Below are 55,849 nucleotides of genomic sequence, written 5' to 3' on the forward strand. Positions count from 1 at the left end.
CAGGCGCACACGAAACAACCCCCACGGCGGGAAACCCGACAACGTGGGAAGCCCCGCAACCGCGGCAACGCGCCGCAGGCGCACACGAAACAACCCTCACGGCGGGAAAGCCAAAAACGTGGGAAGCAGCCCCCGCCGCATGGCGTCAGCGGGCGGGGTGGGGCGGCGCGGGCGCCGTGGTGGTGGTGGCCTGGGCGGCCAGGAGGGCCAGCAGGCCGCGTACGGCCGCGTCGAACGGCGCGGTGTCCTCGGCCGCGCGGGCGAGCACGTAGCCGCCCTGGACGACGGCCGCGATGCTCGCCGCGGTGGCCTCCGGGTCGAGGGCGGCGGCCAGTTCGCCGCTCGCCCGGCCCTCGGCGAGGACGTCGGCGAGGCGGCGCCGCAGCCAGCCGAACATGTCGTCCAGCGGCTGCCGGAGCACGGGGTCGCGGACCACGTCGCGGTCCTGCGTCATCCGGCCGATGGGGCAGCCGCGCAGCACCTCGCGTTCGCGTAGCAGGTAGGCCGCGACGCGGTCGCAGGCCGTGCCGGGGCCGGAGAAGATCTCCTCGGCCGCCGCGCGCATCTCCTCCGCGGTGCGGCGGATCGCCGTCAGGGCGAGGTCGGACTTGCCCGTGAAGTGGTGGTACATGCTGCCCTGGCCCACCCCGGCGTGCTGGAGGATCGCCTTGGGGCTGGTGCCGACGTAGCCGCGCTCCCACAGGAGTTCCCGGGCGCTGGCGACGAGGCGTTCCTGGGTGGTGGCCGGGGGAGGGCCGGGTGGTGCGGTGTCCCGTTCGCTGGTCATGGGGTGACTTTACGTACTGGTAGGTACAGGGACAAGGCGAGGGGAGGTGGGGGCGTACCGCGGGGGGCGCAGGCCGGGCGGATTCAGCCGACCCGCGCGCTCCGGTGGCGGGGCGGGGGGCCGGCGTCCGCGCCGGCCAGCGGGGCGGGGTGCCAGTGCGTCCGGTGGGCGCGGGCCTCCTCGGGGGCGGTGGTCAGTGCGGGGAGGGTGAACCACACCACCTTGCCCGGGTCGTGCGGGCGCACCCCCCAGCTCTCGCTGAGCGCCGCGATCAGCGCCAGCCCGCGGCCGCAGGTCTCCCAGCTTCCGGCGGCCCGCAGATGCGGCAGCCGGGGGTCGAGGTCGCGCACCGAGACCGTCAACTGGTCGAGCAGGACGCACAGTTCAACGGTGCACTGCTTGCTGGGCAGGGCGTGCCGGTGGACGTTGGCGAGGAGTTCGGTGACCCCGAGGGCGGCTGGATCGATCAGGGCGTCGAGGTGCCAGTACCGCAGCTGCGCCGAGACGATTCTCCGCACATGCCCGATACGGGCCGGATCGGCCTGGAGTTTCACCGTGCAGTGTCTGCTGGGCTGCCTGATCACGACCGCGACTCCCTGATGAGGCCGGGCGCCCCCCGTACCGGGGCGGGGCGAAGATCGGAATCAGCGATGCCGGCTGCACCACAACGTCACCGCTGGTGAACCCTCAGTGATACGTGTCCAGGGTCATCCAGGCGGTGCACCGCCGCAACCGCACCGCTCCGGGCCGCCGCCGGCGTTCACGCGCGTGGCCGACGCGCCGCCTCCACGGCCTTCAGGAAGCGGTCCCGGGCGCCGCCCAGGGTCAGGGAATAGCGGTTGCCGTTGAGGACCGCCAGGGCCCGGTCACGCGCCGCGAACAGCGGCTTGTGCGCCTCCACCGCGCCGAGCGGGGCACTGTCGATCTCCGTGCCGTAGCTCGTCAGCAGGGACAGCCGGCCGCCGCTGATGCGGATCTGGCCGGCTCTGGTCAGGGACCGCAGCGAGCGGTCGATCCGCACGCCGGTCGCGCTGTACTCCTGGTCCGCCATCCTCATCACTCCCCTGATGATGTTCACGGGTGGGTAGGGACCACCGCCCCCGTCAACAAAGTTTGCCGCCAGTGCGCCGGTCACACCAGGGCCTTCGGGGGCGCAGAGGCGCACAACACCCTTCCCCCAGGGCCCTCTTGGGGCCCCTCAAAGGGATGTTTATGCAGGTGAGAAGCGTGCGCCGGGTGGTTATAGTCGGAATCGGCCCGGCCTTCCGGAAGGGCCGTAGACCCCCTTGAGGAGCGCGCCGGTGAGCACCGCACCCCAGCCGCAGAGCCCGCCCGCAGGCGGCGCCGCGGACCGCATGCCGACCCCGCCGGTCCTGCCGACCGTCGATGTGGACCGCTCGGATCCGGAGTACCGGTCCTGGCTGAAAGAAGCCGTCCGCAAGGTCCAGGCGGACGCCAACCGCACCGCCGACACCCACCTGCTGCGCTTCCCGCTGCCCGAGGACTGGGGCATCGACCTCTATCTCAAGGACGAGTCGACGCACCCCACCGGCAGCCTCAAGCACCGGCTGGCCCGCTCCCTGTTCCTCTACGGGCTGTGCAACGGCTGGATCCGGCCGGGCAAGCCGGTGATCGAGTCCTCCAGCGGCTCCACGGCCGTCTCGGAGGCGTACTTCGCCTCGCTGATCGGCGTCCCGTTCATCGCGGTGATGCCGGCCACCACCAGCCAGGAGAAGACCCGGCTGATCGAATTCCACGGGGGCACCTGCCACCTGGTCGAGGACCCGCGGACGGTCTACGAGGTCTCCGCCCGGCTGGCCACCGAGACCGGCGGCCACTACATGGACCAGTTCACCTATGCCGAGCGGGCCACCGACTGGCGCGGCAACAACAACATCGCCGAGTCGATCTACCAGCAGCTGCGGCTGGAGCGCTACCCCGAGCCCGCCTGGATCGTCGCCACCGCCGGCACCGGCGGCACCTCCGCGACCATCGCCCGCTACGTCCACTACATGCAGTACGACACCCGCATCTGCGTCCCGGACCCGGAGAACTCCTGCTTCTTCGACGGCTGGCTCGCCGGCGACCCCGGCACCGACTGCGCCACCGCCTCCCGGATCGAGGGCATCGGCCGGCCGCGGATGGAGCCGAGCTTCGTGCCCGGCGCGATCGACCGGATGATGAAGGTGCCGGACGCGGCCAGCGTCGCCGCGGTGCGCGCCCTGGAGAAGGTCATCGGGCGCAAGGCCGGCGGCTCGACCGGCACCGGGCTGTGGAGCGCGCTGCGGCTGGTCGCGGAGATGGTCGCCGGGGGCCGGACCGGGTCCGTGGTGACGCTGCTGTGCGACCCCGGCGACCGCTATCTGGACAAGTACTACTCGGACGGCTGGCTGGCCGCCCAGGGGCTGGACATCGCGCCCTACGCCCGGACCATCGAGCGCTTCCTCGCCACCGGCTCCTGGGACGGCTGACGCGCTCGCCTCCCGGGGTGGCCGGGGCGGCTGACGCGCTCGCTCCGCGGGGAGCCGGGGCGGTCAGGGTGGCTGAAACGCTCGCGTCCCCGGGGGCGGGGCGTCAGGATCCGGCCAGCCGCCGGTCCAGGGCCCTGACCGAATCCCGGAAGGCGCGGCCCAGGGCCGGGCGGGCCAGTGGCATCAGCCAGCGGAACGCCGCCGGACCGTCCGCCGCGAACGTCCACCGCACCCGGGTCCCGCCGCCCGCCGGCGTCAGCCGCCACTCCTCCAACAGGGCTCGCAGGACGGGGGCGTTGGTGGTGTCGACGCGGTAGGCGTAGCGGGCGCCGGGCTCGGCGGCCAGCACCGTCTCGGCGAAGCGGGTGCCGCCGGCGAGCCGCACCGCGCGGCACCGGCCGCCGTCCACCGGCGCGGCCTGTGAGACCCCGGTGAACCACTCGGCCCAGCCGGGGACGTCGTCCGCCAGCGCGGCGTAGACGGCCGCGGGCGGCGCCGCGGTCTCGGCGGTGAACACCAGCCGCAGCGGGGCCGATGCGGCGAAGTCGAGCTCGACGGAGCGGAGCCGTCGGGACATGGGCGAGCACCTCCTGGGGAGCCGGCCGGCCGCGGGACCGGCCGGGGGATCCGCGTCACCCTAGCTGACGTGTGGTCAGTCGTCTGCCCCGGGTGCCGGCTCACCCGCCACCAGCAGCTCCGTCGGCCGGTCCGCGAACTCCGCCCGCGCCTCCGCGGACAGCCCGGCGTCCGTCACCAGCACGTCCACCTCGTCCAGCGCGGCGAACGAACTCAGGCCCACCGTGCCCCACTTGGTGTGGTCGGCGACCACCACCACCCGCCGCGCGGACCGGACGAAGTGCCGGTTGGTCTCCGCCTCGGCGAGATTGGGGGTGGACAGTCCGGCCTGCACCGATATGCCGTGCACGCCCAGGAACAGCAGGTCGAAGTGGAGCGAGCGGATCGCGGCGTCCGCCACCGGGCCCACCAGGGTGTCGGAGGGGGTGCGGATGCCGCCCGTGAGGACCACCGTGGCGGCCTCCGCCGGCGGGCGGCTCGTGCTGCCGGCCGCCGCGCGCTGGGCGGTGTAGAACACATCGGCCACCCGCACCGAATTCGTCACCACCGTCAGCTCCGGTACCTCCAGCAGGCGCTGGGCCAGCGCGTACGCCGTCGTGCCGCCGGCCAGTGCGATCGCGCTGCCGGGCACCGCCAGCTCGGCCGCGGCCCTGGCGATCTCCGCCTTGGCGCCCGGCTCCAGCCCGGACTTCGCCTCGAAACCGGGCTCGTGGGCACTGGGGTCGCTCACCGGGAGGGCGCCGCCGTGCACCTTCTCGATCATGCCCTGGCGGGCCAGTGCGTCCAGATCGCGACGGACCGTCATGTCCGAGACGCTGAGTCTGCGGGTCAGTTCGTTGACCCGCACCCCGCCGCGGCGCCTGACCTCATCGAGGATCAGGGCCCGCCGCTGCTCCGCGAGAAGATTCTGGTTGTCGCCCACCGCGGCCCGTCCCTTCCGCCCGGCACCTACCGCCGCCCGCGCTCCTGATGCCCTCATCCTCGCACGAGGGTCCGACAGCGCCCCTGGTCCGGGTGCGCGGCCGCCCCGGGATCCCGCCGACCGCTCCGTCCGGGAACCGCAAGCGGGATGCGCGGGCTCCTCAGGGAAAGAGACAATCCGGGGGACCGCACACCGCTCGCACCACACACCGCACCCGCCCGCCCGCACACCGCACCCGGCATACGGACACCGCCTGTCGCACATGCCTTACGGAACACGCCCCACCGAACGCGGCATCTCGAACGCGGAATGCCGCTCGTACCGCTCCGACTCGTACCGCTCCGACTCGTACCGCTCCGACTCGCGGCGCACCGCGCCCCGGGGCGCCACACCGTTCCGCACACACTGACATCGGGGGAGAGCCAGTGGAGACCGCGGCCACACCACCCGCCCACCCGTCCGCCCATTCGTCCGCCGACCCGCCCGTCCGCCCGACCGAACCGGCGGCGACGCTCCGGGCACCGGCCGCCGGACCCGCCGCCGAGCCGGCCGCCGAGCCCGTCCCGGCCGCCGGGCCCGCACTCGTTACCGAGCCCGTGCCGGTCGCCCAGCCTGCACCGTCCGCCACGCCCGCCACCTCCGTCCCTCCGCCCGCACCGGCCACCGACCCCGTGACCGAGCCCGCGATCGACCCGGTGACCGACCTCGTCCCCGCACCCGCTATCGAGCCGGTCCCGGCCCCAGACCCCCTCCCGGGCCCCGAGCCCGTCACCGACCCCGCACCTCGCACCGCCCCCACCGCGCCCCCCGCCCCCGTCGTGCTGCCCACCCCGGCCGAGGTTCCGGCCGGCGCGCCGGAACCTCAGCTCGCGCTGGAACTGCTGGTGCACGGGGTCGGCGGCACCACGCCGGAGGAGATGCTCGGCGACCCGCGCGTCACGCGGATCACCGGCGACGACACCGCCGCCTGCTACCGCCGCACCGACGACGCCGACGCCGAGCAGCGGCCCGGCGAACACCGCACCGGACCGGTCCGCGAGGCGTACTGCTGGTCCAACCTCACCTCCGGCAACGGCGCCCGCGCCCTGTGGCTGATCCTGCTGCCCTTCATGGTCGCCAACCTCGCCCACTGGATGCGCCCGGCCGCCCCGCCCGGCCACCGTGCCCAGCGCCTCTACGACCTGCTGGTGCGACTGCTCGCGCTCACCCTCACCGTGCTGCTGGCCGCCGCGGCCTGCGAGGTCGCCCTCGACCTCACCGCCTGGCAGTGCGCCGGCACCCCGGCCTGCGCCGCCGGCAAGTCCTGGATGGGCTTCCTCAACCCCGCCGGCGGCGGCTGGTGGAGCGCCCCGGGCCGCCGCCTGGTCCTCGCCTCCGTGCTGCCCCTGGCGGTCATCGGCTTCCTGTGGTGGCTCTCGCACCGCACCTGGAGCGCCTACGAGTCCGCCTCCCCGCCGCCGCGCCGCCCCGGCTCCTCCCGCGACACCCCCGCCCACGAACGCACCGCGCTCGGCCTGGACGGCTTCTGGTACGGCCGCCGGCTGGTCGCCCGGCTGCGCGCCGCACACACCGCGGCCGGCGTGCTGACCGTCGCCGCCGCCCTCCTCGTCGCCTCTCTCCGCGCCGACCGGCGGACCGGCGCCACCGCCCTGACGGCCGCCGGCCAGGCCCTGACCGCCCTGGTCGTGCTGCTCGCCGCCGCCACCCTCACCGTCGTCTGGCGCACCGCCCGCAGCGAGGCCGCCCGGGACGAGGAGTCCGACCGCGCGACCGTACGGGCGCTGCCCTACGCCGCGCTGGCCGCGCTCGCCCTCACCGCCGGCTACGCCGCCTGGGCCCGCCCCGCGGCGGCCAGCCGGGGACCGCTGCCCGGCGTCGCGGCGTTCGGCGGGATCGCCGTCCTCCAGGGCGCCCTGGTACTGGCGCTGGCGGTCACCGCGTGGTTCCTCCAGCGCGCCGCCCGGGACGACGCCCGGACCGCGCTGCGCGGCCTGGGCGGACCGGCCGTCGCCCTGCTGGCCTGCGGGGTCGCCGGGGTGCTGTCCGGGGGAGTGGCCCAGCGGTTCGCGGACTGGATCGACGGGCCGGCCACGCCCGGCCAGGACCACGCCCCGATCCCCGGGCCACCGGTCCTGCTGTCCTGGCAGGCGTCGGTGCTGCCCGCCCTCCTGGTGGTCGTCGCGGCCGTCGCCGTGCTGGCCGGGATCCGGGTGCTGGCCGTCCGCCGGCAGGTCGCCAAGGACATCCCCGGCCTCTACGACCCGCGCGAACGCCCCGACGTGCTGCGCACCGGCCGTATCGCCGGCACCATCGCCCGCGCCGGGCTCACCGACGCCGCGCCCGTCCTGGTCGCCGCCATCGCCGCCGTCACGCTCGTCCTGGGCGCCGGTGCGGTGGCCGGCGCCTGGCTCACCGACCGGGCCCCGGGCCGCGCCACCGAGGGCGCCCCGCCGTTCGTGCACGCCGCCGCCGAGACCGCCGAATCCCTCGGCTCCTGGCTGATGGGCGCCGGGGTGATCCTGCTGCTCACCATGGGCCGGCGGGCCTACCGCGACCACTCCGCCCGCCGCACCATCGGCATCCTCTGGGACGTCGGCACCTTCTGGCCGCGCGCCGCGCACCCCTTCGCGCCGCCCTGCTACGCCGAGCGCGCCGTCCCGGACCTGACCTGGCGGATGGCCACCTGGACCGAGCGGTACGACGGCCGGCTGGTGCTCTCCGGGCACTCCCAGGGCAGTGTCCTGGCCGCCGCGGCCGTCTGGCAGCTGGACCTCGTCACCCGCAGCCGGGTGGCCCTGCTGACGTACGGCAGCCCGCTGGAGCGGCTCTACGGCCGCTGGTTCCCGGCCTTCTTCGGCCCGCCCGCGCTCACCGGTCTGCACCGCGAGATGGACGACTGGCGCAACCTCTGGCGCTTCACCGACCCCATCGGCGGGCCGATCCGGCTCACCTGCGACGACGGCCGGGCGATCGACGAGGGCCCGCTGCGCGACCCGCTCACCTTCGGCCGCACCCTGCTCAGCCCGCTGCCGGCCCAGATCCTGGGCCACGGCGACTACCAGGCCGATCCGGTCTTCGGCCGGGTGCGCGCCGAGCTGATCGCCCGGCTCGGCCCGGGGGCGCCGGGCCGGTGCGTCAACGGCCCGGCGGATCAGGGGAGTTCGGGCAGGTCCTCGGCGTAGAGCAGGGTCAGGTCGTCGGTGCTCGGCTCGGTGAGCCGGGCGACCCGGCCCGCGTGCCGCTCGACCATCGCCTCGAACGTCTGGCGCGCGGTCCGGCCGTTGCCGAACGACGCCCCCCTGGGCAGCGCCGTGAAGTACTTGAGCAGCGCCTCGCCGGCCCCCTCGGCGAGGCGGTACTCATGCTCCTCGCCCTGCTGCTCGACGATCCGCAGCAGCTCCTCCGGTGCGTAGTCACCGAACCTGATGGTGCGGGAGAAACGCGAGGAGATACCGGGGTTGACGGCCAGGAAGCGCTCCATCTCCGCGGTGTAGCCCGCGACGATCACCACCACCGCGTCCCGGTGGTCCTCCATCAGCTTCACCAGCGTGTCGATGGCCTCCTTGCCGAAGTCCCGCCCGGAGTCCTCGGGGGACAGCGCGTACGCCTCATCGATGAACAGCACCCCGCCGCGCGCCCGGTCGAACGCCTCCTGGGTGCGGATCGCCGTCGAGCCGATGTGCTCGCCCACCAGGTCCACCCGCGACACCTCGACCAGGTGGCCGTGCTCCAGCACCCCCAGGGCGTGCAGGATCTCGCCGTAGAGCCGGGCCACGGTGGTCTTGCCGGTGCCGGGGGAGCCGGTGAACACCAGGTGGCGGCGGACCGACGCGGCCTTCAGACCGGCCTCCTGCCGGCGCCGCCCCACCTCGATCATGTTGATCAGGCTGCGCACCTCGCGCTTGACGCTGTCCAGGCCGACCAGGGTGTCCAGTTCACCGAGCACCTCCTCGGCGGGGCGCCCGGGCGCCGGCGTCTCCGGCGTGGCGGTGGCGGCCGGCGCCTCGCGCGGCGCCGGGACGCTGCCCAGCAGCCCGGCCGTCTGCGTGGCCTGCTGCACCGCCGGGGCGGTCACCGCGGGCGCCTGCGTGGTGCGGCTCTCGTCGCTGGTGCAGTCCTCGACCACGGGCCCGGAGCCGGTGCCGTGCGCGTCGGCGAACTCGTACCCGCCGCGCGCGCACCGCTCCGTACGGCACCGGGTCAGCGTCGTGCGGCAGCCGTCGATGACGTGGAAGCCGAAACCGGAGCTGCCGGTGACCCGGCAGCCGTGGAAGGTGCCGCGGCCCTCGGCGGAGACGTAGAACCCGGCCTCGGCCGGCGAACTGACCGTGCAGCCCTCGATGGTGGGATCCGCGCCCTTGGTGACGATCACCCCGGTCTGCGCCCCGTCGATGGTGCAGTTGGCGAGCGTGCCGCCGCTGCCGTGGTCGCGGAACCACGCACCGGTGGACGCCTCCCGGATCCGGCAGTCGTCCAGCTGGACGGTGGCGCCGTCGCTCACCGACACCGCGGTGTTGCGGACCTGCGCGATATCGCAGTCCACGACGTCCGCGCGGGAGCCCCGGTCCAGGACGAACAGCGCGTCGGGCACGTCGTGCACCCGCGTCGAGTCCAGCACCGCGGTCGCGCCGTCGCTGACCCACACCGCCGGGTAGTCGCCCGTACTGTCGTGGATCTCGCACTGGTTGGCGTCCACCCGGGTGCCCGGGTCCCACACCGACAGGCCGTTCCGCCCGAAGTGCCGCACCGTGCTGCGGGTCAGCGTCAGCACCGACCGGGACCGCAGATCGACCGCGTTCTCCGGGATGTCGTGGATGTCGCAGTCGGCGAGGGTGAGCACCGCGTCGGTGTCCAGGGTCACGCCGTCCGCCGTGGTGCGGTGCACCGTGCAGTCGGTGAGGTGGCCGGTGGCCCGCGCCGCCACCTGGACGCCCGCGCCCTTGATCTCGTACAGCTCGCAGCCGACCGCCTCGACCGCGCTGCCGTCGCCGGTCAGCGACAGTCCGGCGCCCGAGGCGTGGTGGACCCGGCAGCGCTCCAGCCGCGGGTGGGCGCCGCCGCGCACCGCCACCCCGGCCTGGCCGGCCGCCATCACCTCGCACTCCTCGAAGACCCCGCCGGCCCCGTCCAGGACGCTGATGCCGACCCCGCCGGCGTTGTCGACCGTGCACCGCCGCACCGTCGGCCGGGCCCCGCCGCGCACCTCGATACCGGCCGCGGACCGCGTCACCACCCGGATGTCGGCCAGCTCGGGGGCGCCGTCCTCCACCAGCAGCGCCGGGGACGCCGAGTCGGTCGCCTCCAGGTGCAGATCGTGGACGGTGGCCGAGGCCCGTATCGTCAGCGCGACCCCGTCGGGCGGCGCGATCCGCACCGAGCCGCGGGCCCCGTCCGGTCCGCGCAGGGTGATCGCGCGCTGGAGGACGAGGTTCTCGCGGTACGTCCCGGCCGGCACGGTCAGGACGTCGCCGTCGCCGGCGGCCTCCAGGGCGGCGGCGAGCGAACTGTACTCCCCGGTGCGGCGCCGCCAACGCGACGTTCCGGAGTGCGTCACCTGGACCGAGCCCTGTGCCATGGCGGTGTCGTGTCCCCACTTCGTGCGGCAGATGTCGGCCCGGCAGCCAGGCGTGAAGCGGATGTCCGCTTCCGGTCTGCGGGGCCCCAGCCCCGGGGCTGGAGGGACCACCGTAGCGCGCCCGGCGGGCGGTGGCCGACACGGTCCGCAGCCTGGTCGGCCGCCGCTCAACTCCCGGCGTCGGCGCGGCCCCAGTCCTGCCCGGCGCGGGCCCACGCCGCGTCCCAGCGACGGAACCGACGGGCCGTCAGCTGCCGGACGGCCAGCCGCCGGCCGCCCTCGACGGCCCCCGCCACCGCCGCCGCGGTGCCCAGCCCGGCCAGCACCGCGTGGGCGCCGGCGGTGCTCTCGTCCATCGGCCGCGGCACCGGCCGCCCGCCCCCGTCGGTCCACAGCCGGAACCGCTCACCGGGCGCCACCGGCCGCGGCGCGGCCACTTCGGCGCTGCGCGGGCTGCCGTCCGGTGCGGTCCACCGGGCGGTCACCCGCAGCCGCGCGTCGCGCTGCGAGGCGGTCTCCGGGTCCGGGTCGACCGGGTTGCGGGACACCGGCCGGCCGGCGGTCGCCCACACCAGCCGGCGCTGCGCGTGCTGGAGCCGTACGGCCTCCAGCAGGGCGCCGTGCGCGGCCCGCCCCGTGCACCAGCCGACCGCGGCGGGGGCGAGGGCGAGGAGCAGGGCGGTGGCCAGCGCGAGCCATGCCTCCAGCAGGTCGGTCGGGCGCCGGAGCGGGTTGTGCCGCCAGCGCCAGATACCCGTGATCGTCCGCATCGTGCCCCCTCTCCGTCTCTCCTCGCATACCGTGCGGCGGCGCGGACATGCCCCCGCCCCGGGCGGGGAGAGCGACATCACGCCACCCCGCGCCCCCGGGCCGTCAGCGCAGCCGGACCGCCACCGTGACCACCGCGCCCCGCCGGTCCGCCCCGGCCCGTTCCGCCGCGTCCGGGTCCGCCGCGTCCGGGCCCGCGGCGACCGCGAACCGGTCCGCCACCAGGCGCGCCAGCCACAGGCCCCGCCCCTTGGGCGCGCCGTCCAGACCGGGCAGCAGCTCCGGGATGACGGTCTCGCTGAAACCGGGGCCGGCGTCGCTGATCCGGCACTCCAGTTCGTCGCCGACCCGCCGCAGCACCAGCCGGCCGGAACCGCCGGCGTGCTCCACGGCGTTCCCGGCGATCTCGTCGACCGCGAGGACGAACTCCCCGCGCCGCGGTTCGTTCAGCCCCTCCCGGGCCGCGCACTCCTCGACCAGCAGCCGCAGTTGCGGCAGCAGCCGCGCGGTGAACCGCCGTTGCAGCAGCCGCCGGCCGGGCTCCGGTGCCGGCTGCTCCGCCTGACCGTGACCGGCCGGTTCCGGATTCAGCACGGCCGTACCACCTCCCCCGGCGCCGGCCGCGGCACCGCATCGGCGCCCGGCCGCCGCAGCGTCCGGCGCCGCCCGCGGGCGCACCGCCGACGGCCGTCCGCGCAGAGCTCGATGGACGCGCGCCCGGCGCAGAGCACCCCGGCAGCCGTCTCCCGCCGGACCGTCGCCGCGCCCTCGGCGCCGCACGCGGCTTCCCGCCCCCTCCCGGCGACCGCCCGCGGCCCGGTGCCCGCCTCGGCCCCGACCCGGTCGGCCCCCGCCCCCGGCCGGCCGACCCGGCGGACAGCGGTGACCCGGCGGACAGCGGTGAACCGGCGGATTGCGGTGCACCGGCGGACGGTGCTGGTCCGGCGGGGGGCGACGGCGCGGCGGGCGGCGGTGAACCGGCGGTCCGGGCGGAGCAGTTCGCCCCCGGAGGCGAGCGCCGGCTCGCCGCGCTCGCGGGCCCGGGCCATGCCGCTGCCGGGGGCGTCGGGACGGACCGGCACCTCGTCCGCCGGCACCTCCGGGGAGGTCAGGGCCAGGCCGCGCGCTCCGCGGGGCGGTCCGGGCCGGACGAACGCCGTGGCGGCCGCCCGGCGCACGGAGGCGCCGCGGCTCACACCGGCAGGGCCCCCGGGCCGGAGGCGCTGGACCGGGAGGAGATGGCCGCTCGCGGCGTCCCTCGCAGGCATCGGCACAACAGCTCTCTGTCTCCCCCCGGGGCCCGTCCGTCGGCGACGCTGAGCGCTCACTCTAGGCAGCCGCGGGGCGGCCCGCAATGACAGCCGTGGCGGCGCCGGCGGCCGTCAGCCGAGTATCTCGAACGGGTCGCCGACGCGGAGGGTGCCGGCCCCGCGGGGGATCAGATTCTGGCCGAAGACCAACTGGTCGCCGAAGCGGCGGTGCCGGGCCAGGGTGCGCAGCGGTTCCTTGCCGCGCTCGGCGGTGCGCTGGTCGGTGGTGGTGACCACGCAGCGCCCGCTGGGCTTGGCCACCTGGAAGACCACCTCGCCGATCCGCACCCGCCGCCAGTCGTCCTCGGCCCAGGGCGCGGTGCCGCCGATCACCACATTGGGCCGGAAACGGTTCATCGGGAGGGGACCCTCGTCGGGGTGGTCGCCCTGCGCGATGAGGGAGTTGAGGGCGTCCAGGGACGCGGTGGTGGTCAGCAGCAGCGGGAAGCCGTCGGCGAAACTGACGGTGTCCCCGGGCTCGCTGAACCGCGGGTCGATCGCGCGGCGCCGCTCCGGGGCGTCCATGTGCACCATGCGGCACGCGGTGCCCAGATACCCCCGCCACCACTCGGCCGCTTCCCGGCCCGCCGGCACCGCCTGGACCACCGTGCCGAAGACCTGGACCGGGACCGTGTCCGCCGGGGCGGGCACCGGGACCGTCAGCGGCGGCACCCCGGGCGCGGTCAGCCGCAGGGCTCCGCCCGGCAGCTCCTCCGCCCGCGCCAACGCCAGCCGCGGCTCCTGGCGTTGGGTGATCTGCCGGCCCTCGGCATCCGCCACCAGCCAGCGCCGGTCCCCGGCGAGCCCCCACGGCTCGACGGCCGCCTCGCCGGGACCGGTCCCCGCAAGGGCCTTCACCGGATAGAGATGGAGCGACTGGACCTGTGGCTTCGGCATGGAGCCATCCTGCCAGCCGCCTGTGACAGCGGTACGGGCGCCGGTCAGTAGCCCCGCGGGTACTGGCGGCCGTAGCCCGGGTCGTCGAAGGGCGAGGCGGGCCGCGGCGCGACCGGCGCGGCCGGGCGCATCGCTTCGTAACCCGTCCCCGCGGGGCCCGGTGCCGGGCGCTGGTGCTGCTGCGGCGGTTGGTAGCCGCGGCCGGTGCCGGCCTGCTGGGGGATGTACGGCGCCGGGGTGTGCTGGAGCGGGGCTACGGGCTGCGCCGCCGCACCGGGGTACCCGTGGCCGGCGGGCGGCGGGGTGGATCCCGAGGGCAGCGCCGGCAGCGCCGGGGGCAGCGCGGGCAGGGACGAGGAGCCGGTGTCCCAGGGGGACGGGTTCACGCGGATCGGGGCGATCTGCGGAGTCCCCCGCTCTGCGACGAGGCTGTCGTAGATGGGGGTGTCCGGGAAGGAGGGCGATGCGTAGTAGCCGCCGCTGTAAGTGGAGCGGGGGGAGGTCATACGTCATAAGTTAAGCCCACGATGTGTCGAATGGGGAGCCTGGATGCGGGTTGTTTCACGGGTTCGTGGCGGCCCCCGGTCACCAAAGCGAGCGAACCTGAAAAAATCGGTCGCGAACGCCCGTAGGGATCGTGTAAAGACCTCGCTCCCCGGGGGTGAACGGAGGGCGTTCGGGGCGATCCGGGCCAAGTAGGTTGGGAGGGGCCATCCCTGACGGTCCGCGAGGCCGTCGGCGGGGCCGGTACGGCGGCAGGCAGTGCAGGGACGACAGGGACGACAGGAAGGTGCGGCGATGGCGATGCTCAAGGGCGGCAATGTCCCCGTTCCGGCACCGGCGGTGCGGGTGGAGCTGGGCTGGCGGGCGGCCCCCGGCGCGCCGGACGTGGACGCCTCGGCGCTGCTGCTGGTCTCCGGCCGGGTCCGCGGCGACGCCGACTTCGTCTTCTACAACCAGCCCGCGCACGCCTCCGGCGCGGTGCGCCACGAGGGGAAGCGGCCGGCCGGCGGCGCGATGACCGACACCCTCCGGGTGGATCTCGCCGCCGTCGAGCCCGCGGTGGACACCGTGGTGCTGGCCGCCTCCGCCGACGGCGGCAGCTTCGGCGCGGTGCCCGGCCTGTACGTCCGGGTGCTGGACGCCGCCGGCGGTGCCGAAATCGCCCGGTTCGACAGTCAGGACGCCACCACGGAGACCGCCTTCGTGCTCGGCGAGCTGTACCGCCGCCAGGGCGGCTGGAAGTTCCGCGCGGTGGGCCAGGGGTACGCCACCGGGCTCGCCGGGCTGGCCACCGACTTCGGCATCAGCGTCGCCGCGGACGAGCCCCCGGCGGTCCCGCCCGCCGCGCCCCCGGCGGCCCCGCCCGCCGCGCCCCCGGTGATCCCGCCGCCCGCGCCGCCGATGGCCCCGCCGCCCGCCGCGCCCGCGCCCCCGGTGCTGTCCGTCCCGCCCCCGGCGGCCCCCGTCCCGGCGGCCCCCGCCCCCGCTCCGGTCCGGCTGACCAAAGTCACCCTCACGAAGGACGCGCCGGCCGTCTCGCTGACGAAGCAGGGCGGCACCTCCGGCACGCTGCGGGTCAACCTCAACTGGTCCGCGGGCGGCGCCGGCAAGCGCTTCACCAAGAAGCTCGGCCGCAAGGCGATGGAGGCGCTGGGCGCCCGCGGTGCGCTGCTGCCGCCCTCCGGCGACCTCGACCTCGACCTGTGCGCGCTGTACGAGTTCACCGACGGCTCGGCCGGCGTGGTGCACCCGCTCGCCCAGGCGTTCGGCGCCCTGCACGCCCCGCCGTACATCCTGCTCGACGGCGACGACCGCACCGGCGCCGTCGCCACCGGCGAGAACCTCACCGTCAACCTCGACCACCAGGCCCGCTTCCGGCGCATCCTGATCTTCGTGACGATCTACGCCGGTGCCCGCAGCTTCGAGGGCCTGGACGCCACCGTCACGCTGCGGCCGCAGCACGGCGCCCCGATCGAGTTCTCGCTCGACGCCTGCACCGTCCCGGCCACGGTCTGCGCGCTGGCCCTGATCACCAACACCGGCGGCGAACTGGTCGTCCAGCGCGAGGCCCGCTACCTGGTCCCCGAGCCCGGCGTCAGCCCCCAGCGCACCGTCGACCACGCCTACGGCTGGGGCCTGAACTGGTCCCCGGCCGCCAAGTGACGGCCGCGCCAAGGGAGGGGATTACGCGGACACCTCCTGGGACATCGCCTAGGGCGCCCCGTAGGTGCGGCCCTTCCAGGCGGCGCCGCGGCCCCGGTGGTGCCGCACCGCCGAGTCCACCGTCATCAGGAGGTACAGCAGCGCGGTGAACGGGAGCAGCGGTGCCGCCCACGGAGGCTGCCGGTAGTAGCGCAGCATCGGCAGGTACGTGCCGCACATCACGGCCCAGGCCGCGCCGCCCAGCGCCGCCACCACCGGGTCGCCGGCCGCCAGCCCGACCACCAGGGCGGCCGGCGGCACGAGGTAGACCAGGGCCAGCCCCAGGACCGTGCCCAGCAGGAGCAGCGGCCGGTGCCGCAGCTGGGCGTAGGCGCTGCGGGACACCATCCGCCACAGCTCCGCCAGCCGGGGATAGGGGCGGACGCTGGTGACGTGGTCCGCGAGCCCCAGCCAGAGCGAGCCGCCGGACCGCTGCACCGCCCGGGCCAGTGACACGTCGTCGATCACCGCGTGCCGGATCGCCTCCGGGACGCCCGCCCGCTCCGCCGCCGCCGTCCGCAGCAGGACGCAGCCGCCGGCCGCCGCCGCGGTCCGGGCCCCGCGCCGGTTCACCCACCGGAAGGGGTAGAGCTGCCCGAAGAAGTACACGAACGCCGGGACGATCAGCCGTTCCCAGCCGGTCGCCACCCGCAGCCGGGCCATCTGCGACACCAGGTCCAGGTCCGCCGAGCGGGCCGCGGCCACCAACTCCCGCAGGCTGTCCGGCTCGTGAGCGATGTCCGCGTCGGTCAGCAGCAGGTACTCGGGCGCCAGGTGCTCCCGGGCCAGCGCGATGCCGTGCCGGAGGGCCCACAGCTTGCCGGTCCAGCCCGGTTCGGGGTCGCCGGGGGCGGTGACGGTCAGCGGGAGTCCGCCGCGCGCGGCGGCCAGGTCGCGGGCGAGCGCGCCGGTGCCGTCGGTGCTGCCGTCGTCGACGAGGAAGACCCCGGCCCGGCCCGGGTACTTCTGCGCCAGCAGCGACGGCAGGCTCGCGGGCAGCACGGCCGCCTCGTCGCGGGCCGGCACCACCACCGCGACGGACGGCCAGCGCGCGGGGTCCCGGCGGGGCGGCAGCCGGACGTCGGTCCGCCAGAAGAAGCCCTGCCCCAGCAGCAGCCACAGCCAGGCGAGCAGCGACCCGGCACCGATCCACACCATCGCTTCCACGGCCGCAGTCTGCCCCACGGGGGCCGCCGCCGACCGGTGCCCGACACGCGGCGCGGGCCGTCCGCCCCTTATGGTCCTTCCCGCCCCGGTATGACAAGCGGGACGGACCGTTGAGTAAAGTGTCCGGGTGAAGATCGCGCTGATGGACTCCGGAACGGGCCTGCTCCCGGCGGCCGCCGCCGTACGGCGCCTGCGGCCGGACGCGGATCTGGTCCTCTCGACCGACCCCGACGGCCTGCCCTGGGGGCCGCGCACCCCCGACGACGTCACCGCCCGCGCCCTCGACGTGGCCCGGGCCGCCGCCGCGCACCGCCCGGACGCGCTGATCGTCGCCTGCAACACCGCCTCCGTGCACGCGCTGCCCGCGCTCCGCGCCGAGCTGGAACCGGTCATCCCCGTCATCGGCACCGTCCCGGCGATCAAGCCGGCCGCGGCCGGCGGCGGCCCGGTCGCCATCTGGGCCACCCCCGCCACCACCGGCAGCCCGTACCAGAAGGACCTGATCGCCCGCTTCGCGCAGGGCGTCGCGGTCACCGGCGTGCCCTGCCCGGGGCTCGCCGACGCCGTGGAGCGGGCCGACGAGGCCGCGATCGACGCCGCGGTGGCCGCCGCGGCCCGGCTGACCCCGCGCGACATCCGGGCCGTCGTTCTGGGCTGCACCCACTACGAGCTGGTGGCCGAGCGGATCCGCGCCGCGCTCCAGCAGCCCGGCACCCCGCCGCTGGTGCTGCACGGCTCCGCCGAGGCGGTCGCCGCCCAGGCGCTGCGCCGGATCGGCGCCGAGCCCGCCCCCGCGGCCGCGCCCACCGGCGGCCTCCGGGTCCTCCTCAGCGGCCGTCCGGGCCCGCTGCCCGACGTCGTCCTGGCCTACGCGGAGGGCCGCCTGCTGGCCGGCGCGGTCCCGTCCGCCCCGCCCACCGCCTGACCTCCCGGCACCCTGCCGCGGGGTGCGAAGGCGCGTACCCTGCGACTCATGAGGGACCACCCCCAGGAGGGGGCCGCTGCCCCCGGTGAGCACGGCGGCACCCAGCGCGTCCCGGCCGGCGGCCGTCCGGCCGGGCCCTGCGGTGCGAAGATCCCCGCGGTCTGGCACGGCCGGGCCACCAACCGCGTCCAGTGGCTGCTGGCCGCGGTGGGCGCGGCCTGCCTGGCGCTGGGCGTCGACCTCGCCGTGAACAGCACCTGGACCTCCGGCCTGGCGCCCCTGGTGATGGCGGTGGTCGGCTGTGTCGCGGCCGGTCTGCTGGTGCTGTTCGGCACGCTCGCCTTCGTGCACGTCGCGGTCCGGGTCGATGACGAGCACCTGGAGGTGCGGTGCGGCCACATGGGGGTGCCGCGCCGCCGGATACCGCTGGACTCCGTCGTGGGCGTGGACCTCGCGCCCCGGGTCACCCCGCGCCAGTGGGGCGGCTGGGGCTACCGCTGGCGCCCCGAGCAGGGCACCGCGGTGGTCGTCCGCCGCGGCGAGGGGATGGTGCTCCGGCTCGGCGACGGCCGGACCTTCACCGTCACCGTGGACGACGCCGAGGCCGCGGTGGCGTGCATCCGGGAGCGGCTCCGGCTCCGCCGGGCGACCTAGTAGGGGGCGTCCGTGACGTCACGTCGTTCGCCCGGAGGGCGGCCGGGCGCCGGACGGCAGACGGGACTTTGCGGACACCCCCTTGGGCGCCGGAGGGGTCCGGTACGGGTTCCCGGGCGGTCCGTCCCGTAGGGTCGGGACCATGGCAACCCCCGAATTCATCCGTGACCTCCGGACCGCCATCGGGACGCGGCTGCTGTGGCTGCCCGGGGTGAGCGCCGTCGTCCTCGACGACGCGGGCCGGGTGCTGCTGGGCAGACGCGCCGACAGCGGCCGCTGGTCGGTGATCGGCGGCATCCCGGAGCCCGGCGAGCAGCCCGCCGAGACGGCCGTCCGCGAGGTGTACGAGGAGACCGCGGTCCAGGTCGTCCCGGAGTGCGTGGTGCTCGTCGAGGCCGTGGAGCCGGTCCGGTACCCCAACGGCGACCGGTGCCAGTTCATGGACGTGACGCTGCGCTGCCGGGCGGTCGGCGGGGAGGCGCGGGTCAACGACGAGGAGTCGCTGGAGGTCGGCTGGTTCTCCGTGGACGCCCTGCCGGAGCTGGACGACTTCGCGCTGACCCGGGTCCGCAGGGCGCTGGAGGCCGGGCCGACGTGGTTCCGGGGGATGGCGGAGCCGGTGCGGGCCGGGTAGCGGCCTCGGTCACAGCTCGGTCGTCGACGGTTCGTCCATGGGCAGCGAGGGGTCCTCGGGGCCGGGCTGCTCGGAGCCGTCCGGCGGGCCGCCGGGGGAGTCCTCGGCGGCCTCCTCGGTGTGCATGGCGCGCTCGCCCTTGCGGCAGGCGGTGATCCAGGTGCCGGTCGGGCCGCCGTCGTACCGGCACGACCAGCCGCTCACCGCGAGCGGTCCGTGGTGGCCGCCCGACCGCGGCGGATCGCGCCGGAAGAACTCCTTCATCACCGTCCGCGCCTCGGTGCAGCCCACCGTGCCGGCCGCGCCCGGGTCGGCGAACAGCGCCACGCCGTGCGCCCGGCCCAGCGCGTCGGCGATGTTCCCGCAGCCCACCGGCTGGCCCGGCACCGTGGGGGAGCCCTCCGGTTCCGGTGCGCCCCCGGTGCCCGGGTCGGACGCGGCGGCGCTGGCCGGCGCCTCCCCGCGGTCCGTTCCGCTTCCGCAGCCGGCGGCGGTGAGGGCGAGCAGCACAGTCGGCACGGTGATGAGCCTCCGCATGGTCGGCCTCCTCGGTGCGGCGGTGCGCAGTCGGCGCGCTGCGTCGTACGACGCTAGGAGGCGCGCGGGGGCGGGGCGATCCAGAGCGGCCATCCGGGTGAACCCCGGACCGCCCGGGGCCGGCCCGCAGGGGGCCTGTCGCGGCGCGGCCGCCGCTGCGATCATGCCCGGATGACCGCGATCAGCAACCCCGCCACGCCCACCGCCCCCACTCCCTCTCCGGCCCCCGTCGCCGCCGGGCCCGCGGCCCTGGACCTGCGCGGCCGGACCGCCCTGGTCACCGGTGCCGCCAGCGGTATAGGCCGGGCCTGTGCCCGGCGGCTGGCGGCCGCCGGGGCCACCGTGCGGGCGGTGGACCGGGACGCCGCCGGGCTCGCCGCCCTGGTCGCCGATGTGCCCGGAGACACCCCCGGCGCCATCGAGCCGCACCCGCTGGACCTCACCGACCTGGACGCCGCCGAGCGGGCCGCGGCCGGCAGTGACGTGCTGGTCAACAACGCCGGGATCCAACTCGTCCGGCCCATCGAGGACTTTCCGCCCGAGGTGTTCCACGAGGTGCTGACGGTGATGTTGGAGGCGCCGTTCCGGCTGCTGCGCGGGGCGCTGCCGCACATGTACGCGCGCGGCTGGGGCCGGATCGTGAACGTCTCGTCGGTGCACGGGCTGCGGGCCTCGCCGTTCAAGTCGGCGTACGTGGCCGCCAAGCACGGGCTGGAGGGGCTGTCGAAGACCGCCGCGCTGGAGGGCGCCGCGCACGGCGTGACCAGCAACTGCGTGAACCCCGGCTATGTCCGTACGCCCCTGGTGGAGCGGCAGATCGCCGACCAGGCGGCCGCGCACGGGATCACCGAGGAACGGGTGCTGACCGAGGTGCTGCTGGCCGACTCGGCCCTCAAACGGCTCATCGAGCCCGAGGAGGTCGCGGAGGCGGTGGCGTATCTGTGCTCGCCGCAGGCGTCGTTCGTCACCGGGACGTCGCTGGCCCTGGACGGGGGCTGGACCGCGCACTGAGGAGCGCGGGCGGGCCCCGGCTCCGGATGCGGGGCCGGGGGAGCTGCGGCAGCGTGGTGGCGAAGCTTCCCACCCCGGGACTTCACCCCCTCCGGGGGCTTCCTCAGTGTGCGACGAAGGAGTTCGGCATGGCTGGCAAGGGCGCGACGGACAAGATCAAGGGCAAGGCCAAGGAGGCGGTGGGCAAGGCCACCGGCAACGAGCGGATGGCCGCCGAGGGCCGCGGCGACCAGGCCAAGGGCAAGGCCAAGAACGCCATGCGGGACGCCAAGGAGAACGTGCGCGGCACGAAGGACTCCCTCAAGGGCCGGGACGACATCTCCTGACCCACCGCGGCGCAGCCGCCCACCGGGCCCCCGTGGCGCACCGCCACGGGGGCCCGCGCGGTGTCCGCGGCTCCCGAGGGGACGGGCTGCGGCGGGAGTGCGTACGGATATGGCGGGACCCGGGTGGGAATGCCGGGGGCGGGCGGGCGTCGGGGACCGGGGCGCCGGGGGATCGGTTTCGGCCAACCGCCATACTGCGAGCGATCTTCCGCCCGGCCGAAGGGATCCGCCGCCGTGACCTCCTCCCCTTCCTCCCCCTCTCCCTCGTCGCCCTCCGCTTCCTCCCGGTCCCCGCTGCCGGCCTCGTCGTCTCCTCCTTCCCCCGGTTCCGCTTCGTCCGGCGCCCCGGAGGGTGAGGCCGCGTCCCGGACCGCCGTCGTCGTCATCGGGGCCGGGCCCGCCGGGCTCACCGTGGCCAATGTGCTGCGGGCGGCCGGTGTCGCGTGCGTCGTACTGGAGGCGGAGAGCCGGGAGTTCATCGAGCGGCGGCCGCGCGCCGGATTCGTCGAGGAGTGGGCGGTGCGCGCGCTCGCCCGGCACGGGCTGGCCGACCGGATTCTGCAACAGGCCGAGACGCAGGGGGAGTTCGAGTTCCGCTTCGACGGGGAGCGGCACAGCGTGCGGACCGCGCGGCTGTCCGGGCGGCGGCACTTCGTCTACCCGCAGCCCCTGCTGGTCGGTGATCTCCTCGCGGCGTACGCGGACCGGGCGGGCGGGGCCATCCGCTTCGGGGTGCGGGATGTCCGGCTGCACGGCCTCGACGGGGAGCGGCCCGCGGTCTCCTACCGCGATCCGGACACCGGCCGGCGGCACCGGATCGCCTGCGACCACATCGTGGGCGCCGACGGGGCGCGGGGCGTCAGCCGGGCGGCGATACCCGGGGACCGGGTGCGGATCACCCGGCACGACCACGGCGTCGCCTGGCTCGCCGTGCTGGCCGAGGCGCCGCCGTCCGCGGACGGGGTGGTCTTCGGCATCCACCCGCGCGGATTCGGCGCGCACATGGCGCGCAGCGCCCACGTCACCCGCTACTACCTGGAGATCGGGGCCGGGGACCGGGCGGCGGACTGGCCCGACGAGCGGGTGTGGTCGGAGCTGCGGGCCCGGCTCGCCGCCGACGGCGCCCGGCCGCTGCGCGAGGGCCCGCTGACCGAGAAGACCGTGCTGGCGATGCACGACTACGTGGTGGAGCCCATGGCGTACGGCCGGCTCCACCTGGCCGGCGACGCGGCCCACCTGGTGGCGCCGATCGCGGCGAAGGGCATGAACCTCGCGCTCAACGACGCACTGGAACTCGCCGCGGCGCTGATCGCCGACCACCGGGGCGACGGCCGGCGGCTGGCCGGCTACTCGGCGGCCTGCCTGCGGCGGGTCTGGCAGTACCTGGAGTTCTCGCAGTGGCTCTCGCAGGTGCTGCACGGCGCCTCGTCCGGTGACCGGTTCCGGGCCGGTACGGCCACCGCCCGGCTGCGCCGGCTGCTCGGCTCGGAGGCCGCGGCCAAGGCGTTCGCCGGTCTGTACCTCGGCGAGGACGCGGATCTGTAGCCCGGCCGGCGGGGGCCGGGCGCGGTGCGCGGGTGCGGTGCCCCGCCCGGCCGCGGTGCGGGCGGGGCACCGCCCGCCGGGTCAGGCGGTCGCGTAGACCCGGGTGGCGAACTCGGCGACCTGCGCGTCGGAGAGGTTCTTGGCCAGGTTGGCCTCGGTGATCATGCCCACCAACTGGTGGCCGCCCTGGACGTCGATCACCGGGAGGCGCTTGATCCGGTGCTGCTCCATGGTGCGCAGGACCTCACCGGCGTCCGCGTCCGCGTCGATCCAGTGGATCTTGCTCTGCAGGCTGCCGGCCTGCACGGTCGCCGGGTCGATGCCCTCGGCGCAGCACTTGATGACGATGTCACGGTCGGTGACCATGCCCGCCAGCTTGTTGTTGTCGCCGCAGATGGGCAGCGCGCCGACCTTCAGGTCGCGCATCATCTGCGCCGCGTCCTTCAAGGACTGGTGCGCGCCGACGCATTGCACGCCACCGGTCATGATGTCCCGGGCTCGCAGGTTGCCGGCCATGATTCCTCCCGCTGTCGCAGCGTTCTTCCTTACGGCTACTTCGGGTTGCTTCGGACTTCGGGCTGCCGGTGGGACTCCGGGCGGCTTCCGCGCCGCTTCGGTGCCCGGGCCCGAGGGCCCCGGGCTCCGGTGTTCCCCGGTCCCCCTCGCATGGCGTCCGCGTGGTTCGCAGGGCGTCTTCCCTTCGATGACACCACGGATGCCGCAAGGTCGCTTCCGGGGCCGGGATGCCGTGCGGCGGGCCGGAGTTCCCGCCCCGGACGGGCCGCAGCGGGCACCCCCGGCACCTGCTGCCCCACCAGGGAAACGGGCATATCGTGCTTAGTGTGGCCGGCCGTTCCCAGCCCGGTGCCCCTCCTCCCGCGGTCCGGCACCGCCCGCCCGGCCGGCCCCCGAATCCGTTCGGCGAATCCGTGAATCCGTTCAGCGAAAGAAGGGTTCCGATGCATGCTGCGCTCAGCTCTGCCGACCTCGCCAAACTCCGCCGCCCGCGGCCGTATCCGGCCGTGACGGTGCTGCTGCCCACGCACCGCCGGGAGCCCGACAACGCCCAGGACCGCGTCGTGCTGCGGAACCTGATCGCCGAGGCCAAGGAACGGCTCCAGGCCGACCCGCAGGTCACCCGGGAGCGCCGGATGGACGTCGGCGAGCAGCTGGACCGGGCGGCGGCGGAGATCGACCTGACCTACGCCGAGGACGGCCTGGCCGTCTTCGCCGCCCCGGGCGAGCACCAGGTGTGGTCGCTGGGCCGCACCGTACCGGCCCGGGTGGTGCTCTCCGACACCTTCCTCACCCGCAACCTCGTCGCCGCGCACGCGGCCGAGCGCCCCTACTGGGTGCTGGCCCTGTCCGCCGGCCGCGTCAGCCTGTGGAGTGGTACCGGCGACCGGATCTCCGAGGCCCGCCGCGGCGGCTTCCCGCGCACCCGCGACCTCACCGACCCCGATCCGGAGGACCAGTTGCAGGTGGGGAACGTCCCCAGCACCTTCAGCGCCGAGCACACCCGGAAGTTCCTGCGGGAGGCGGACACCGCGCTGGCGGCCGTCCTGCGCACCGACCCGCGGCCGCTGTACGTCGTCGGCGGGCCGGTGGCGCTGGCCCTCCTCGACGACGCCGGGACCGCCGTGCGGGGCGGCCCGGGCCCCCGGAACGACGTGACGCAGGTGCCCCAGGCGGGACTGTCCGCCGGCCCCCCGGAGGCGCTGTGGCAGGCGCTCCGCCCGTACGCCGAGAAGCGCGCCGAGGCCGAAGTCGCCGAGGTGCTGGCCGAACTGGACCGGGCCCGCGGCCGCCGGGCGTTCGCCGCGGGCGTCGACGAGATCCGGCAGAGCGCGGACGTCGGCCGGGTCGCGCTGCTCGCCGTCGAGGAGAACTACCGGGAGACCGTGCGCGAGGCCGGCGGCCACCTGACGCCCGCCGAGCCCGGCGAGCCGGACGCCGTGGACGACATCGTGGACGACATCGTCGAGCGGTCCCTGGACACCGGCGCCGACGTGCGGTTCGTCCCCGACGGCGCACTCGCCGAGGTGGGCGGGATCGCCGGGACGCTGCGGTACTGAGCGGCGCGCACCGGTGACGGGGCCCGCGGACGGACCGGCCGTCCGCGGGCCCCGCCGCTGTGGCCCTGTTGCCCCTGTTGCCGTTGACGCTGTGGCCCTGTGGCCCTGTGGCCCTGTGGCCCTGTGGCCCTATGCCGGCTGCATGCGGAAGTGCCGGGTGAACCAGTCGGTGGCGAGGGCGGATACCTGGTCCAAGGCGCCCGGTTCCTCGAAGAGATGGGTCGCGCCGGGCACGATCTCCAGTCTGTTCTCGCAGGTCAGTGCCGACTGTGCCTGGCGGTTGAGGTCCAGTACCAGGGTGTCGGCGCCGCCGACGATCAGCAGTGTCGGGGCCTGGACGGAGCCCAGCAGCGAACGGCCCGCGAGGTCGGGGCGGCCGCCCCGGGAGACCACCGCGCCGACGTCCGCGTCCGGGTAGGCGGCGGCCCGCAGGGCGGCCGCGGCGCCGGTGCTGGCGCCGAAGTAGCCGATCGGGCCCGGCTCCCGGTCGCGCAGCCAGCGGGTGGCGTCGGCCAGCCGGCGGGCCAGCGTCTCGATGTCGAAGACGTTGGCGCGGTTGGCCTCCTCGGCCGGGGTGAGCAGGTCGAAGAGGAGGGTGCCCAGGCCCGCGCGGTTCAGCTCGGCGGCCACCGCGCGGTTGCGCGGGCTGTGCCGGCTGCTGCCGGAGCCGTGGGCGAACATCACCACCGGTCCGCCCGGCACCGTCCGGGTCAGGTCCCCGGCCAGCCGCACCCGCCCCGCCGCGATCCGCACCTCCTCGGTGCCGACCGCCCCGCGGCCCGCGGCGGTCCGGCGGCCGGCCGCCGCGGGGGTTCGCGGCGCGGTGTCCGCCGCGGCCCGGGCCAGCAGCGCGACCACCTCGTCGTCCGAGGTCTGCGAGAAGTCCTCGTACCACTCGCCCACCGCGGAGAACGCGTACGGCGTGGACAGGCAGACGAACTCGTCGGCCGCGGTGCGCAGGCGCGCGGCGGCGTCCGGCGGGGCCACCGGGACGGCGAGGACGACCCGGTCGGCGCCCTGCGCGCGGACCACCTGGCAGGCGGCCGCCGCGGTCGCGCCGGTCGCGATGCCGTCGTCCACCACGATCGCGGTGCGGCCGGTCAGCGGCAGCCGTTCCCGGCCGGCCCGGAACCGCCCGGCCTGCCGCGCCAGTTCGGCCTCCTCGGTGCGCTGGACCGCCGCCACGTCGTCCCGGGCCACCCGGCCGCGGCGGATGATGTCCTCGCTCAGGATCCGCACCCCGCCCTCGCCGATCGCGCCGAAGCCCAGCTCCCGGTGGTACGGGACGCCGAGCTTGCGGACCACGATCACATCGAGGGGGGCGTGCAGCGCCCGGGCCACCTGATAGGCCACCGGTACCCCGCCGCGGGGCAGGCCCAGGACGACGGGTTCTTCCTGCTCCAGATGACGCAGCGCCTCGGCGAGCCGCCGTCCGGCGTCCGCGCGGTCGGTGAACAGCACAGTGTGCACCCCCTACCCAGGGGAGACGGCAAGCCACGTCCACACCTATGTCCGGGATAGCCCGGTTGTCCGGGCTCCGCAAGTCGGGGCCGGTGCGCCCGGCACCCCGCCGGTACGCCCCTCACCCCAGCAGCGCCACGATCTCCGGGACCGTCCACCGGGGGCGCACCCCGGGGCAGGAGGCGAGGAAGGCCGCGGTCCGGTGCGGCGGCCAGCCGTGCGCGGCACCGATCCCGGCGGCGATATGGCGCAGGTAGGCGGCGGACGGCGGGTTCGGCGGGACGTCCGTGCAGCGCCAGGGCGCGGTGAACGTCAGCACCGGGTGGCCGTCGAGCCGGCCGGGGCAGACCAGCGTCTCGTAGCGCCCCGGGCCCAGGGTGGCCCGGCCGGTGCGCAGTACCGGCGCCGGGTCGAGGTCCCCGCCCGGCGCCCGGTACATCTCCTGGGCCGCGATGTCGGAGAACTGAGCCAGTGTCAGGAGATAGGCGTGGGCCGGGAGTTCGCCGTCCGCATCGGGGTCGTAGAAGGCCCGGCCGCCGGTCCACAGCGCGGACTCGGTGGCGAAGTAGAGCCGTCCGCGGAGCAGGACGGGGGCGGTGCGGTGCGGCGGGCGGGGGTCGCGACACCCCGGGGTGGCCCGCCGCCCGCCCGGCGGCCGGCCACCGGTGAGGTAGCGGGCGAGCCGCGCGGGATGCGTGTTGGAGCCGTAGGCGGCGTACCAGACGCGGGTCACCGGGCCCGGGTGCGGCGCCCGCCCCTCCGGGGTGAGCGGCTCCAGGGTGCGGACTGCGGGCGCGGTCATGCCCCCACGGTAGCGCCGGGGGAGGGCGGCGGCCCGGTGCGGAGCGGCCCGGTGCGGAGCGGGCCGGTCACGCCGGGCGGGGGACCAGCCGGCGGGCCGCCGCGCGGGCGGTGGCCAGGGCCCGTGCGCGGTCCGTACCGCGCTGCCCGAGGACCACCCGGGTGCTCAACCCGTCCAGCAGGGCGAGGAGTTCACCGGCCCGCGCGGCCGGGTCCAGGGGGGCGAACCGGCCGCGCGCCGCGCCCTTGGCCAGCAGCGCCGCCAGATCGTCCTGCCAGCCCTGGTCCATCTCCTCCTGGGCGCGGTGCAGCGCCTCGTTGGCGGGGGTGCGGGCCCACAGTTCGATCCACAGCATCCAGCGCGCGTCGCGCGGCCCGCGCGGGAGGTAGAGCTCCAGGAAGAGGTCGAGTTTGCGCTCGGCGGTGAGCCGCCGCGCCAGCAGGTCCGCGCGCTCCCCGGCGAGCGCCGCCTCGCTCCAGCGCAGCGCCTCCAGCAGCAGCAGGTCCTTGCTGCCGAAGTAGTACAGGATGTGGCCGCCGCTGGTGCCCAGCCGCTCGGCGAGGGCGGACATGGTGAGCGCGGCCAGCCCGTCCTCGGCGATGGCCGCCATCGCCTCCTCCAGCATCCGCTCCCGGGCGATGTGCCCGTCGCGCCGTCGTGCCGCCCGCGCCACCTTGAGTGCCTTTCGCTCGTGTCCGCCGGCCCGCTGCCCGCCGCCGCCTCCGGCCGACCCTACCGGCGACTTCGCGCAGGGGTCTTGACGGGCGGGGGAGTCGTCCCACATCTTGAATGCCGTTCTAGAAATTAGAACGGCATTCAAGAACGGCGTTCAAGAACGTTCGGCGTTCGGCCGGCACGTACAGGCATGCACCGCGGGTGGGTGCGGAGAGGCGGGCGCGATGGCACAGCAGCAGCCGGACACCGGGAGGACCGGCACCGCCGATCCGGACGGTGCCGCGGACCGGCACCGCGCCGCGGGCCCGCCGGAGACCGACGAGGTCTTCCGGGTCGAGACCCACGGCATCGACCCGATCCCGGACGGGGAGCGGCACGGCAGCGCCAAGGACGTCTTCTGGCTGTGGTTCGGCTCCAACCTCACCTTCACCTACGTGATCAACGGCGCCCTGGCGGTCTCCTTCGGACTGACCTTCTGGCAGGCCACCGCCGTCATCGTGCTCGGCGGGCTGTCCTTCTTCGCCATCAGCGCGGCCGGCCTCAGCGGCGTCCGCACCGGCACCGCCACCCTGGTGATCTCCCGGGCCGCCTTCGGCGTCCGCGGCAACTGGCCCGCCGGACTGCTCAACTGGATCGTCAGCATCGGCTACACCATCGTCAGCACGGTCGTCGGCACCCTCGCCCTGGAAGCCTTCTTCGCCGACCTCGGCTGGCACGGGGGCGCCGCCGCCCGCGCGCTGGCCCTGCTGATCACCCTCGCGCTGACCTTCGCGGTCGCCATGTGGGGCCACGCCACCGTCCAGTTCGCCGAACGCCAGATGGCCTACGTCCTGGCCGCCGGCTTCGCCGCGCTGCTGGTGCTGGTGGTCCCCGGTGTGCACGCCACCGCCCCGGCCGGCCCCGCCGGCGCCGCGGGCTGGAGCCTGGCCTTCGTCGTCATGCTCGCCGGCCCCGTCTCGTACGTGCCGATGCCCGCCGACTACACCCGCTACCTGCCGCGGACCACCTCGCTGCGCGCGCTGACCTGGTGGGGCGCGCTCGGCGGCTTCCTCTCCTCGGCCGCGCTCGGCGTCATCGGGGCGGCCGCGGCGACCCGCACCGAGATGACCGACGCGGTGGCCGGGACCGAGCGGCTGCTCCCGGGGTGGTTCCAGGCCGTCTTCCTCGCCCTGGTGCTCCTCGGCTCGGTCACCAACTCGATCATCACGCTCTACTCCTCCAGCCTGAACCTCCAGGTCCTGGGCATCCCCTGGAGCCGTGCCAAGGCGATCTGGATCAGTGCCGCGGTCACCGCGCTCGGCGCGCTGGGCGCCCTCTTCCTCACCGACTTCACCGAGTCGCTGCTCTCCTTCCTCTCCCTGCTGATCATCGTCTTCGCACCCTGGGGCGGCGTCTTCCTCGCCGACATGCTGATGCGCCGCTGCCGCTACGACACCCGCGCCCTGCACAGCGGGCCGGCCGGCGGCTACTGGTACCGCGCCGGCTACCACCCCGCGGGCCTGGCGGCCCTGCTGACCGGCATGCTCTTCGCCGCCCTGACCTGCCACTCCGACCTGTGGACCGGTCCGTTGGTGGCCCCCCTGGGCGGCGCCGACCTCACCCTCCTCGGCGCGCCGGTCGCCGGCCTCGTCTACTGGGCGCTCGCCCGCCGGACGGTCGCCGCCACCACCCCGTTCCCCGCCCCGCCCGAGGCCGCGCCCCACCCGGCGGCCTGAGCCGCACCCCGGCTGCCGCAGCCCGGCGCCGCCCCGCCCCGTACCTCCGAGTCCCCGCCCTTCCCCGCCCCCGAGATCCCTCGCCCCCCACATCCCCGTACCACCGCACGACCCAGGAGACCCTCCCGATGTCCCGTACCGCCCCGGCCGGCCCCGCCGACCTGGTCCTCACCGGCGCCCGCATCCACACCGTCGACCCCGATCTGCCCGAGGCGCAGGCGCTCGCCGTCCGCGACGGGCGGATCGCCTGGATCGGCGCGGACGGCGGCGCCGCCGCGTGGACCGGCCCGGACACCGCGGTCCTCGACGCCGGCGGCCGACTGGTGCTGCCCGGCTTCATCGACGCCCACAACCACGTCCGGCTCGGCTCCGACGACGCCTGCGTCCAGCTCGCCGGCGTCCGTACCCTCGACGCCATCCACCGCCGGATCCGCGACTGGCACGCCGCCCACCCCGACGCCGAGTGGATCGAGGCCGAAGCCTTCGACTACTCCGCGATCCCCGGCGGCCGGATGCCGCGCGCCACCGACCTGGACCCGGCCACCGGCGACACCCCCGCCTTCGTCCTCAGCTACGACGTGCACACCGCCTGGCTCAACACCGCGGCCCTGCGCCGCCTGGGCATCGACCGGGACCGCACCAGCCTGCCGTTCGGCGAGGCCGAGACCGACCCGGAGACCGGCGAACCCACCGGATTCATCAAGGACTTCGCCGTCAAGGGCCTCTCCCGGGACGGCCACCGCGCCCTCCAGGAGCTGGGTGTCCCGTGGGCCGCCGCCGACCGCCAGTACGGGCGGCTCGCCAAGAGCCTGGACGACGCCATCCGGTTCGGCATCACCACCGTCGTGGAACCCCAGAACTCCCTGGACGACCTCGCCCTCTTCGCCCGCGCCCGGGCCGAGGGCCGGCTCCGCTCGCGGATCGTCGCGGCGCTCTTCCACCCGCGCGGCACCACCGACGCCGACCTGGACGACTTCGCGGCCGCCGCCCGCCGCTTCGCCGACGACCGGCTGCGGGTCGGCCCGCTCAAGCTCTACATCGACGACGTCGTCGAACCGCGCACCGCGGCCCTCCTGGAGCCGTACACCGGCTGCGGCCACCACCGGGGCGAGACCTTCTACCCCCCGGAGGAGTTCGGCGAGCTGCTGGTCGGGCTCGACGCCCGCGGCTTCCAGTGCTTCGTGCACGCCACCGGCGACCGCGGCATCCGCACCGTCCTGGACGCCGTCGAACGGGCCCGGGCGGTCAACGGACCGCGCGACGCCCGCCACCAGGTCGTGCACGTCGAATGCCTGGACCCGGCCGACACCCCGCGCTTCGCCGCCCTGGGCGTCGTCGCCTGCATGCAGCCCCGGCACTGCGCCCCGGAGATCGCCGGGCCCGGCCAGGACTGGGCTGAGAACGTCGGCCCGGAGCGCTGGCACAAGGCGTGGCCGATGCGCAGCCTGCACACCGCCGGCGCGGTGCTGGCCTTCTCCAGCGACTGGAACGTCGCCGAGATGGACCCGATGATCGGCATCTACACCGCCGTCACCCGCCGGCCGCTCGGCGGCGGCGCGCCCTGGCAGCCCGAGGAGACGGTCAGCGTGGAGACCGCCGTGCACGCCTACACGATGGGCTCGGCCTATGCCAACTTCCTGGAGGACGAGCGGGGTTCGCTGACCGTCGGCAAGCTCGCCGACTTCACCGTGCTCTCCCGGGACATCCTGCGGGCCGCCCCCGAGGAGATCCCCGGCACCGTCGCGGAGACCGTCGTGGTCGGCGGCGAGATCGTCCACCGGGCGGGCGGCGCGGGCTGACGCCCGGCGCCCGGCCGGGGCGGCGGAAAGGTGCAGGAGCGGTCGCGGGCGTGCGGGGGCAGGATGACCGTATGCTGCTCGCCGCTCTCGCACAGGTGTCCGCGGAGGTCGCCGCCACCTCGGCCCGGTCGCGGAAGACCGCACTGCTGGCCGACCTGTTCCGGGCCGCCGACCCCGACGACGCCCCGGTCGTCATCCCCTACCTGGCCGGCCGGCTGCCCCAGGGCCGGATCGGCGTCGGCTGGAGCGCGCTGCGCGAACCGCCGCCGCCGGCCGGCCGGGCCACCCTCACCGTCCGCGAGGTGGACACCGCACTGACCGGCCTGGCCGGTGTCGCCGGGCCCGGCGCCCAGGCCGAGCGGCGGCGCCGGGTCCGGGAGCTGCTGGCCGCCGCCACCGCCCCCGAGCAGCGCTTCCTGACCGGCCTGCTGACCGGCGAGGTCCGCCAGGGCGCCCTGGACGCGCTCGCCGCGGAAGGGGTCGCCGCCGCCACCGGCGCGCCCCCCGACGAGGTCCGGCGCGCCGTGATGCTCACCGGCTCGCTGCCCGGCGTCGCCCGCGACCTGCTCGCCCGCGGCCCGGCGGCGCTGGCCGGGGTCCGGCTCAGCGTCGGGCGGCCGGTCGGCCCGATGCTCGCCCGGACCGCCGCCTCCGTCGAGGACGCCCTCGACCGGCTCGGCCGCTGCGCGGTGGAGGAGAAGCTCGACGGCATCCGGGTGCAGGTGCACCGCGACGGCCCGGACGTGCGGATCCACACCCGCACCCTCGACGAGGTCACCGCCCGGCTGCCCGAGGTCGCCGCGCTGGCCCGGGAGCTGCCCGCCGAGCGGTTCGTCCTGGACGGCGAGGTGATCGGGCTGGACGCGGACGGCCGGCCGGTGCCGTTCCAGCGGGTCGCCGGGCGGTTCGGCTCCCGTACGGACGTCGCCGCGGCCCGGGCCGCGCTCCCGCTGACCCCGGTCTTCTTCGACCTGCTCGCCGTCGGCGACCGCGCGCTGCTGGACCTGCCCGGCGAACGGCGGCACGCCGAACTGGCCGCCCTGGTACCGGAGCCGGCCCGGGTGCGCCGCCACGTCGTCGCGGACCCGGACGACCCGGGGGAGCGGGCCGCCGCCGCGGAGTTCTTCGCGCGCACCCTGCGCCGCGGCCACGAGGGCGTCGTGGTCAAGGCGCTCGACGCGCCCTACAGCGCGGGCCGCCGGGGCGCCGCCTGGCTCAAGGTCAAACCCGTCCACACCCTGGACCTGGTGGTGCTGGCGGCCGAGTGGGGGCACGGCCGCCGCACCGGCAAGCTCTCCAACCTCCACCTCGGGGCGCGCCGGCCGGACGGCGGCTTCGCCATGCTGGGCAAGACCTTCAAGGGGCTCACCGACGCCACCCTCGACTGGCAGACCGCCCGCCTGCGGGAGTTGGCGGTGGCCGACGACGGGCACGTGGTGACGGTGCGGCCCGAACTGGTCGTGGAGATCGCCTACGACGGGCTCCAGACCTCCCCGCGCTACCCGGCCGGCATCACCCTCCGGTTCGCCCGCGTGGTGCGCTACCGGGAGGACAAGACGGCCGCGGAGGCCGACACCCTCGACACCGTGCGCGCCGCGCACGGGGTACCGGACTGAGAGCGGAGGGAGGGCCGCGATGGCCGGGAAGCGCAGCGCCGGACTGCTGCTGCACCGCCGCGGCGCGGACGGCGCCACCGAGGTGCTGCTGGCGCACATGGGCGGGCCGCTGTGGGCCCGCCGGGACGCCGGTGCCTGGTCGGTGCCCAAGGGCGAGTACCGGCCGCCCGAGGAGCCGCTGGCCGCCGCCCGGCGGGAGTTCGCCGAGGAGCTGGGCGTCCCGCCGCCGGACGGCCGGTACGTGCCGCTGGGGGACGTCCGCCAGGCCGGTGGGAAGGTCGTCACCGTCTGGGCGGTGGCGGGCGACCTCGACCCGGACCGGATCGCACCCGGCACGTTCGAGACGGAGTGGCCGCGCGGCTCCGGGGTGGTGCGCAGCTTTCCGGAGATCGACCGGGTGGCGTGGTGCACGCCACAGCGGGCCCGGGAGCGGCTGGTCACGGCGCAGGTGGCGTTCCTGGACCGGCTGGCGGACGTCCTGGCCGGCGGGTCGGGACGCGGCGGCTGACCCGGCCGGGCACCGGTACCGCCCCGGCCGCCCCGCTGGTGCCACCGGAGGAGGTGCTTAGGCTGGACGGCATGAGCTCGGAAATGCGGTCATTGGCGGTCACCGCACTCGTCCAGGAGGACGAGTGCGCGGTGCTGCGGGTCAGCGGGGAGCTGGACCTCCGCACCGAGCAGGACTTCCTCGCCGAGGCGCGGTCGATCGTCTCGGCCGGCCACCGCTTCCTGGTGCTCGACCTGACCGCCCTGCGGTTCTGCGACTCCCGCGGCCTGAGCTGCCTGCTCGCCCTGGAGTGGCTGTGCCGGCGCCTGGAGGGCCGGCTGCTGCTGGCGTCCCTGGGCGGCCGGATGCACAAGCTGCTGGTCGGCACGCAGTCGCTGGGCGTCTTCTCCTGCTACCCGACGGTCGGCCACGCCCTGGCCGCGGTGCCGGACGGCTGCCGCCCGGCCTGGCCGCCGGCCGCCGGCGACGGCCCCGCCGACTGACTCACGCCTGCGGGGGACGGGTCGCCGGCGGGCGCACGTTACTCCTGAGTGTGACGTTCCGGTAGCCCCTCGCGGCGGCCGGCGGCGGACACCGGCCCCCCTGTGCCGCGTGCGGCGGCGCGGCACCGCGATCGCCCGGTGCCGCCCCGCGCGGTCCTGTGTCAGCGGAACGCGCGCCCCAGGTCCGCCACCAGCGTGGGCGACGGGCGGGGGATGGCGCCGAAGTCCTCGTCGTCGCCGTCCACCACCAGCTGATTGATCACCTGCTCCAGCGCGGCCGGCAGGCTCGGCGCCAGCCCGCTGTGCCACTGCACGAGGAGGTTGTGCCGCGCCTCGTCCGGCAGCAGCTGCCGCTCGTCCCACGCCACCGGCGCCCGCGGCTCCTCGCCGGGCCCGTGCGCCGCCTGTCCGCGCCAGTAGGCCGCGTCGCGGAACTCCCCGTCCCGGCGGTGCGCCAGATACAGGCAGTACGCGGCGGTCCGGCTGCCGGCCCCGGCGCCGAAGTGCCACCAGAAGCGCGCCGCCCCGTCCCGGCCGGCGATGTGCAGCAGGCAGCCGAAGACCAGCGCGCCCTCCGGGTCGATGCGGTGGTCGTCCACCAGCCGCTCCAGACTCGCCGCGGCCGCCGCCGCGTTGACCACCAGCGCACACGCCAGCGCCAGTTCGTGCGTCGCCTCGTCCCGCGCGGTGGGATAGCCGCTGGGCGCGGGCCGCCCGGGCCGCAGTGCCGCCGGGTCCACCGGCCCGGCGGCCGGCGTCTCCCGGCCCAGCCCGTCGAGCGCGCCGGTGGCGTCCAGGGCGCCGAAATCCGCCAGCCCGCCGATTCCGGCCACCGCCGCGGCGGCGCTGAGCAGCGTCTCGACCGTCTCCCGCCGTCCGCCCGCCGGCCCGGCCGCCGGTCCGTCCGGTCCCGTCATCGTCCGCTCCCCCTCCTCCGGGCCCCGTCCGGGCCGGTCATCCCTGGTCGATGCCGAGCGCGGCGGCCAGTTTCCGCCTGCCCCGGCTCGCGTACGAGCGCACGGTCACCTCGTCCACCCCCAGCAGCGCGGCGATCTGCGCGTCGCCGTAGCCGATGACGTGCCGCAGCACGATCACGTCGCACTGCCGCTCCGGCAGCCGGGAGATCGCCGCGTACAGCCCCAACTGGCTCTCCAGCATCGCGAACTGCTGCTGGCACTCGCGCAGCAGCGCGTGGGTGACGACGGCGAAGGCGGCGGTCCCGGTGAGCGCGGTCGGCTGCCGCCGGTCGTAGAGCCACTCCATGACCTCTTCCTTGAGCACCGCCCAGGCGTACGCCTCCACCGACGCCTGCCGCAGCGCGTGCGGCCACACCCGCCGCAGCCGCTCGTACGCGGCCCGGGCCACCTCGCGGGCGGCCTCGCGGCCGCCGGTGTGCAGATAGGCGTAGGCGAGCCACTTGCCGGCGTGGGTGGCCCAGAACGCCTCGAAGGTGAGCGTCAGCCGCCGCCCCGATTCCTGCGGGCCGACGGCTATCTCCGCGGTGGCGGCGCGGGCCGGCTCCCCGGTCGGCAGGCGTCGGTCCCGGTCTTCGCTCACGCGCCGTCCTCGTTCCGCTCGCGGTGCACCGCCGCGGCGCCACCGTGTGCGGTGACCGCGCCGGGAGGACCGTGCGCCCTCACCTTCCAATGAACAGGACACCGCGCCGTTTTGTGGCACCGCTCCGCAAATAATCCTGCGCTCCGTATTCATATGACTACCCGTCGCCCGGATCCGGCCACGCCCGCGCGGCCGCCCCGGCACACCCGGCGGGCGCCCGGCGCATGAAGCCGCGGCCACCGGGCAGTTCCCTCTGACGGGGCAACGGCCCACGGTGGGAGGCGGTGCGGTGAGCGGACACGGGCCCGTGGTGGACCTGCAACTGGACCGGGCGCACTCGGCCCGGATCTACGACTACCTGCTCGGCGGCAAGACCAACTTCCTGGCCGACCGGCTCGCCGCCGGCCGGGTGCTGGGCGTCTTCCCGGCCGCCCTGGTGGCCGCGCGCACCAACCGCGCGTTCATGCACCGCGCCACCCGGCACCTGGCCGCCGCCGGCCTGCGCCAGTTCCTCGACATCGGCACCGGCATCCCCACCTCGCCCAACCTCCACGAGATCGCCCAGGGCGTCGCCCCCGGGGCCCGGGTCGTCTACACCGACAACGACCCCATCGTCCTGGCCCATGCCGCCGCCCTGCTGCGCGGTACCCCCGAGGGCCGGACCGCCTACGTCCCGGCCGACGTCACCGACCCCGGCGCCCTCCTGGCCGCACCGCAGCTGCGCGCCACCCTCGACCTGACCCGCCCGGTCGCGCTGAGCCTGAACGCGCTGATGCACTTCGTCACCGACGACGGCCGGGACCGCGCGCACACCGTCGTGGAGACCCTCAAGGCCGCCCTGCCCAGCGGCAGCACCCTGGCGATGACCCACGCCACCGCTGACCTCAGCCCCGAGGCGATGCACGAGGTCGCCCGGATCTACCGGGAGGCCGGCACCGCCCTGGAGTTCCGCACCCGCGCGGAGTTCCTGCGCTTCTTCGACGGCTGGGAACTCCTCGACCCCGGCGTCACCCTCTCCCACCACTGGCGCCCCGACCACCCCGAGGACGCCGGCCACGTCACCGACGCCGAGGCCGCCTGCTACGCCGCCGTCGCCCGCAAGCCCTGACGCCGGGCACCGCCACCGCGGTCCCGGCGCCGGGGCGGGCGGCGCTCACTCCTTGCGGTAGTCGTACGCCTCCCCGGCCGCCGCCGCGACCGCCGCCAGGTCGGCCCCGGTCGAGGCGGTGACCACCGCGGCCACCGCCCCCTCCACGAACGGCGCGTCCAGCAGCCGGGAGTCCTCCGGGAGTTCGTCGCCCTCGGCGACCATCGCCTTCACGGTCAGCACCGCACTGCCGAGGTCGACCAGCAGCGCCACCCCCGCCCCGCGGTCCACCTCCCGGGCCGCGGCCGCGATCAGCTCGGAACTCGTCCCCAGCCCGCCGTCCGGTGTGCCGCCGGCCGCCGCCAGCGGCACCTTCGCGCCGCCGTCCCCGGCCAGCCCGGCCGCCAGGGCCGCCACCGACTCGGCGACCGCCTTGCTGTGCGACACCAGCACCACGCCGACCAGGGCCTCCCCGGCGCTCATCGGGCCGCCTCCGCGAGCGCCGCGAACAGCAGGGCCGACGAGGTCGCGCCCGGGTCCTGGTGCCCGATGCTCCGCTCACCGAGGTAGCTGGCCCGACCCTTCCTGGCGAGCATCGGCACGGTGTCCCGCGCCCCCTGCTCCGCCGCCCCGGCGGCCGCCTCGAAGGAGGTCGCCAGCGCTTCCACGCCCGGCACCAGCGCGTCCAGCATGGTCTTGTCGCCCGGCGCCGAGCCGCCCAGCTCCTGGACGGACTTCACACCGGCCCGCAGCGCGGTCTGTAGTTCGCCGACCGTCACCTGCGGGGCCTCGCCCAGGCTCTTCCCGGCCCGCCGCAGCAGCGTCCCGTACAGCGGTCCGGAGGCCCCGCCCACCGTCGAGATCAACTGCCGCCCGGCGGCTATCAGTACCGCCCCCGGTGTCCCGGGGGGCCGGGTGTCCACCGTCTTCACCACGGCGGCGAACCCCCGCTGCATATTGGCCCCGTGGTCGGCGTCCCCGATGGCCGAGTCCAGCTCCGTGAGCCGCTCCGCCTCCCGCTCCACCAGTCCCGCCGCGGCGGTCAGCCACCGCACCACGAACCCGCCGTCCAGCACCGCGTCCACACCATCACCCCTCTGCACAACCGGCCCCGAGCCCTGACGTCCGCCGGCCGGAACCGTTCCGCCGGCCGCTTCCCAACGGCTTTCCACGGTGCGCCCCGCCACCGCTACCGCCCCCACCGCAACCCGGCCGTCTGCACCGGGGCGTCCCACAACCGCAGCAGTTCCTCGTCGGCCTGACACAGCGTCACCGAGCAGCCGGCCATGTCCAGCGAGGTCACATAGTTCCCCACCAACGTACGGGCGACCGGTACCCGGCGCTCGTCGAGCACCCGGTGCACCTCCGCGGCGAAGCCGTACAGCTCCAGCAGCGGGGTCGCCCCAGCCCCGTTCACCAGCACCAGCACCGGGAGCCGCGGCGGGAGGTCCTCCAGCACCGCTTCCAGCGCCACCTCGGCGATCTCCCGGGAGGTCATCATGCCGCGCCGCTCCCGCCCCGGCTCGCCATGGATGCCCACCCCCAACTCCAGCTGGCCGTCGGGGAGTTCGAACGTCGGTCCGCCCTTGGCGGGCGTCGAGCAGGCACTCAGCGCCACCCCGAAGCTGCGCGAGCCCGCCACCACCTGCCGGGCCAGCGCCTCCACCCGCTCCAGCGGCATGCCCTCCTCCGCGGCCGCTCCCGCGATCTTCTCGACGAAGAGCGTGGCGCCGGTGCCGCGCCGCCCGGCGGTGAACGTCGAATCGGTCACCGCCACGTCGTCGTCCACCAGCACGGTGGCGACCTGCACCCCCTCGTCCTCGGCCAGCTCCGCCGCCATCCGGAAGTTCAGCACGTCGCCGGTGTAGTTCTTCACCACGAACAGCACGCCGCGCCCGCTGTCCACCGCCGCCGCGGCCCGCACCATCTGATCGGGCACCGGCGAGGTGAACACCTCGCCCGGACACGCCGCGTCCAGCATCCCGGGGCCCACGAACCCGCCGTGCAGCGGCTCGTGCCCGCTGCCCCCGCCGGAGAGCAGGGCCACCTTTCCGGCCACCGGCGCGTCCCGCCGTACGACGACCCGGTTCTCCACATCCACCACCAGCTCCGGATGTGCCGCGGCCATCCCGCGCAGCGCATCCGCGACCACGGTCTCGGGGACGTTGATGAGCATTTTCACGGGTACCTCCTGGTGAGCTCGGCAAGCAGCGCTGGGACCGGCGTTCTACCGGGCCGGTGCCGGTCCCGCGGACCGCCGGACCGGGTGGTCCCCGGTGCCGCACGGTGGATTCCGGCGGTACCGACGCCGACTCGTTGCTGCCTTCCCTGACCGACTATCAGCCAATCGGGTGACCTTCCTGCGTGGGGTCTTCGGGGGGTCAAGTATCGGGCCGGGCACCGCGGTGTGCAGCGCCGCGCGGCGGCCCCGCCGGTATCGGTTGCGCACGGGGCGATGCTGCGGCGCACGCGCCGCGGCGCGCGCCCGCCCGCACCCCCCGCGGGCCGTCCGCCGCCCCGGGCGCCCGTGCACTGGCCCGCCGGACCCCGCGCCCTTCACCTGAACGGTGGCGCCGCGACGGCGGCGTGCTCCGGGGAACCTGACCACTTCGATTGACGTACTTCACCCGCCGTGCTTTGCTTCTCCCCGTGCTCATCCACCCGGTCCCGAGGAGCCTGCGATGCGCCAGAATCCGGCCCGCCGGGCCGCGCTGCTCGACGCCGCCATCGAGCTGCTCGCCCGCGAGGGCTCGCGCGGCCTGACCCAGCGGGCGGTCGACAAGGAGGCGGCGGTGCCCCTGGGCACCGCGACCAACTACTTCCGCAACCGTGACGACCTGCTCGTCCAGACCGGCGCCCGGGTCTACGAACGGCTCCGGCCCGGCGAGGCCGAACTGGCCCGCGCCTTCGCGGGGGTGCGGGACACCGCGTCGTACGCCGCGATGCTGCGCGAGACCATCGGCCGGGTCACCGCCTTCCGCTCCGGTTACGTGGCGATGCTGGAACTCCGCCTGGAGGCCCTGCGGCGGCCGGAGTTGCGCCGGCTGCTCACCGAGCGGGTCCGCGCCGACCTCGACGAGAACGTCGCCCGGCACGTGGCCGCGGGCCTGCCCGGCGACCCGACCGCCGTCCTGCTGCTCCACCTCGCCGTCAACTGGCTGATCGTCGAGCAGCTCACGCTGCCCGACGTCATCCCCGCCGGCCGGCGCGAGGAACTGATCGACCGTGCCGTGGAGCGGATCCTCGCTCCGTCCGTCAACCCGCCGTCCGCCCCCGGGGTCTGACCCCGGCGCGCGGGCGCAGAGCAAGGAATCCGCTGTGCGCAAGCTCGTGTACCTCGTCGCCGTCACGCTCGACGGCTCCATCGCCGGTCCCGACGGCTCCGACCCCTCCGGCCCCGGCGGCTTCTGGACGCCCGCCGAGGACTACCTCCAGCACCTCATCGAGGAGTACCCCGAGACCCTTCCCGGACCGGCCCGGGCCGCGCTCGGCGTCACCGCCGAGGGCACCCGCTTCGACACCGTCGTCGAGGGGCGCCGGAGCTACCAGGTCGGCCTCGATGCCGGCGTCACCGACGCCTACCCGCACCTCACCCACGTGGTCTTCTCCCGGACGCTCACCGAGAGCCCGGACCCCGCTGTCGAGGTCGTGGGCGGCGATCCGGTCGCGGCCGTACGGGAGTTGAAGCGGGGTGCGGGCAAGGACATCTGGCTCGTCGGCGGCGGGGAGCTGGCCGGTGCCCTCTACGGGGAGATCGACCGGCTGATCGTCAAGCTCAGTCCGCTCACCATCGGTTCCGGCATACCCCTGTTCGGCCGGCAGGCGCCGTTCTCGCCCGCTGCCTGGGGGCTCGCCGACCACACCGTCCTCCCGAGCGGAGCGGCCTTCCTCACCTACGACCGGCGGCCCGGCGCCGCGGCACCGGACGCCGGCGGCAGGTGACCGCCGCGCGCAGGAGGAGGGAAGCCGGAGCGCCGTGGGAGCCGGGCAACAGCTACCCCCGGGGTATTGGTTGCTATGCTCCGCCGTGTGCTGGCCAGTACCCCCAGGGGGTATATGGCGGGCGTGCTGGATCACCCTGACCTGGTCGGGCCGGGGCAGGTCGCGACCTGGGGCGTGGTACGGGACGACCGGGCCGAGGGGTTCGCCTTCTCCCGGCCGTACCGCGGCGGGTCGAGCAAGCACTTCCCCTTCGACTGGCGCCCCGAGCAGGGCGGCCGGCGGCGCGCGGCCGGGCGGGCCCGGGGGCGGCGCACGGCGGGGGAGTGCCGCGGCCGGGCCGCCGCGGGGTCCGGATGCCCGGCCGGTGCCGCGGTCCTACGCTCGGGGTATGCCGGGTGTTCGCGGAGCCCTCGCGGTGCTGGCGGCGGGTGCGCTGGCCGGCGCCCTGGCGGGGGCCCCGGCGGTCCGGGCGGCCCCGGCGCCCTCCGCCCCCGGCGGACCGGACCTGACCCGCTTCTACGGCCAGCACCCGGCCTGGCAGACCTGCCCGGCGGGCTTCGGCGGCACCGGTACGGCCGGCTCCGGGTCCCCGGCCCCGCCCGGCGCCGCGCCGCCGCCCGGCTCCGCGGGCCGGTTCCAGTGCGCCCGGCTGGAGGTGCCGCGCGACTACCGCCACCCCGACCGCGGCACGCTGCGCGTCCAGCTCGTCCGGCTGCCCGCGACCGGTCCCGGCAAGCGGCTCGGCTCGCTGGTCATCAACCCCGGCGGTCCCGGCGACTCCGGCGTCGACTACCTGCTCGCCAACAGCGCCACCTTCGCCGGCCTCGGACAGCGCTACGACCTGGTGAGCTTCGATCCGCGCGGCACCGGCCACACCGACCCGATCAACTGCGGCAAGAGCTTCACCCCGGCCGGCGGCCAGGGCGCCGCCGCGCTCGCCGCGAACCAGCAGCGCATCAACGAGGCGTGCGGCCGCTACTCCGGCCCCCTGCTGCCCTGGGTCGGCACCCCCGACGCCGCCCGCGACATGGACGTGCTGCGGTCCGCGACCGGCGACCCCAAGCTCAGCTACCTGGGCTTCTCGTACGGCACCCGGCTCGGCTCGGTATACGCGCACACCTTCCCCCGCACCACCGGCCGGATGGTCCTGGACAGCGTCGAGGACCCGACCCGGAACACCTGGCAGACCGCCGTGGACCAGGCGCGCGGCTTCCAGCGGGTGCTGGACGACTTCGCCGCCGACTGCGCGCGCAACGGCTGCCCGCTCAGCGGCGACACCACCTCCGTGGAGCACCAGCTGACCGCCTGGTACGGGAAGCTGAACGCCCACCCGGCGCGGGCGAACGGCACCGACGTGGACGGCACGACCTACGCCTACGCCCTGCGGGAGGCCCTCTACAGCCGGGGCAGCTGGCCCGCGCTGCGGGACGCGCTGGCGCGGCTGCTGTCCGGGGACGCCGGCGGGATCCTCCAGCTCAGCGGCGGGGGCGGCAGCGCGGCCGGGACCGCGGAGGGCAGCGCCACCGAGGCGATGCCCTCCCAGGACCAGCTGGCCCTGCGGGCGATCAGCTGCCGGGACACCTCCGAGCGCTACGGCCCCGCCGACTACCCCCGCGCCGTGCGCGAACTCACCGCGGCCTCCCCGCTGTTCGGCCCGGACATCGCCCCCACCCTGCTGGACTGCTACCACTGGCCGGTGCCCGGCGACGACACCTCCCGGAACGTGGCCGCCCACGACGCGCCGCCCGCGCTGCTCGTCGCCACCACCGACGACCCGGCCACCCCCTACCAGGGCGCCGCCAACATGGCCCGGGCGCTGGGCAATTCCAGCGTGGTGCTGACCTACCACGGCCAGGGGCACGCCGCGTACCCGTCCGGCGACGTCTGCGTACGGCAGAAGGTGGACGCGTTCCTGCTGGACGGGGTGGCGCCGCCGGGCGGCAGCGGCTGCCGCTGACCGGGTCAGCCGGCCTTCCGCCCGCGGCCGGCGGTCTTCTTCCCGGCCGCGGCGCCCTTCTTCGCCGACGCCGACCCCGCCGCCTGCCCGCCGGTCCCGGACCCCGCGGTCTTCCGGGCCGCCGTCTTCCCGCCCGCGGTGGTCTTCCCGCCCGCGGTGGTCTTCCGGGCCGGGGCGGTCCTCGCCGCCGCACGGCCGGACCGCCGGGCACCGCCGCCCGCGCCCGCGGCCTCCCCGGCCTCCTCGCTGTCCCCGGCCTCCTCCGCCGGTTCGCCGCGGGCCCGCTTCGCGGCCCGCACGCTGTCCTGGAGGGCCGCCATCAGGTCCATGACCTGCCCCGCCGGCTGCTCCCGGACGGTCTCGAACTCCGGCTCCCGGTCGGCGAGTTTGGCCGCCACGATCTCCTCCAGGGCCTCCCGGTAGTGATCGTGCACATCCTCCTCGGACAGCTCGCCGAACGAGTCCATCAGCGTCTCGGCGGCCCGCACCTCGTTGGCGGCGACCTTCACCTCGCGCTCGGGGAGGACCCCGGTCATCGGGCGGATCTGGTGCGGCCACAGCAGCACCTGCATCACCAGCACCCCCTCCACCGGCCGCAGCATGGCCAGCGTCTCCCGCCCGTGCAGCGCGATCTTCCCCAGCCCCACCCGCTGGTGCCGCTCCATGGCGTCCCGCAGCAGCGCGTACGGCTTGGCCGCCGCCGGGCCGTCCACGCCCAGGTAGTAGCCCTTGCCCATCTGGAGCGGGTCGATGTCGCCGCCGGCCACGAACGCCAGGATGGTCAGCGTCTTCGCGGTCGGCAGCGGCAGCGCGTCCAGGTCCTGGTCGCTCAGCGGGACCACCGCGTCGTCCTCGGTGCGGTAGCCGCGCCCGATCTCGTCGGGGGCGACCTCGGTGCCCTCCAGGGAGCACACCGGCTGGTTGCGCACCCGCCCGCCGTCCGCGGTGTGGATCCGCACGAAGCTCACCGAGGCGGCGGAGTCCGTGGCGTTGTAGGCGGCGACCGGGATCGTGACCAGGCCGAAGCTGATGGAGAACTTCGCGGTGGGGCGCATGGGAGCCGCCTTCACGGGTGCGGTGCGGTGCCGCGTCCCATGCTAGGTCCGGCCGCCGGGGCCCCGCCTGCCGTAGGGGCGCCGGGCCCCGGCCCGCTGGGCCGACCGGGTCATCCGGGCCGGCCCGCCCCGGCGCTCAGCCGGTCCAGGTCCACTCCGCTACCTCCGGCAGGTCCGTGCCGTGCTCCCGGATCCAGTCGTGGTGGCGGGTCCGGGCGTCCGCCATCGCCTGCCGCAGCGCCACCGCCCGGACGCCGAGTCCGGGCACCCGGTCCACCACGTCCATGACCAGCCGGTAGCGGTCCAGGTCGTTGCGGACGACCATGTCGAAGGGCGTGGTGGTGGTGCCCTCCTCGCGGTAGCCGCGGACGTGCAGGTTCGGGTGGCCGGTGCGGCGGTAGGCGAGCCGGTGGATCAGCCACGGGTAGCCGTGGTACGCGAAGATCACCGGCTTGTCGCGGGTGAACAGGGCGTCGTACTCGGCGTCCGGCATCCCGTGCGGATGGGCCTCGGCCGGCAGCAGCCGGGCCATGTCGACGACGTTGACCACCCGCACCGCCAGCTCCGGCAGATGGCGGCGCAGCAGCTCCGCGGCGGCCAGCGTCTCCTGCGTGGGCACGTCCCCGGCGCACGCCAGCACCACGTCCGGCTCCCGGGTGCCGTCCTCGGTGCCCGCCCACTCCCAGGCCCCGGCGCCGCGGGCGCAGTGCGCGCGGGCCTGGTCCAGGGTCAGCCAGTCGAAGCACGGCTGCTTGCCGGCCACGATCACGTTGACGTAGTCGCGGCTGCGCAGCGCGTGGTCGGCCACCGACAGCAGGGTGTTGGTGTCCGGCGGCAGGTAGACCCGGACGACCTCGGGGCTCTTGTTGAGGACGTGGTCCACGAAGCCGGGGTCCTGGTGCGAGAAGCCGTTGTGGTCCTGGCGCCAGACGTGCGAGGTGAGCAGGTAGTTCAGGGAGGCGATGGGGCGCCGCCAGGGCAGCCGGCGGGCGGTCCGCAGCCACTTGATGTGCTGGTTGACCATCGAGTCGACGAGGTGCGCGAACGCCTCGTAGCAGGAGAACAGCCCGTGCCGGCCGGTGAGCAGATAGCCCTCCAGCCAGCCCTGGCACAGGTGCTCGGAGAGCACCTCCAGCACCCGGCCGTCGTGCGCGAGGTGCTCGTCGGTGGGCAGCGTCGCGGCCTGCCACGCCTTGGCGGTGGCGCCGTAGACCGCGTCCAGCCGGTTCGAGGCGGTCTCGTCGGGGCCGACGAGGCGGAAGTCGCGGCGCTCGGCGGTGGCCGACATGACGTCGGCGAGCAGCCCGCCGAGCACCCGGGTCGGCTCGTGCGCGGCGGCGCCGGGCCGGGCGACGTCCACCGTGTGCCGCTCCAGCGGCGGCAGCGGGAGCTCCCGCAGCAGCAGCCCGCCGTTGGCGTGCGGTGTGGCGCCCAGCCGGCGCCGGCCGCGGGGCACGCACGCCAGCACCTCCGGACGCGGCCGCCCGGCCTCGTCGAACAGCTCCTCGGGACGGTACGAGCGCAGCCACCGCTCCAGCTGGTGCCGGTGGTCGGCGTGGTCCCGCACGCCGGACAGCGGCACCTGGTGGGCGCGCCAGGTGCCCTCCACGGGCTGCCCGTCGACCTCGTGCGGCCCGGTCCAGCCCTTGGGGGTGCGCAGCACGATCGCCGGCCAGTGCGCGCGGGTGCGGTCGCCCTCGACGCGGGCCCGCCGCTGGATGGCCGCGATCCGGTCCAGCGCCCGGTCCATGGCGGCGGCGAACGCCTGGTGGACCTCGGCCGGGTCGTCGCCGGTGACGTGCAGCGGCTCGTGGCCGGAGCCGCGCAGCAGCGCGTCCAGCTGGTCCTCGGGCATCCGGGCCGGCACCGTCGGGTTGGCGATCTTGTAGCCGTTGAGGTGCAGGATCGGCAGCACCGCGCCGTCGTGCACCGGATCGAGGAAGGTGGTGCCGTGCCAGGACGCGGCCAGCGGCCCGGTCTCCGCCTCGCCGTCGCCGATCACGCAGGCGACCAGCAGCTCCGGGTTGTCGAAGGCCGCCCCGTAGGCGTGCGCGAGGGAGTAGCCCAGCTCCCCGCCCTCGTGGATCGAGCCCGGGGTCTCCGGCGCGATGTGGCTGGGCACGCCGCCGGGGAACGAGAACTGCCGGAACAGCCGCGCCATCCCGGCCCGGTCCCGGGTGACGTCCGGGTACGTCTCGGTGTAGGTGCCCTCCAGCCAGGAGTTGGCCAGCACCGCGGGCCCGCCGTGGCCCGGCCCCCACACGCACAGCGCGTCCAGGTCCCGGGCCTTGATGACCCGGTTGAGGTGGGTGTGCACGAGGTTCAGGCCGGGGGAGGTGCCCCAGTGGCCCAGCAGCCGGGGCTTGATGTGCTCGGGCCGCAGCGGCTCCTCCAGGAGCGGGTTGGCCATCAGGTAGATCTGCCCGGCGGACAGGTAGTTGGCGGCCCGCCAGTGCGCGTCGAGGGCGCGCAGCTCCGCGTCGTCCAGCGGGGCCGCGGCCTGCGACGCGCCCGCCGCCGTGGGGGGCGGCGCGGTCCGGACCGCCGCCCCGGCCCCCGTCTGTGTCCCGGTCTCCGTCTTCCGCACCTCGCTCATCGGCTCCCCAGCTCGCGCAGCGCCGGCAGCAGCTTGGCCTCCGCCCACTCCAGGAACGGTTCCTGGTGGCCGCCGCCGATCTGGACCAGTGCCACCTCGGTGAATCCGGCGTCCACGTAGGGCCGTACCGCCTCCACGAACCGCTCGACGTCGTCGCCGCACGGGATGGCCTCCGCGACGTCCTCCGGCCGCACGGTCTGCGTCGCGGTGGCGAACGCCGCGGTCCCCGGCAGTTCGGAGTTGACCGCCCAGCCGCCCAGCGCCCACCGGAACTGGTCGTGCGCCCGGGCGACGGCCGCCTTCCGGTCGGGGTCGTAGCAGACCGGCAGCTGGCCCACCCGGGGCTTGCCGGACCCGCCGTGGCGGTCGAAGGCGGTCAGCAGCTCCGCCTTGGGCTCGGTGGCGATCACCAGGTCGGCCAGGCGCCCGGCCAGCTCGCAGGACCGGTCGCCGGAGACCGCGACGCCGATCGGCGGCGGCTCGTCGGGCAGGTCCCACAGCTTGGCCGCGGCCACCTCGTAGTACGGGCCGCGGTGGGTGACCTCGCCGCCGGCGAACAGCGCCCGGATGATCTCGATGGCCTCCGCCAGCTTCGCCAGCCGCACCGAGGCGCGCGGCCAGCCGCCGCCCACCACGTGCTCGTTGAGGTTCTCGCCCGACCCCAGGCCGAGCCGGAACCGCCCGCCGGACAGCAGTTGCAGGGTCGCCGCCTTCTGGGCGACCACGGCGGGGTGGTAGCGGGTGGTCGGGCAGGTCACGTACGTCATCAGCGGGATCCGCTCGGTGGCCTGCGCCGCGGCGCCCAGCACGCTCCAGGCGTACGGGGCGTGGCCCTGGGAGGCCAGCCACGGGAAGTAGTGGTCGGAGGTCACCGAGAAGTCGAACCCGGCGCGCTCGGCGCCCACCACGTGGCCGACGAGCTCCCGGGGGCCTGCCTGCTCGGTCATCATCGTGTATCCGATGCGCACCATGGAGCCCCTCACCTGTGCTTGTGATGTGCGTGGTTGCCGGCCGTCCGCCCGCCGCGGCCCGGGCGGCGGCCCGGTCAGCTCTCGCGCCGTTCGGCGGCCGGCGGGACGGCCGGGGCGGTCGCGAGGTAGTGCTCCGCCTCGATGATCGCCTCGTGCACGGTGCGCCGGCCCATCAGGACGCACAGCGTGTACGCGAGGTCCTCCAGCCGGCGCCGGGCGGCCGGATCGTGCGGGTCGGCGAGCACGACCCGCTCCCAGACGCGGTAGCGCCGCAGCAGCGCGGCGAGCTCGGACTTGTCCGGCAGCAGCATGCCGTCTCTCCCGACATCGGCCCGGCGTGCCGGGCGGGCCGGCCGGCACGTCCGCGACGCGCCCGAACCGGAATCGCTTTCACCTTGCGCCGGGGGTGGCGCCGCTGCAACCGGACGGTCCGCGGGGCCGGGGGCGGCGGCACCGGCCCGGCTCAGTCCGGTGGCTCGGGCGCCGGGTGGTCGCCCGGCCGGGCGCCCGGCGGCTCCTCGGGCACGGGGTCCGGGCCGGGCTCGGCCGCGGGCTCCTCCACCGGCTCCGCACCGGGCTCCGGCGTCCCCGGGTCGCGGGGTACCGGTCGCGGGTCCCTGGGCGCGGGCCCCGTTCCGTGGTCCGTCGTACCGCTGGTCATGGCGGTGGCCCTCCCTCCTGGGTGGTTCCATCCTGCGCCGTTCCGCTGATCGCCGCCTGCCCGCCGCCCTTCCGGGCAAACCCCGCCCTCCGGCCCCTCGCCGCTGATATGTTCACGTCATGAACGCACGTGCACGGGACGGCAGCGCCGGCGATGTGGACTACGGGACCGTCGGCGGCGGGTACGGCGACCACCGCCGCCCCGACCCCCGGATCGGCGCCCGGATCCACGCAGCCCTCGGCGCCGCCCGTACGGTCGTGAACGTCGGCGCGGGCGCCGGGTCGTACGAGGAGGGCCCCTGGGAGGTCACCCCCGTCGAGCCGTCCGCCGCGATGCGCGCCCAGCGGCCGGCCCACCTGGCCCCCGCGGTGGACGCGGTCGCCGAGCAACTCCCCTTCCCCGACGCCGCGTTCGACGCCGCGCTGACCACCTTCAGCGTCCACCAGTGGAGCGACCCGGCGGCCGGCCTGCGCGAGCTGCGCCGGGTGGCGCGCGGCCCGGTGGTGGTGCTGACCTGCGACCCGGACCGGGTGCGGGACTTCTGGCTGTACGACTACTGCCCGGAGGTCCTGGACACCGAGGCGCGCCGCTACCCCGCGCTCGGCGACCTGGTGTCCGCCCTGGGCGGCACGGTCACCGTGGCGCCGGTGCCGGTCCCGTTCGACTGCACCGACGGCTTCAACGAGGCGTACTACGGGCGGCCCGAGCGCCTGCTCGACCCGGCGGCGCGCCAGGCGTGCTCGGCGTGGAGTTTCGTGGCCGCGCCGGTCCGGGAGCGCTTCGCCGCCGCCCTGCGCCGCGACCTGGCCGACGGCACCTGGGACGCCCGGTACGGCGCACTGCGCCAACAGCCCGCCCTGGAAGGGTCGTTGGTGCTGCTCACGGCGCTCCCGGGCTGACCGGTCCGGGGCCGCGCCGGGCACCGATCGCGCTTTGCGGGTGACTGTGCTCCTCTGGTAGCGAGACGGTCCGCGGACCGAGGAGCACGAGGAGCGCCGCGCCATGCCGCCCACCACGTTCCGCATCGCGATCATCGGGGCCGGCCCCGGCGGACTGCTCTGCGCCCGGATCCTCCAGCGGTACGGGGTGCCGGTCACCGTCTGGGAACGCGACCTCGGCCCGGTGGGCCCGGCGCCCGGCGGCTCCCTGGAGCTGCGGGCCACGGGCGGGCGGGCGCTGCGCGCGGCCGGGCTGGCGGACGCGTTCCGGGCCGCCTCCTGGCCCGCCGGACCGGAGACCCGGCTGCTCGCCCCCACCGGCGAGGTGCTGCGCGAGGAGGCCGCCGGCCCCGGGGCGGCCGAGCGCCGCGGCATCGGCCGGCGGGAGCTGCGCCGGCTGCTGCTGGCCGCGCTCGCGCCCGGCACCGTCCGCTGGGGCGCCTACCTGCGGACCCTGCACCCGCGCGGCGGCGGCCGCCACCAGGCGGTCTTCGACGACGGCCGGAGCGCCGCCTTCGACCTGGTCATCGGCGCCGACGGGACGTGGTCCCGGGTGCGCCCGCTGCTCTCCGACGCCACCCCGCACCACTCCGGGGTGTCCTACGCCGAGACCGCCCTGGACGACGTGGACACCCGCCACCCCGGCGCCGCCGAGCTCGTCGGCCGCGGCACCCTGCTCGCGCTGTCCGGCCGCGAGGGCCTGCTCGCCCGGCGGGAGGCCGGCGGCCGGATCGGGGTGTACGCGGCGCTGCGCGGCTCGCAGGACTGGGCGCGCGAGGCCGGGGTGTCCCTCGCGGACACCGAGGCGGTCCGGGCCGTCCTGCTGGCCCGGTTCACCGGCTGGGACGAGCGGCTGCGGGCGCTGCTCCGGGACGGCGACCAGCCGTTCGCCGACCGCCCGCTGTTCGCCCTGCCGGTGCCGCACACCTGGCCGCACACCCCGGGCCTGACGCTGCTCGGCGACGCCGCCCACCTGATGACGCCGTTCTCCGGGCCGGGCGCCGACCTCGCGCTGTACGACGGCTGGGAACTGGCCCGGCACCTCGCCGAGGCGCACACCTGGCAGACCGACCCCGACGAGGCCGTCCGCGCGTACGAGGCGGCGCTGTTCCCCCGCTCGGCCGCGGCCGCCGGGACGGCCGCCCGCGACCTGGCCGCCGCCTTCGCCCAGGACGCCCCGCGCCCGGCCCGCCGCCGGCTCCGCCGGCCGCACCCGCACGGCCGCTGAGCCGGTCCGGCGCCGGGTTGCGGGCCCGCACCGCCCGTCGGACGATCGGCAGCGGAACAGGCCCGGCGCCGCGCGGCCCGCGCGGGGCCGCCCGGCCGCGGCGCCAAGGACGGAGCAGCGCGTGAAGATCACAGAGCCCACGCCCGGGGCGCCCTGCTGGGTGGAGCTGGGCACCTCGGACGTACCGGCCGCGGCGGTGTACTACCGCGAGGTCTTCGGCTGGCACGCCGAGACCGATCCGCGGCCGGAGAGCGGCGGGTACACCCTCTTCTCCGTGGACGGCGACCGGGTCGCCGCGGCGAGCCCGCTGTACGCGCCGGGCCAGCCGACGGCCTGGACCGTCACCTTCGCCACCCGCGACCTCGACGAGCTGGTCCGGACCGCCACCCGGGCCGGCGGCAGCGTCCTGGTGGACCCCCGGGACCTGTTCGACCTGGGCACCTTCGCGGTGCTCGCCGATCCGTCCGGCGCGGCCTTCGCCCTGTGGCAGGCGCGCTCGTTCCCCGGCGCCGAGCTGCTCAACGGGCCCGGCTCGCTGGGCTGGGTGGAGCTGGCCACCGACGACCCGGACGCCGCGGTCTCCTTCTACGCCGAGGTCTTCGGCTGGACCGTCCGGTCCCAGGGCGCCTACGCGCAGTGGGGCCTGGAGGGCGCCGACTTCGGCGGGATGTGCACCCTGGAGTCGCGCGACCGGGAGGACGTCCGGCCGCACTGGCTGCCGTACTTCGCGGTGGCGTCCGTCGACGGGACCGCGGCCCGCGCCGCGGAGTCCGGCGGGATGCTGCTGATGGCCCCGACCGATGTCCCGGACGGCCCGCGGATCGCGATGGTGCGCGATCCGCAGGGCGCCGTCTTCGGCGTCCACCAGGCGGGTACGGAGGGTTGACCGCGCGCACCGGCGCGCCGCGGGACGGGTGATTTCGTTCCGCCACCGGCCCCAGCCGGCATCACACGATCGGCCGCCGGTCGTCGTTTCACCACATTTCCTGGCTGGTTTGCGCGTAATGTCCGCAGCGCGCCAATGGGTGGCATTGCGCGTCAAGGCATCGCGCGTCAAGAACAGGAGACCCCTATGTCCACGACCGAGGTCCTCGCGGCCCGAGGCAAGAAGCTCGCCGCCGGTGCGGGCGCACTCTCCACGGCCCTCGCTCTGGGGGCGACGCTGCTCGTCGCGGCTCCGGCCCAGGCCAAACCCCAGCCCCAGCCCCGCCCCCAGCCGCAGACCGGCCCGGCCAAGCCCTACGGCACCGTCACCGCGGCCCGCGGGATGAACGAGCGCCAGGACCCCAGCACGGACTCCGCGCCGCGGGGCTACCTCCGCAACCGCACCCAGGTCGGCCTGGTCTGCAAGGTCCGCGCCCAGAACATCCGCGGCAACGACGTCTGGTACCTGCTCCGCGAGCACCGGTCGACCTGGGTCTCGGCCAAGCACGTCACCAACACCGGCTACGTCAAGTACTGCAAGGACGTGCAGCGCAACCGCGTCCAGCCCGGCGACGCCGCCAAGTACGCCGGCTGAGGCCGCCCGGCGCGGCGGGTCCGGACGGGCCCGGCACGGTACCCGACAGGTGCCGCGCCGGGCCCTTGCCGTGCCGCACCCCGCGCCGTGCCGCGCCGCCGCCCGGCCGTCCGCCGCCCTTCCGGATTACTGGAACGCGTTCTACTGTGCCCCACGACTCCGCGCACCCGGCGGGCCGTGCCCGGCGCGGCGGCCGCGGCACCGCGCGGCGACCGGACCGGACCGACCTGGACCTGGTGGAGGGGCCGTGCACCTGGACTACACCCCGGAACAGCAGCGGCTGCGCGCCGAACTGCGGGCGTACTTCGGCACGTTGGTACCGGACAACGCCTACGCCCGGTACGCCGACCCGGCCGCGCAGAAGCGCTTCTACCGCGCGACCGTGCGCCGGCTGGGCGCGGACGGCTGGCTGGGCGTCGGCTGGCCGGCGGAGTACGGCGGCCGCGGGCTGACCCCCATGGAGCAGTTCGTCTTCTTCGACGAGGCCGCCCAGGCCGGCGTCCCGCTGCCGCTGATGGCGCTCAACACCGTCGGCCCCACGCTGATGCGGTTCGGCACCGACGAGCAGAAGGCGTACTTCCTGCCCCGCATCCTCTCCGGCGAGATCGACTTCGCGATCGGCTACAGCGAACCCGACGCCGGCACCGACCTCGCCGCCCTGAAGACCCGCGCGGTGCGCGAGGGCGACGAGGAGACCGGCCACTACGTCGTCAACGGCCAGAAGATCTGGACCACCAACGGGGACACCGCCGACTGGGTCTGGCTCGCGGTCCGCACCGCCCCCGCGGACGCCGGCACCCCGCCCCACAAGGGCATCACCCTCCTCCTGGTCCCCACCAGTGACCCCGGCTACTCCTGCACCCTGATCAACACCCTCGCCTCCCACGACACCACCGCCAGCTACTACGAGAACATCACCGTCCCCGCCGCCCGCCGCGTCGGCCGGGAGAACGAGGGCTGGCGGATCATCACCAACCAGCTCAACCACGAACGCGTCACCCTGGCCGCCCACGGCACCATGGCCCTGCGCGCCTTCCACGACGTCCGCCGGTGGGCGGCCGCCACCGAACTCGCCGACGGCCGCCGGGTCCTCGACCTCGGCTGGGTGCGCGGCCGGCTGGCCCGCACCCACGCCCGGCTGGAGGCCATGAAGCTGATGAACTGGCGGATGGTCGACGCGGTCCAGCGCGGCACGCTCACCCCCCAGGACGCCTCGGCCGCCAAGGTCTACGGCTCCGAGGCCCGCCGGGACGCCTACGCCTGGCTGATGGAGGTCACCGCCGCGGCCGGACCGCTGACCGAGGGCTCGGCCGGCGCGGTCCTGCACGGCGAACTGGAGCGCGGCTACCGCTCCGCCGTCATCTTCACCTTCGGCGGCGGCAACAACGAGATCCAGCGCGAGATCATCTCCTGGATCGGCCTCGGTATGCCCCGGGTCCGGCGCTGAAGCGGACGCCCGCGCCCGCCACCGCCACCCGGCCGGGGACCTACAAGCTCCGCGCCGGGGCCGCCATACTGGACGCGCAGTACACACAGGGGGATCCACGCGGCTGAACGCGGGAGCGGGGGCGGCGATACGGATGGCGGAGCACAGGCTGATCCACGGGCGGTACCGCCTGCTCGACACCATCGGACGCGGCGGCATGGGGGAGGTCTGGCGGGCCCGGGACGAGGCGCTGGGCCGCCAGGTCGCGGTCAAGTGCCTCAAGCCGATGGGGGAGCGTCAGGAGCCGGGCTTCCTGGGGGTGCTGCGCGAGCGCTTCCGCCGGGAGGCCCGGGTCGCGGCCGGGCTCCAGCACCGCGGTGTCACCGTCGTGCACGACTTCGGCGAGGACGACGGCATCCTCTTCCTCGTCATGGAACTGCTCCACGGCCGCAACCTCAGCCAGCTGCTGGACGACAACCGCCGCCAGCCGCTGCCCGTCCCGGACATCACCGAGATCGCCGAGCAGACCGCCGCGGCCCTGGCCTACACCCACGAACAGGCCGTGGTGCACCGCGACCTGAAGCCGGCCAACCTCGTCCGCACCACCGACGGCACGGTCAAGATCTGCGACTTCGGCATCGCCCGCCTCGGCCACGACATCGGCTTCACCGACCGGCTGACCGGCAGCGGCGTCGCCATGGGCAGCCCCCACTACATGTCGCCCGAGCAGATCGCCGGCGGCACCGTCGACCACCGCAGCGACCTGTACTCCCTGGGCTGCGTGCTCTACGAGATCACCACCGGCGCCCCGCCGTTCGCCCAGGGTGACGCCTGGGCGGTCCTGGTCGGCCACCGCGACACCACCCCCGACCCGCCGCGCGCCGTCCGCCCCGACCTGCCCGAGGCGTACGAGCGGATCATCCTGGACCTGCTCGCCAAGGAACCGGACGACCGGCCCAGGAACGCCGGCGAACTGGCCAAACGGCTCGCCGACGCCCGCCACCGCCGCCCCCCGCGCACGGCCGCCCCGGCCCCCGGCGACCCGACGGTGCCCGCCCTGCCACTGCCGCCCTGGGCCCGCGGGATCACCCCCGGCGCCCCGGCCGTCGGCACCCGGCCGCCGCGCCGGACGCCCGCGGGGCGGGCCGCCGCGGACCTCACCGAGGCGTGGACCTCCGCCGGCGACCCGCTGCGCGGCGAGGCGTCCCCGGCCGTCGGGCCGGACCGTCCGGCCGGAGGCGGCGACCACCAGGCGCTGCTCACCGCGCTCGCCGGGACGCTGGCGCACGCCCGCGCGCTGACCGGCGCCGGCCTGCACGTCGAGGCGCAGGAGGGCTACGCCGAGGCGCTGGCCGGCCGGGAGCGGCTGCTCGGCCCGGACCACCCCGACACCCTCGCCGCCCGCCACGACGTCGCGGCCGGCCTGGGCCGGCTGGGCCGCCTGGAGGAGTGCCGCGCCACCGTCCGCGAGGTCGCCGGGGCCCGCGCCCGGGTGCTCGGCGACCGGCACCCCGACACCCTCACCAGCCACTGGCAACTGGCCCACGTCTGCGGGCTGCTGGGCCGCTGGCCGGAGGCGCTGGCGGCCTACCGGCAGGTGGCCGCGGGGCGCACCGCCGCCCTCGGCCCGGACCACCCCGACACCCTCGCCGCCCGCTACGAGACCGGCGTCGCCCTGGGCCGGCTCGGCCGCAGCGCCGAGGCCCTGGCGCACTACCGCGACCTGGTGGCGGCCCGTACCCGCGCCCAGGGACCCGACGACCCCGAGACCCTGCGGGCCCGGCACGGCCTGGGCGTCAACCACGGCCGCCTGGGCCGCTGGCCGGAGGCGCTCGCCGAGGCCCGCGAGGTCGCCGCGGCCCGCAGCCGGGTGCTCGGCGCCGACCACCCCGACACCCTGGCCAGCCGCCGCGAGATCGCCGTGGCCCTGGGCCGGCTCGGGCACTGGGACCAGGCCCTGGACGTCCACCGCCAGGTCGCCGACGCTCGCGAGCGGACCCTGGGCGCGGCGCACCTGGACACCCTGGCCAGCCGCGGCGAACAGGCCCAGTGCCTGGAGCGGCTGGGCCGGCCGGACGAGGCGGCCGCCCTGCACCGCCGGGTCGCGGCGCTGCGCCGGGAGCGCGCCGGCGGCCGGCGGTAGCCCCCGGCCGCCCCCGGACCGCGGCGGCCGGGCGCCCCGGTCAGCGTTCGGGCCGCACCCGGTAGAGCACCGTGGCGTGCGGCGGCACGTCCCGGGCCACGATGGTGCGGGCGACCCGCCCGGACCGGCCGGTCACCAGGTCCCGCACGCGGTAGGAGTCCGCCTCCGGCAGCCCCGCGGCCCCCGCCGTCAGGGACAGGGTGCGCGCCCTGTCGCCCCCGTTGAACAGCGCGATCGCCCGGTCCCCGTCGCGCAGCGGCTTGGCCAGCACCACCGCGTCCCCGTCCTGCTGCACGATGTGGCCCTGGACGCCCAGCGGGTCCTGGTTGACCGCGATCACCTCGCGGTTGCCCAGGATCGCCAGCGCGCCCGGGGAGAGCCGGGTCAGGTCCGTACTGGAGATCAGCGGTGCGGCCATGACCGCCCACAGCGACATCTGGCTCTGCATCTCGTCCCGGGACAGCCCCGAGTCACCGACCAGCAGGAAGTCGGGGTCGTTCCAGCGGCCCGGGCGCTGGAGGTCGGCGAGGTTGGCGTTGTAGCGGAAGTTGTAGGCGATCGAGGCCCACTTCGCGGCCGGGCTGCTCTGCTGCACCGCGATGTCCTTGCCGCCCCGCCACAGGTTGCCCAGCTGCGCGGACCACCGGATGACCTGGTGCCACACCTGGTCCCCGGCGAACTGGAAGTAGGCGGGCGCGGAGATCGAGAAGGTGATCGGCCGCCCGGTGGCCCGCAGCGCCCGGCTCTGCTGGGCGTACAGGTCGTGGAAGACCCGCTCCTTGCTCTGCCCCTGGGGGACCGGGACGTTGCAGCCGTCGGCCTTGAGGTAGTCCACCCCCCAGCTGGCGAACTGCCGGGCGTCCTGCGCGAAGTGGCCCAGGCTGCCCGGGTACTTCCCGCAGGTCAGCGTGCCCACGTCCTCGTAGATCCCGAACTTCAGGCCCATCCGGTGCAGTTCCTGCCCCAGGTACGCCATACCGTGCGGGAACTTCGCGGTGTCCGCGACCAGTTCGCCCTTGGGGCCGCGCTGCTTGGTCATCCAGCAGTCGTCGACGGTGACGGTGCGGTAGCCCCGGTGCGCCAGCCCGCTGCTGACCAGCGCCCGGGCGTTGTCCAGGACGACCCGCTCGCTGAGCTCGCCGCACTGGTAGTACGACCAGTTGTTCCAGCCCATCGGGGGCGTCGGCGCGAGATTGGGGTAGCTTGCCGCGGCCCGGGTGCCGGCCGGGCCGGCGGCGGAGGCGGGGGCGGTGGCCGCGACCAGGCCCGCCGCGCAGGCGGCGGCGGTCAGTCCGGCGAGGGTGCTGCCGATGCGGGATACCGGCG

The 55,849-nt window shown here is 75.9% G+C and carries 52 protein-coding genes (1 of these 52 cut by a window edge); 25 read left to right on the forward strand and 27 right to left on the reverse strand.

Translation table 11 applies throughout. The annotated features are described in order from the left end of the window. Positions 1–145 precede the first annotated feature (145 nt). The 3 genes from MUU72_RS17040 to MUU72_RS17050 all read right to left on the reverse strand — a co-directional run bounded on the left by MUU72_RS17040 (position 146) and on the right by MUU72_RS17050 (position 1,838). Positions 146–787, reverse strand: a complete 642-nt coding sequence (locus tag MUU72_RS17040; RefSeq protein ID WP_248014132.1) for a TetR/AcrR family transcriptional regulator — start codon at positions 785–787, stop codon at positions 146–148. Between the two features lie 83 nt (positions 788–870). After that, entirely contained in the window at positions 871–1,371 is a 501-nt protein-coding gene (locus MUU72_RS17045; protein ID WP_248014133.1) for an ATP-binding protein, read from the reverse strand. A 176-nt stretch (positions 1,372–1,547) separates the two neighbouring features. After that, positions 1,548–1,838, reverse strand: a complete 291-nt coding sequence (locus MUU72_RS17050) for a hypothetical protein (protein WP_248014134.1) — start codon at positions 1,836–1,838, stop codon at positions 1,548–1,550. A 304-nt stretch (positions 1,839–2,142) separates the two neighbouring features. Between MUU72_RS17050 and MUU72_RS17055 the strand changes: the two genes are divergently transcribed. Continuing rightward, entirely contained in the window at positions 2,143–3,258 is a 1,116-nt protein-coding gene (locus MUU72_RS17055) for a PLP-dependent cysteine synthase family protein (protein ID WP_248014223.1), read from the forward strand. A gap of 103 nt (positions 3,259–3,361) precedes the next feature. Here MUU72_RS17055 and MUU72_RS17060 read toward each other — a convergent pair whose 3' ends face one another. After that, positions 3,362–3,835, reverse strand: a complete 474-nt coding sequence (locus tag MUU72_RS17060) for an SRPBCC family protein (protein WP_248014135.1) — start codon at positions 3,833–3,835, stop codon at positions 3,362–3,364. Between the two features lie 75 nt (positions 3,836–3,910). Next, positions 3,911–4,756, reverse strand: coding sequence for a DeoR/GlpR family DNA-binding transcription regulator (locus tag MUU72_RS17065; RefSeq protein WP_248014136.1), 846 nt, complete (start codon positions 4,754–4,756; stop codon positions 3,911–3,913). A 917-nt stretch (positions 4,757–5,673) separates the two neighbouring features. Here MUU72_RS17065 and MUU72_RS17070 point away from each other — a divergent pair. Beyond that, positions 5,674–7,938, forward strand: a complete 2,265-nt coding sequence (locus tag MUU72_RS17070) for a hypothetical protein (RefSeq protein WP_248014224.1) — start codon at positions 5,674–5,676, stop codon at positions 7,936–7,938. Here MUU72_RS17070 and MUU72_RS17075 read toward each other — a convergent pair. The 6 genes from MUU72_RS17075 to MUU72_RS17100 form a co-directional block, all read right to left on the reverse strand. Continuing rightward, entirely contained in the window at positions 7,908–10,331 is a 2,424-nt protein-coding gene (locus MUU72_RS17075; protein WP_248014137.1) for a right-handed parallel beta-helix repeat-containing protein, read from the reverse strand. The genes MUU72_RS17070 and MUU72_RS17075 overlap by 31 nt on opposite strands. Before the next feature lie 167 nt (positions 10,332–10,498). Beyond that, positions 10,499–11,101, reverse strand: coding sequence for an Rv1733c family protein (locus MUU72_RS17080; protein WP_248014138.1), 603 nt, complete (start codon positions 11,099–11,101; stop codon positions 10,499–10,501). 103 nt (positions 11,102–11,204) lie between these two features. Continuing rightward, positions 11,205–11,693: an ATP-binding protein gene (locus MUU72_RS17085; protein WP_372503139.1), complete on the reverse strand. Its 489-nt coding sequence runs from the start codon at positions 11,691–11,693 to the stop codon at positions 11,205–11,207. Next, complete coding sequence (locus MUU72_RS35320) at positions 11,687–12,295, reverse strand: hypothetical protein (RefSeq protein ID WP_282504197.1); 609 nt, start codon at positions 12,293–12,295, stop codon at positions 11,687–11,689. Before MUU72_RS35320 ends, MUU72_RS17085 begins: the two co-directional genes overlap by 7 nt. A 186-nt stretch (positions 12,296–12,481) precedes the next feature. Continuing rightward, positions 12,482–13,306 carry an MOSC domain-containing protein gene (locus tag MUU72_RS17095; protein ID WP_248014139.1) on the reverse strand — a complete coding sequence of 275 codons (825 nt, stop codon included), beginning with the start codon at positions 13,304–13,306 and terminating at the stop codon, positions 12,482–12,484. A 44-nt stretch (positions 13,307–13,350) separates the two neighbouring features. Continuing rightward, positions 13,351–13,812, reverse strand: coding sequence for a DUF6643 family protein (locus MUU72_RS17100; protein WP_248014140.1), 462 nt, complete (start codon positions 13,810–13,812; stop codon positions 13,351–13,353). 292 nt (positions 13,813–14,104) lie between these two features. On the opposite strand from MUU72_RS17100, the gene MUU72_RS17105 reads away from it, so the two are divergent. Then, positions 14,105–15,472, forward strand: coding sequence for a TerD family protein (locus tag MUU72_RS17105; RefSeq protein ID WP_248014141.1), 1,368 nt, complete (start codon positions 14,105–14,107; stop codon positions 15,470–15,472). A 48-nt stretch (positions 15,473–15,520) separates the two neighbouring features. On the opposite strand, the gene MUU72_RS17110 is transcribed toward MUU72_RS17105, so the two are convergent. After that, entirely contained in the window at positions 15,521–16,669 is a 1,149-nt protein-coding gene (locus MUU72_RS17110) for a glycosyltransferase (RefSeq protein WP_248014226.1), read from the reverse strand. 136 nt (positions 16,670–16,805) lie between these two features. Between MUU72_RS17110 and MUU72_RS17115 the strand changes: the two genes are divergently transcribed. The 3 genes from MUU72_RS17115 to MUU72_RS17125 all read left to right on the forward strand — a co-directional run bounded on the left by MUU72_RS17115 (position 16,806) and on the right by MUU72_RS17125 (position 18,891). Beyond that, positions 16,806–17,603, forward strand: coding sequence for a glutamate racemase (locus tag MUU72_RS17115; RefSeq protein ID WP_248014142.1), 798 nt, complete (start codon positions 16,806–16,808; stop codon positions 17,601–17,603). Between the two features lie 48 nt (positions 17,604–17,651). Beyond that, the gene (locus MUU72_RS17120) at positions 17,652–18,257 is read left to right on the forward strand and encodes a hypothetical protein (protein WP_248014143.1); all 606 of its coding nucleotides are present in this window, start codon (positions 17,652–17,654) and stop codon (positions 18,255–18,257) included. Positions 18,258–18,399: 142 nt separating this feature from the next. Continuing rightward, entirely contained in the window at positions 18,400–18,891 is a 492-nt protein-coding gene (locus MUU72_RS17125; protein ID WP_248014144.1) for an NUDIX hydrolase, read from the forward strand. Between the two features lie 9 nt (positions 18,892–18,900). Here MUU72_RS17125 and MUU72_RS17130 read toward each other — a convergent pair whose 3' ends face one another. Then, positions 18,901–19,428: a hypothetical protein gene (locus MUU72_RS17130; RefSeq protein WP_248014145.1), complete on the reverse strand. Its 528-nt coding sequence runs from the start codon at positions 19,426–19,428 to the stop codon at positions 18,901–18,903. A 171-nt stretch (positions 19,429–19,599) separates the two neighbouring features. Between MUU72_RS17130 and MUU72_RS17135 the strand changes: the two genes are divergently transcribed. From MUU72_RS17135 to MUU72_RS17145, 3 genes are all read left to right on the forward strand, one after another. Further along, the gene (locus MUU72_RS17135; protein ID WP_248014146.1) at positions 19,600–20,439 is read left to right on the forward strand and encodes a 3-hydroxybutyrate dehydrogenase; all 840 of its coding nucleotides are present in this window, start codon (positions 19,600–19,602) and stop codon (positions 20,437–20,439) included. Positions 20,440–20,567: 128 nt separating this feature from the next. Continuing rightward, positions 20,568–20,765 carry a CsbD family protein gene (locus MUU72_RS17140; RefSeq protein WP_248014147.1) on the forward strand — a complete coding sequence of 66 codons (198 nt, stop codon included), beginning with the start codon at positions 20,568–20,570 and terminating at the stop codon, positions 20,763–20,765. A gap of 294 nt (positions 20,766–21,059) precedes the next feature. After that, positions 21,060–22,310: a 4-hydroxybenzoate 3-monooxygenase gene (locus MUU72_RS17145; RefSeq protein ID WP_282504201.1), complete on the forward strand. Its 1,251-nt coding sequence runs from the start codon at positions 21,060–21,062 to the stop codon at positions 22,308–22,310. 81 nt (positions 22,311–22,391) lie between these two features. Here MUU72_RS17145 and MUU72_RS17150 read toward each other — a convergent pair whose 3' ends face one another. Further along, positions 22,392–22,826, reverse strand: coding sequence for a CBS domain-containing protein (locus MUU72_RS17150; RefSeq protein ID WP_248014148.1), 435 nt, complete (start codon positions 22,824–22,826; stop codon positions 22,392–22,394). Positions 22,827–23,269: 443 nt separating this feature from the next. Here MUU72_RS17150 and MUU72_RS17155 point away from each other — a divergent pair, with 443 nt between their 5' ends. After that, positions 23,270–24,385 carry a baeRF3 domain-containing protein gene (locus MUU72_RS17155; protein WP_248014149.1) on the forward strand — a complete coding sequence of 372 codons (1,116 nt, stop codon included), beginning with the start codon at positions 23,270–23,272 and terminating at the stop codon, positions 24,383–24,385. A 129-nt stretch (positions 24,386–24,514) separates the two neighbouring features. Here the strand turns inward: MUU72_RS17155 and MUU72_RS17160 are convergent, their stop codons facing one another. From MUU72_RS17160 to MUU72_RS17170, 3 genes are all read right to left on the reverse strand, one after another. Continuing rightward, positions 24,515–25,846, reverse strand: a complete 1,332-nt coding sequence (locus MUU72_RS17160) for a phosphoribosyltransferase family protein (RefSeq protein WP_248014150.1) — start codon at positions 25,844–25,846, stop codon at positions 24,515–24,517. A 121-nt stretch (positions 25,847–25,967) separates the two neighbouring features. After that, the gene (locus MUU72_RS17165; protein ID WP_248014151.1) at positions 25,968–26,648 is read right to left on the reverse strand and encodes a histone deacetylase; all 681 of its coding nucleotides are present in this window, start codon (positions 26,646–26,648) and stop codon (positions 25,968–25,970) included. A 67-nt stretch (positions 26,649–26,715) separates the two neighbouring features. Then, positions 26,716–27,321, reverse strand: a complete 606-nt coding sequence (locus MUU72_RS17170) for a TetR/AcrR family transcriptional regulator (protein ID WP_248014152.1) — start codon at positions 27,319–27,321, stop codon at positions 26,716–26,718. Positions 27,322–27,547: 226 nt separating this feature from the next. On the opposite strand from MUU72_RS17170, the gene MUU72_RS17175 reads away from it, so the two are divergent. The 5 genes from MUU72_RS17175 to MUU72_RS17195 all read left to right on the forward strand — a co-directional run bounded on the left by MUU72_RS17175 (position 27,548) and on the right by MUU72_RS17195 (position 33,443). Beyond that, positions 27,548–29,038, forward strand: coding sequence for a purine-cytosine permease family protein (locus tag MUU72_RS17175; RefSeq protein WP_248014153.1), 1,491 nt, complete (start codon positions 27,548–27,550; stop codon positions 29,036–29,038). Between the two features lie 128 nt (positions 29,039–29,166). Then, a complete protein-coding gene (locus MUU72_RS17180; RefSeq protein ID WP_248014154.1) occupies positions 29,167–30,837 on the forward strand; it encodes an amidohydrolase in 1,671 nt (556 codons plus the stop codon). 71 nt (positions 30,838–30,908) lie between these two features. Beyond that, complete coding sequence (locus tag MUU72_RS17185; protein ID WP_248014155.1) at positions 30,909–32,453, forward strand: ATP-dependent DNA ligase; 1,545 nt, start codon at positions 30,909–30,911, stop codon at positions 32,451–32,453. Positions 32,454–32,472: 19 nt separating this feature from the next. Further along, positions 32,473–32,961, forward strand: a complete 489-nt coding sequence (locus MUU72_RS17190) for an NUDIX hydrolase (protein ID WP_248014156.1) — start codon at positions 32,473–32,475, stop codon at positions 32,959–32,961. A 71-nt stretch (positions 32,962–33,032) separates the two neighbouring features. After that, a complete protein-coding gene (locus tag MUU72_RS17195; RefSeq protein WP_248014157.1) occupies positions 33,033–33,443 on the forward strand; it encodes an STAS domain-containing protein in 411 nt (136 codons plus the stop codon). Between the two features lie 161 nt (positions 33,444–33,604). On the opposite strand, the gene MUU72_RS17200 is transcribed toward MUU72_RS17195, so the two are convergent. Together MUU72_RS17200 and MUU72_RS17205 are read right to left on the reverse strand one after the other, a co-directional pair. Continuing rightward, positions 33,605–34,360 carry a hypothetical protein gene (locus MUU72_RS17200; protein ID WP_248014158.1) on the reverse strand — a complete coding sequence of 252 codons (756 nt, stop codon included), beginning with the start codon at positions 34,358–34,360 and terminating at the stop codon, positions 33,605–33,607. A gap of 37 nt (positions 34,361–34,397) precedes the next feature. Further along, the gene (locus MUU72_RS17205; protein ID WP_248014159.1) at positions 34,398–35,000 is read right to left on the reverse strand and encodes an RNA polymerase sigma factor; all 603 of its coding nucleotides are present in this window, start codon (positions 34,998–35,000) and stop codon (positions 34,398–34,400) included. A gap of 289 nt (positions 35,001–35,289) precedes the next feature. On the opposite strand from MUU72_RS17205, the gene MUU72_RS17210 reads away from it, so the two are divergent. Further along, positions 35,290–36,108 carry an SAM-dependent methyltransferase gene (locus MUU72_RS17210; RefSeq protein ID WP_248014160.1) on the forward strand — a complete coding sequence of 273 codons (819 nt, stop codon included), beginning with the start codon at positions 35,290–35,292 and terminating at the stop codon, positions 36,106–36,108. Between the two features lie 45 nt (positions 36,109–36,153). Here the strand turns inward: MUU72_RS17210 and MUU72_RS17215 are convergent, their stop codons facing one another. From MUU72_RS17215 to dhaK, 3 genes are all read right to left on the reverse strand, one after another. Continuing rightward, positions 36,154–36,570 (reverse strand): PTS-dependent dihydroxyacetone kinase phosphotransferase subunit DhaM, encoded by a 417-nt coding sequence (locus MUU72_RS17215; RefSeq protein WP_248014161.1) that lies wholly within the window; start codon positions 36,568–36,570, stop codon positions 36,154–36,156. Continuing rightward, on the reverse strand, positions 36,567–37,163 hold the full coding sequence (gene dhaL / locus MUU72_RS17220; protein ID WP_248014228.1) for a dihydroxyacetone kinase subunit DhaL: 597 nt from the start codon (positions 37,161–37,163) through the stop codon (positions 36,567–36,569). The genes MUU72_RS17215 and dhaL overlap by 4 nt, the downstream gene beginning before the upstream one ends. 113 nt (positions 37,164–37,276) lie before the next feature. Further along, positions 37,277–38,269 carry a dihydroxyacetone kinase subunit DhaK gene (gene dhaK / locus MUU72_RS17225; RefSeq protein WP_248014162.1) on the reverse strand — a complete coding sequence of 331 codons (993 nt, stop codon included), beginning with the start codon at positions 38,267–38,269 and terminating at the stop codon, positions 37,277–37,279. 499 nt (positions 38,270–38,768) lie between these two features. Between dhaK and MUU72_RS17230 the strand changes: the two genes are divergently transcribed. From MUU72_RS17230 to MUU72_RS17240, 3 genes are all read left to right on the forward strand, one after another. Beyond that, positions 38,769–39,371, forward strand: a complete 603-nt coding sequence (locus MUU72_RS17230; RefSeq protein ID WP_248014163.1) for a TetR/AcrR family transcriptional regulator — start codon at positions 38,769–38,771, stop codon at positions 39,369–39,371. A gap of 34 nt (positions 39,372–39,405) precedes the next feature. Beyond that, a complete protein-coding gene (locus tag MUU72_RS17235; RefSeq protein ID WP_248014164.1) occupies positions 39,406–40,029 on the forward strand; it encodes a dihydrofolate reductase family protein in 624 nt (207 codons plus the stop codon). 388 nt (positions 40,030–40,417) lie between these two features. Further along, positions 40,418–41,986: an alpha/beta hydrolase gene (locus tag MUU72_RS17240; RefSeq protein WP_248014165.1), complete on the forward strand. Its 1,569-nt coding sequence runs from the start codon at positions 40,418–40,420 to the stop codon at positions 41,984–41,986. Between the two features lie 5 nt (positions 41,987–41,991). Here the strand turns inward: MUU72_RS17240 and ku are convergent, their stop codons facing one another. The 4 genes from ku to MUU72_RS17260 form a co-directional block, all read right to left on the reverse strand. Next, positions 41,992–43,041, reverse strand: coding sequence for a non-homologous end joining protein Ku (gene ku / locus MUU72_RS17245; RefSeq protein WP_248014166.1), 1,050 nt, complete (start codon positions 43,039–43,041; stop codon positions 41,992–41,994). 136 nt (positions 43,042–43,177) lie between these two features. After that, complete coding sequence (locus MUU72_RS17250; protein ID WP_248014167.1) at positions 43,178–45,637, reverse strand: phosphoketolase family protein; 2,460 nt, start codon at positions 45,635–45,637, stop codon at positions 43,178–43,180. Beyond that, positions 45,634–46,608: an LLM class F420-dependent oxidoreductase gene (locus MUU72_RS17255; protein ID WP_248014168.1), complete on the reverse strand. Its 975-nt coding sequence runs from the start codon at positions 46,606–46,608 to the stop codon at positions 45,634–45,636. The genes MUU72_RS17250 and MUU72_RS17255 overlap by 4 nt, the downstream gene beginning before the upstream one ends. A gap of 74 nt (positions 46,609–46,682) precedes the next feature. Then, positions 46,683–46,919: a DUF5133 domain-containing protein gene (locus MUU72_RS17260; RefSeq protein WP_308403830.1), complete on the reverse strand. Its 237-nt coding sequence runs from the start codon at positions 46,917–46,919 to the stop codon at positions 46,683–46,685. 469 nt (positions 46,920–47,388) lie between these two features. Here MUU72_RS17260 and MUU72_RS17265 point away from each other — a divergent pair, with 469 nt between their 5' ends. The 6 genes from MUU72_RS17265 to MUU72_RS17290 all read left to right on the forward strand — a co-directional run bounded on the left by MUU72_RS17265 (position 47,389) and on the right by MUU72_RS17290 (position 54,523). After that, positions 47,389–48,168 carry a class I SAM-dependent methyltransferase gene (locus MUU72_RS17265; RefSeq protein ID WP_248014169.1) on the forward strand — a complete coding sequence of 260 codons (780 nt, stop codon included), beginning with the start codon at positions 47,389–47,391 and terminating at the stop codon, positions 48,166–48,168. A 103-nt stretch (positions 48,169–48,271) separates the two neighbouring features. Continuing rightward, positions 48,272–49,435, forward strand: coding sequence for an FAD-dependent oxidoreductase (locus MUU72_RS17270; RefSeq protein ID WP_248014170.1), 1,164 nt, complete (start codon positions 48,272–48,274; stop codon positions 49,433–49,435). 121 nt (positions 49,436–49,556) lie between these two features. Continuing rightward, positions 49,557–50,321, forward strand: a complete 765-nt coding sequence (locus MUU72_RS17275; RefSeq protein ID WP_248014171.1) for a VOC family protein — start codon at positions 49,557–49,559, stop codon at positions 50,319–50,321. A 186-nt stretch (positions 50,322–50,507) separates the two neighbouring features. Next, positions 50,508–50,954: an SH3 domain-containing protein gene (locus MUU72_RS17280; protein WP_248014172.1), complete on the forward strand. Its 447-nt coding sequence runs from the start codon at positions 50,508–50,510 to the stop codon at positions 50,952–50,954. Between the two features lie 247 nt (positions 50,955–51,201). After that, on the forward strand, positions 51,202–52,401 hold the full coding sequence (locus MUU72_RS17285) for an acyl-CoA dehydrogenase family protein (protein WP_248014173.1): 1,200 nt from the start codon (positions 51,202–51,204) through the stop codon (positions 52,399–52,401). Positions 52,402–52,534: 133 nt separating this feature from the next. Further along, the gene (locus tag MUU72_RS17290; RefSeq protein WP_248014174.1) at positions 52,535–54,523 is read left to right on the forward strand and encodes a serine/threonine-protein kinase; all 1,989 of its coding nucleotides are present in this window, start codon (positions 52,535–52,537) and stop codon (positions 54,521–54,523) included. 40 nt (positions 54,524–54,563) lie between these two features. Here MUU72_RS17290 and MUU72_RS17295 read toward each other — a convergent pair whose 3' ends face one another. After that, positions 54,564–55,849, reverse strand: the 3' portion of a protein-coding gene (locus MUU72_RS17295) for a glycoside hydrolase family 27 protein (RefSeq protein ID WP_248014175.1). Its footprint extends 10 nt past the window's final position; the window shows 1,286 of its 1,296 coding nt (coding positions 11–1,296); its start codon lies beyond the right edge, outside the window — the gene reads right to left on this strand; the stop codon is at positions 54,564–54,566.

The sequence above is a fragment of the Streptomyces rhizoryzae genome (assembly GCF_023155275.1).
GTDB lineage: Bacteria > Actinomycetota > Actinomycetes > Streptomycetales > Streptomycetaceae > Streptomyces > Streptomyces rhizoryzae.

Bases quoted from the DNA above. Each gene is read 5' to 3' on its own strand.
- MUU72_RS17200 (WP_248014158.1), bottom strand. From the start codon at position 34,360: ATGACGGGACCGGACGGACCGGCGGCCGGGCCGGCGGGCGGACGGCGG.
- MUU72_RS17260 (WP_308403830.1), bottom strand. From the start codon at position 46,919: ATGCTGCTGCCGGACAAGTCCGAGCTCGCCGCGCTGCTGCGGCGCTAC.
- MUU72_RS17240 (WP_248014165.1), top strand. From the start codon at position 40,418: ATGCCGGGTGTTCGCGGAGCCCTCGCGGTGCTGGCGGCGGGTGCGCTG.
- MUU72_RS17155 (WP_248014149.1), top strand. From the start codon at position 23,270: ATGCATGCTGCGCTCAGCTCTGCCGACCTCGCCAAACTCCGCCGCCCG.
- MUU72_RS17150 (WP_248014148.1), bottom strand. From the start codon at position 22,826: ATGGCCGGCAACCTGCGAGCCCGGGACATCATGACCGGTGGCGTGCAA.
- MUU72_RS17255 (WP_248014168.1), bottom strand. From the start codon at position 46,608: ATGGTGCGCATCGGATACACGATGATGACCGAGCAGGCAGGCCCCCGG.
- MUU72_RS17190 (WP_248014156.1), top strand. From the start codon at position 32,473: ATGGCCGGGAAGCGCAGCGCCGGACTGCTGCTGCACCGCCGCGGCGCG.
- MUU72_RS17110 (WP_248014226.1), bottom strand. From the start codon at position 16,669: ATGGTGTGGATCGGTGCCGGGTCGCTGCTCGCCTGGCTGTGGCTGCTG.
- MUU72_RS17040 (WP_248014132.1), bottom strand. From the start codon at position 787: ATGACCAGCGAACGGGACACCGCACCACCCGGCCCTCCCCCGGCCACC.
- MUU72_RS17165 (WP_248014151.1), bottom strand. From the start codon at position 26,648: ATGACCGCGCCCGCAGTCCGCACCCTGGAGCCGCTCACCCCGGAGGGG.
- MUU72_RS17140 (WP_248014147.1), top strand. From the start codon at position 20,568: ATGGCTGGCAAGGGCGCGACGGACAAGATCAAGGGCAAGGCCAAGGAG.
- MUU72_RS17230 (WP_248014163.1), top strand. From the start codon at position 38,769: ATGCGCCAGAATCCGGCCCGCCGGGCCGCGCTGCTCGACGCCGCCATC.
- MUU72_RS17135 (WP_248014146.1), top strand. From the start codon at position 19,600: ATGACCGCGATCAGCAACCCCGCCACGCCCACCGCCCCCACTCCCTCT.
- MUU72_RS17195 (WP_248014157.1), top strand. From the start codon at position 33,033: ATGAGCTCGGAAATGCGGTCATTGGCGGTCACCGCACTCGTCCAGGAG.
- MUU72_RS17175 (WP_248014153.1), top strand. From the start codon at position 27,548: ATGGCACAGCAGCAGCCGGACACCGGGAGGACCGGCACCGCCGATCCG.
- MUU72_RS17280 (WP_248014172.1), top strand. From the start codon at position 50,508: ATGTCCACGACCGAGGTCCTCGCGGCCCGAGGCAAGAAGCTCGCCGCC.
- MUU72_RS17105 (WP_248014141.1), top strand. From the start codon at position 14,105: ATGGCGATGCTCAAGGGCGGCAATGTCCCCGTTCCGGCACCGGCGGTG.
- MUU72_RS17130 (WP_248014145.1), bottom strand. From the start codon at position 19,428: ATGCGGAGGCTCATCACCGTGCCGACTGTGCTGCTCGCCCTCACCGCC.
- MUU72_RS17055 (WP_248014223.1), top strand. From the start codon at position 2,143: ATGCCGACCCCGCCGGTCCTGCCGACCGTCGATGTGGACCGCTCGGAT.
- MUU72_RS17265 (WP_248014169.1), top strand. From the start codon at position 47,389: ATGAACGCACGTGCACGGGACGGCAGCGCCGGCGATGTGGACTACGGG.
- MUU72_RS17060 (WP_248014135.1), bottom strand. From the start codon at position 3,835: ATGTCCCGACGGCTCCGCTCCGTCGAGCTCGACTTCGCCGCATCGGCC.
- MUU72_RS17075 (WP_248014137.1), bottom strand. From the start codon at position 10,331: ATGGCACAGGGCTCGGTCCAGGTGACGCACTCCGGAACGTCGCGTTGG.
- MUU72_RS17290 (WP_248014174.1), top strand. From the start codon at position 52,535: ATGGCGGAGCACAGGCTGATCCACGGGCGGTACCGCCTGCTCGACACC.
- MUU72_RS17270 (WP_248014170.1), top strand. From the start codon at position 48,272: ATGCCGCCCACCACGTTCCGCATCGCGATCATCGGGGCCGGCCCCGGC.
- MUU72_RS17080 (WP_248014138.1), bottom strand. From the start codon at position 11,101: ATGCGGACGATCACGGGTATCTGGCGCTGGCGGCACAACCCGCTCCGG.
- MUU72_RS17050 (WP_248014134.1), bottom strand. From the start codon at position 1,838: ATGGCGGACCAGGAGTACAGCGCGACCGGCGTGCGGATCGACCGCTCG.
- MUU72_RS17185 (WP_248014155.1), top strand. From the start codon at position 30,909: ATGCTGCTCGCCGCTCTCGCACAGGTGTCCGCGGAGGTCGCCGCCACC.
- MUU72_RS17120 (WP_248014143.1), top strand. From the start codon at position 17,652: ATGAGGGACCACCCCCAGGAGGGGGCCGCTGCCCCCGGTGAGCACGGC.
- MUU72_RS17095 (WP_248014139.1), bottom strand. From the start codon at position 13,306: ATGCCGAAGCCACAGGTCCAGTCGCTCCATCTCTATCCGGTGAAGGCC.
- MUU72_RS17215 (WP_248014161.1), bottom strand. From the start codon at position 36,570: ATGAGCGCCGGGGAGGCCCTGGTCGGCGTGGTGCTGGTGTCGCACAGC.
- MUU72_RS17250 (WP_248014167.1), bottom strand. From the start codon at position 45,637: ATGAGCGAGGTGCGGAAGACGGAGACCGGGACACAGACGGGGGCCGGG.
- ku (WP_248014166.1), bottom strand. From the start codon at position 43,041: ATGCGCCCCACCGCGAAGTTCTCCATCAGCTTCGGCCTGGTCACGATC.
- MUU72_RS17100 (WP_248014140.1), bottom strand. From the start codon at position 13,812: ATGACCTCCCCCCGCTCCACTTACAGCGGCGGCTACTACGCATCGCCC.
- MUU72_RS17180 (WP_248014154.1), top strand. From the start codon at position 29,167: ATGTCCCGTACCGCCCCGGCCGGCCCCGCCGACCTGGTCCTCACCGGC.
- MUU72_RS17125 (WP_248014144.1), top strand. From the start codon at position 18,400: ATGGCAACCCCCGAATTCATCCGTGACCTCCGGACCGCCATCGGGACG.
- MUU72_RS17070 (WP_248014224.1), top strand. From the start codon at position 5,674: ATGCTCGGCGACCCGCGCGTCACGCGGATCACCGGCGACGACACCGCC.